Source organism: Lacticaseibacillus sp. 22 (assembly GCF_055413445.1).
Window position 1 is genome coordinate 1 of the sequence record NZ_JBVAYD010000004.1, and the last position, 57,671, is coordinate 57,671.

The 57,671-nt window shown below is 46.6% G+C and carries 56 protein-coding genes and 1 tRNA gene (1 of these 57 running past the window's edge); 37 read left to right on the plus strand and 20 right to left on the minus strand.

Features of this window, described 5'->3' with window-relative positions; all coding sequences use genetic code 11:
• The 13 genes from ACWP87_RS03065 to ACWP87_RS03125 form a co-directional block, all read left to right on the plus strand.
• Positions 1 to 1,870 (plus strand): glycoside hydrolase family 38 C-terminal domain-containing protein (locus tag ACWP87_RS03065; RefSeq protein WP_029944000.1); only part of this gene is annotated, 1,870 nt, incomplete at its 5' end.
• Between the two features lie 2 nt (positions 1,871 to 1,872).
• Positions 1,873 to 3,168 carry a glycoside hydrolase family 125 protein gene (locus ACWP87_RS03070; RefSeq protein ID WP_014570157.1) on the plus strand — a complete coding sequence of 432 codons (1,296 nt, stop codon included), beginning with the start codon at positions 1,873 to 1,875 and terminating at the stop codon, positions 3,166 to 3,168.
• Complete coding sequence (locus ACWP87_RS03075; protein WP_005686547.1) at positions 3,165 to 4,046, plus strand: ROK family protein; 882 nt, start codon at positions 3,165 to 3,167, stop codon at positions 4,044 to 4,046. Before ACWP87_RS03070 ends, ACWP87_RS03075 begins: the two co-directional genes overlap by 4 nt.
• Positions 4,036 to 5,493, plus strand: a complete 1,458-nt coding sequence (locus ACWP87_RS03080) for a glycoside hydrolase family 1 protein (RefSeq protein ID WP_005686545.1) — start codon at positions 4,036 to 4,038, stop codon at positions 5,491 to 5,493. The genes ACWP87_RS03075 and ACWP87_RS03080 overlap by 11 nt, the downstream gene beginning before the upstream one ends.
• Before the next feature lie 17 nt (positions 5,494 to 5,510).
• Positions 5,511 to 5,828 (plus strand): PTS sugar transporter subunit IIB, encoded by a 318-nt coding sequence (locus tag ACWP87_RS03085; RefSeq protein ID WP_005686543.1) that lies wholly within the window; start codon positions 5,511 to 5,513, stop codon positions 5,826 to 5,828.
• 46 nt (positions 5,829 to 5,874) lie between these two features.
• The gene (locus tag ACWP87_RS03090; RefSeq protein ID WP_005686541.1) at positions 5,875 to 6,198 is read left to right on the plus strand and encodes a PTS lactose/cellobiose transporter subunit IIA; all 324 of its coding nucleotides are present in this window, start codon (positions 5,875 to 5,877) and stop codon (positions 6,196 to 6,198) included.
• Positions 6,199 to 6,421: 223 nt separating this feature from the next.
• Positions 6,422 to 8,464 carry a BglG family transcription antiterminator gene (locus ACWP87_RS03095; protein ID WP_005686537.1) on the plus strand — a complete coding sequence of 681 codons (2,043 nt, stop codon included), beginning with the start codon at positions 6,422 to 6,424 and terminating at the stop codon, positions 8,462 to 8,464.
• 76 nt (positions 8,465 to 8,540) lie between these two features.
• Positions 8,541 to 9,167 carry a bifunctional 4-hydroxy-2-oxoglutarate aldolase/2-dehydro-3-deoxy-phosphogluconate aldolase gene (locus tag ACWP87_RS03100; RefSeq protein ID WP_005686535.1) on the plus strand — a complete coding sequence of 209 codons (627 nt, stop codon included), beginning with the start codon at positions 8,541 to 8,543 and terminating at the stop codon, positions 9,165 to 9,167.
• A 16-nt stretch (positions 9,168 to 9,183) separates the two neighbouring features.
• The gene (locus ACWP87_RS03105) at positions 9,184 to 9,648 is read left to right on the plus strand and encodes a PTS sugar transporter subunit IIA (RefSeq protein WP_005686532.1); all 465 of its coding nucleotides are present in this window, start codon (positions 9,184 to 9,186) and stop codon (positions 9,646 to 9,648) included.
• 102 nt (positions 9,649 to 9,750) lie between these two features.
• Positions 9,751 to 10,038 (plus strand): PTS sugar transporter subunit IIB, encoded by a 288-nt coding sequence (locus ACWP87_RS03110; RefSeq protein ID WP_005686530.1) that lies wholly within the window; start codon positions 9,751 to 9,753, stop codon positions 10,036 to 10,038.
• A gap of 55 nt (positions 10,039 to 10,093) precedes the next feature.
• Positions 10,094 to 11,470, plus strand: coding sequence for a PTS galactitol transporter subunit IIC (locus tag ACWP87_RS03115; protein WP_005686529.1), 1,377 nt, complete (start codon positions 10,094 to 10,096; stop codon positions 11,468 to 11,470).
• 46 nt (positions 11,471 to 11,516) lie between these two features.
• Positions 11,517 to 12,662, plus strand: coding sequence for a galactonate dehydratase (gene dgoD, locus ACWP87_RS03120; protein WP_014570156.1), 1,146 nt, complete (start codon positions 11,517 to 11,519; stop codon positions 12,660 to 12,662).
• Between the two features lie 39 nt (positions 12,663 to 12,701).
• Positions 12,702 to 13,301 carry a hypothetical protein gene (locus ACWP87_RS03125; RefSeq protein ID WP_005717715.1) on the plus strand — a complete coding sequence of 200 codons (600 nt, stop codon included), beginning with the start codon at positions 12,702 to 12,704 and terminating at the stop codon, positions 13,299 to 13,301.
• 79 nt (positions 13,302 to 13,380) lie between these two features.
• Here the strand turns inward: ACWP87_RS03125 and ACWP87_RS03130 are convergent, their stop codons facing one another.
• Positions 13,381 to 14,763, minus strand: a complete 1,383-nt coding sequence (locus tag ACWP87_RS03130; protein ID WP_005686523.1) for a DHA2 family efflux MFS transporter permease subunit — start codon at positions 14,761 to 14,763, stop codon at positions 13,381 to 13,383.
• Between the two features lie 132 nt (positions 14,764 to 14,895).
• Between ACWP87_RS03130 and ACWP87_RS03135 the strand changes: the two genes are divergently transcribed.
• Complete coding sequence (locus ACWP87_RS03135; RefSeq protein WP_005686521.1) at positions 14,896 to 15,333, plus strand: MarR family winged helix-turn-helix transcriptional regulator; 438 nt, start codon at positions 14,896 to 14,898, stop codon at positions 15,331 to 15,333.
• A gap of 62 nt (positions 15,334 to 15,395) precedes the next feature.
• On the opposite strand, the gene lpdD is transcribed toward ACWP87_RS03135, so the two are convergent.
• Entirely contained in the window at positions 15,396 to 15,827 is a 432-nt protein-coding gene (gene lpdD, locus ACWP87_RS03140; RefSeq protein ID WP_005686519.1) for a prenylated flavin chaperone LpdD, read from the minus strand.
• 29 nt (positions 15,828 to 15,856) lie between these two features.
• On the opposite strand from lpdD, the gene ACWP87_RS03145 reads away from it, so the two are divergent.
• On the plus strand, positions 15,857 to 16,756 hold the full coding sequence (locus tag ACWP87_RS03145) for a LysR family transcriptional regulator (protein ID WP_005686517.1): 900 nt from the start codon (positions 15,857 to 15,859) through the stop codon (positions 16,754 to 16,756).
• Between the two features lie 145 nt (positions 16,757 to 16,901).
• On the opposite strand, the gene ACWP87_RS03150 is transcribed toward ACWP87_RS03145, so the two are convergent.
• The 6 genes from ACWP87_RS03150 to ACWP87_RS03175 all read right to left on the minus strand — a co-directional run bounded on the left by ACWP87_RS03150 (position 16,902) and on the right by ACWP87_RS03175 (position 23,212).
• Positions 16,902 to 18,293 carry an SLC13 family permease gene (locus tag ACWP87_RS03150; RefSeq protein ID WP_014570155.1) on the minus strand — a complete coding sequence of 464 codons (1,392 nt, stop codon included), beginning with the start codon at positions 18,291 to 18,293 and terminating at the stop codon, positions 16,902 to 16,904.
• Positions 18,290 to 18,862 (minus strand): UbiX family flavin prenyltransferase, encoded by a 573-nt coding sequence (locus tag ACWP87_RS03155; protein ID WP_005686513.1) that lies wholly within the window; start codon positions 18,860 to 18,862, stop codon positions 18,290 to 18,292. Before ACWP87_RS03155 ends, ACWP87_RS03150 begins: the two co-directional genes overlap by 4 nt.
• A gap of 9 nt (positions 18,863 to 18,871) precedes the next feature.
• On the minus strand, positions 18,872 to 20,347 hold the full coding sequence (locus ACWP87_RS03160) for a UbiD family decarboxylase (protein WP_005686511.1): 1,476 nt from the start codon (positions 20,345 to 20,347) through the stop codon (positions 18,872 to 18,874).
• 339 nt (positions 20,348 to 20,686) lie between these two features.
• The gene (locus ACWP87_RS03165; RefSeq protein ID WP_005686509.1) at positions 20,687 to 21,511 is read right to left on the minus strand and encodes a PTS system mannose/fructose/sorbose family transporter subunit IID; all 825 of its coding nucleotides are present in this window, start codon (positions 21,509 to 21,511) and stop codon (positions 20,687 to 20,689) included.
• Complete coding sequence (locus tag ACWP87_RS03170) at positions 21,486 to 22,292, minus strand: PTS mannose/fructose/sorbose/N-acetylgalactosamine transporter subunit IIC (protein WP_005686507.1); 807 nt, start codon at positions 22,290 to 22,292, stop codon at positions 21,486 to 21,488. Before ACWP87_RS03170 ends, ACWP87_RS03165 begins: the two co-directional genes overlap by 26 nt.
• A gap of 5 nt (positions 22,293 to 22,297) precedes the next feature.
• A complete protein-coding gene (locus tag ACWP87_RS03175) occupies positions 22,298 to 23,212 on the minus strand; it encodes a PTS sugar transporter subunit IIAB (protein ID WP_005686505.1) in 915 nt (304 codons plus the stop codon).
• Positions 23,213 to 23,431: 219 nt separating this feature from the next.
• On the opposite strand from ACWP87_RS03175, the gene ACWP87_RS03180 reads away from it, so the two are divergent.
• The 4 genes from ACWP87_RS03180 (at position 23,432) to glpK (ending at position 27,701) form a co-directional block, all read left to right on the plus strand.
• Positions 23,432 to 24,703, plus strand: coding sequence for an alpha-L-fucosidase (locus ACWP87_RS03180; RefSeq protein ID WP_005686503.1), 1,272 nt, complete (start codon positions 23,432 to 23,434; stop codon positions 24,701 to 24,703).
• Between the two features lie 102 nt (positions 24,704 to 24,805).
• The gene (locus tag ACWP87_RS03185) at positions 24,806 to 25,543 is read left to right on the plus strand and encodes a GntR family transcriptional regulator (RefSeq protein WP_005686501.1); all 738 of its coding nucleotides are present in this window, start codon (positions 24,806 to 24,808) and stop codon (positions 25,541 to 25,543) included.
• Positions 25,544 to 25,763: 220 nt separating this feature from the next.
• On the plus strand, positions 25,764 to 25,883 hold the full coding sequence (locus ACWP87_RS03190) for a putative holin-like toxin (protein WP_005688149.1): 120 nt from the start codon (positions 25,764 to 25,766) through the stop codon (positions 25,881 to 25,883).
• Between the two features lie 285 nt (positions 25,884 to 26,168).
• Positions 26,169 to 27,701 carry a glycerol kinase GlpK gene (glpK, locus tag ACWP87_RS03195; protein WP_014570154.1) on the plus strand — a complete coding sequence of 511 codons (1,533 nt, stop codon included), beginning with the start codon at positions 26,169 to 26,171 and terminating at the stop codon, positions 27,699 to 27,701.
• A 61-nt stretch (positions 27,702 to 27,762) separates the two neighbouring features.
• Here glpK and ACWP87_RS03200 read toward each other — a convergent pair whose 3' ends face one another.
• Positions 27,763 to 28,515 (minus strand): MurR/RpiR family transcriptional regulator, encoded by a 753-nt coding sequence (locus ACWP87_RS03200; RefSeq protein ID WP_005688151.1) that lies wholly within the window; start codon positions 28,513 to 28,515, stop codon positions 27,763 to 27,765.
• 148 nt (positions 28,516 to 28,663) lie between these two features.
• On the opposite strand from ACWP87_RS03200, the gene pfkB reads away from it, so the two are divergent.
• The 3 genes from pfkB (at position 28,664) to ACWP87_RS03215 (ending at position 32,894) form a co-directional block, all read left to right on the plus strand.
• On the plus strand, positions 28,664 to 29,593 hold the full coding sequence (gene pfkB, locus ACWP87_RS03205) for a 1-phosphofructokinase (protein ID WP_005688153.1): 930 nt from the start codon (positions 28,664 to 28,666) through the stop codon (positions 29,591 to 29,593).
• A gap of 3 nt (positions 29,594 to 29,596) precedes the next feature.
• The gene (locus ACWP87_RS03210) at positions 29,597 to 31,579 is read left to right on the plus strand and encodes a fructose-specific PTS transporter subunit EIIC (protein WP_005688154.1); all 1,983 of its coding nucleotides are present in this window, start codon (positions 29,597 to 29,599) and stop codon (positions 31,577 to 31,579) included.
• Between the two features lie 841 nt (positions 31,580 to 32,420).
• A complete protein-coding gene (locus ACWP87_RS03215) occupies positions 32,421 to 32,894 on the plus strand; it encodes a DUF7679 family protein (RefSeq protein ID WP_005688159.1) in 474 nt (157 codons plus the stop codon).
• Between the two features lie 62 nt (positions 32,895 to 32,956).
• Here the strand turns inward: ACWP87_RS03215 and ACWP87_RS03220 are convergent, their stop codons facing one another.
• The gene (locus tag ACWP87_RS03220; protein WP_005688161.1) at positions 32,957 to 33,658 is read right to left on the minus strand and encodes a DUF554 domain-containing protein; all 702 of its coding nucleotides are present in this window, start codon (positions 33,656 to 33,658) and stop codon (positions 32,957 to 32,959) included.
• 248 nt (positions 33,659 to 33,906) lie between these two features.
• On the opposite strand from ACWP87_RS03220, the gene recA reads away from it, so the two are divergent.
• Positions 33,907 to 35,094, plus strand: coding sequence for a recombinase RecA (gene recA, locus ACWP87_RS03225; protein ID WP_005688163.1), 1,188 nt, complete (start codon positions 33,907 to 33,909; stop codon positions 35,092 to 35,094).
• A gap of 205 nt (positions 35,095 to 35,299) precedes the next feature.
• Here the strand turns inward: recA and ACWP87_RS03230 are convergent, their stop codons facing one another.
• Positions 35,300 to 35,626, minus strand: coding sequence for a hypothetical protein (locus tag ACWP87_RS03230; protein WP_005688165.1), 327 nt, complete (start codon positions 35,624 to 35,626; stop codon positions 35,300 to 35,302).
• A gap of 361 nt (positions 35,627 to 35,987) precedes the next feature.
• Between ACWP87_RS03230 and ACWP87_RS03235 the strand changes: the two genes are divergently transcribed.
• The gene (locus ACWP87_RS03235; RefSeq protein WP_005688167.1) at positions 35,988 to 36,293 is read left to right on the plus strand and encodes a hypothetical protein; all 306 of its coding nucleotides are present in this window, start codon (positions 35,988 to 35,990) and stop codon (positions 36,291 to 36,293) included.
• Positions 36,294 to 36,674: 381 nt separating this feature from the next.
• Here ACWP87_RS03235 and ACWP87_RS03240 read toward each other — a convergent pair whose 3' ends face one another.
• Positions 36,675 to 37,877 (minus strand): aminotransferase-like domain-containing protein, encoded by a 1,203-nt coding sequence (locus ACWP87_RS03240; RefSeq protein WP_005685158.1) that lies wholly within the window; start codon positions 37,875 to 37,877, stop codon positions 36,675 to 36,677.
• Positions 37,878 to 38,165: 288 nt separating this feature from the next.
• On the opposite strand from ACWP87_RS03240, the gene ACWP87_RS03245 reads away from it, so the two are divergent.
• Positions 38,166 to 39,068 carry a LysR family transcriptional regulator gene (locus tag ACWP87_RS03245; protein WP_005685159.1) on the plus strand — a complete coding sequence of 301 codons (903 nt, stop codon included), beginning with the start codon at positions 38,166 to 38,168 and terminating at the stop codon, positions 39,066 to 39,068.
• A 5-nt stretch (positions 39,069 to 39,073) separates the two neighbouring features.
• Here the strand turns inward: ACWP87_RS03245 and ACWP87_RS03250 are convergent, their stop codons facing one another.
• On the minus strand, positions 39,074 to 39,556 hold the full coding sequence (locus ACWP87_RS03250; RefSeq protein ID WP_005685160.1) for a ribonuclease H family protein: 483 nt from the start codon (positions 39,554 to 39,556) through the stop codon (positions 39,074 to 39,076).
• A 93-nt stretch (positions 39,557 to 39,649) separates the two neighbouring features.
• Between ACWP87_RS03250 and ACWP87_RS03255 the strand changes: the two genes are divergently transcribed.
• Together ACWP87_RS03255 and ACWP87_RS03260 are read left to right on the plus strand one after the other, a co-directional pair.
• Positions 39,650 to 40,462 carry a Cof-type HAD-IIB family hydrolase gene (locus ACWP87_RS03255; RefSeq protein WP_005685161.1) on the plus strand — a complete coding sequence of 271 codons (813 nt, stop codon included), beginning with the start codon at positions 39,650 to 39,652 and terminating at the stop codon, positions 40,460 to 40,462.
• A 43-nt stretch (positions 40,463 to 40,505) separates the two neighbouring features.
• Positions 40,506 to 41,195, plus strand: a complete 690-nt coding sequence (locus ACWP87_RS03260; protein WP_005690914.1) for a histidine phosphatase family protein — start codon at positions 40,506 to 40,508, stop codon at positions 41,193 to 41,195.
• On the opposite strand, the gene ACWP87_RS03265 is transcribed toward ACWP87_RS03260, so the two are convergent.
• Positions 41,192 to 41,881: a YoaK family protein gene (locus ACWP87_RS03265; protein WP_005717286.1), complete on the minus strand. Its 690-nt coding sequence runs from the start codon at positions 41,879 to 41,881 to the stop codon at positions 41,192 to 41,194. The two genes, ACWP87_RS03260 and ACWP87_RS03265, sit on opposite strands and share 4 nt — an antisense overlap.
• 287 nt (positions 41,882 to 42,168) lie before the next feature.
• On the minus strand, positions 42,169 to 42,432 hold the full coding sequence (locus tag ACWP87_RS03270; RefSeq protein ID WP_005690917.1) for a hypothetical protein: 264 nt from the start codon (positions 42,430 to 42,432) through the stop codon (positions 42,169 to 42,171).
• A 251-nt stretch (positions 42,433 to 42,683) separates the two neighbouring features.
• Between ACWP87_RS03270 and ACWP87_RS03275 the strand changes: the two genes are divergently transcribed.
• The 3 genes from ACWP87_RS03275 (at position 42,684) to ACWP87_RS03285 (ending at position 45,144) form a co-directional block, all read left to right on the plus strand.
• Positions 42,684 to 43,028: a hypothetical protein gene (locus tag ACWP87_RS03275; RefSeq protein ID WP_005685172.1), complete on the plus strand. Its 345-nt coding sequence runs from the start codon at positions 42,684 to 42,686 to the stop codon at positions 43,026 to 43,028.
• Positions 43,029 to 43,218: 190 nt separating this feature from the next.
• Complete coding sequence (locus ACWP87_RS03280) at positions 43,219 to 44,031, plus strand: Cof-type HAD-IIB family hydrolase (RefSeq protein ID WP_005717288.1); 813 nt, start codon at positions 43,219 to 43,221, stop codon at positions 44,029 to 44,031.
• Positions 44,032 to 44,139: 108 nt separating this feature from the next.
• Positions 44,140 to 45,144, plus strand: coding sequence for an aldo/keto reductase (locus ACWP87_RS03285; protein ID WP_005717289.1), 1,005 nt, complete (start codon positions 44,140 to 44,142; stop codon positions 45,142 to 45,144).
• 108 nt (positions 45,145 to 45,252) lie between these two features.
• Here ACWP87_RS03285 and ACWP87_RS03290 read toward each other — a convergent pair whose 3' ends face one another.
• The gene (locus ACWP87_RS03290; RefSeq protein WP_014570153.1) at positions 45,253 to 47,781 is read right to left on the minus strand and encodes an excinuclease ABC subunit UvrA; all 2,529 of its coding nucleotides are present in this window, start codon (positions 47,779 to 47,781) and stop codon (positions 45,253 to 45,255) included.
• 499 nt (positions 47,782 to 48,280) lie between these two features.
• Positions 48,281 to 48,697 (minus strand): MarR family transcriptional regulator, encoded by a 417-nt coding sequence (locus ACWP87_RS03295; protein ID WP_005714141.1) that lies wholly within the window; start codon positions 48,695 to 48,697, stop codon positions 48,281 to 48,283.
• Positions 48,698 to 48,848: 151 nt separating this feature from the next.
• Here ACWP87_RS03295 and ACWP87_RS03300 point away from each other — a divergent pair, with 151 nt between their 5' ends.
• From ACWP87_RS03300 to ACWP87_RS03315, 4 genes are all read left to right on the plus strand, one after another.
• Positions 48,849 to 49,493 (plus strand): HD domain-containing protein, encoded by a 645-nt coding sequence (locus tag ACWP87_RS03300; RefSeq protein ID WP_005717291.1) that lies wholly within the window; start codon positions 48,849 to 48,851, stop codon positions 49,491 to 49,493.
• Positions 49,494 to 49,703: 210 nt separating this feature from the next.
• Positions 49,704 to 51,305: an ABC transporter ATP-binding protein gene (locus ACWP87_RS03305; protein WP_029944053.1), complete on the plus strand. Its 1,602-nt coding sequence runs from the start codon at positions 49,704 to 49,706 to the stop codon at positions 51,303 to 51,305.
• A gap of 138 nt (positions 51,306 to 51,443) precedes the next feature.
• A tRNA-Thr gene (locus ACWP87_RS03310) sits at positions 51,444 to 51,516 on the plus strand.
• Between the two features lie 120 nt (positions 51,517 to 51,636).
• Positions 51,637 to 52,284 (plus strand): CPBP family intramembrane glutamic endopeptidase, encoded by a 648-nt coding sequence (locus tag ACWP87_RS03315; RefSeq protein WP_005717293.1) that lies wholly within the window; start codon positions 51,637 to 51,639, stop codon positions 52,282 to 52,284.
• A gap of 143 nt (positions 52,285 to 52,427) precedes the next feature.
• Here ACWP87_RS03315 and ACWP87_RS03320 read toward each other — a convergent pair whose 3' ends face one another.
• The gene (locus tag ACWP87_RS03320) at positions 52,428 to 53,126 is read right to left on the minus strand and encodes an ArsR/SmtB family transcription factor (RefSeq protein ID WP_005685185.1); all 699 of its coding nucleotides are present in this window, start codon (positions 53,124 to 53,126) and stop codon (positions 52,428 to 52,430) included.
• Positions 53,127 to 53,279: 153 nt separating this feature from the next.
• Here ACWP87_RS03320 and ACWP87_RS03325 point away from each other — a divergent pair, with 153 nt between their 5' ends.
• The 3 genes from ACWP87_RS03325 (at position 53,280) to ACWP87_RS03335 (ending at position 56,178) form a co-directional block, all read left to right on the plus strand.
• Complete coding sequence (locus tag ACWP87_RS03325; RefSeq protein WP_005716755.1) at positions 53,280 to 54,038, plus strand: ABC transporter ATP-binding protein; 759 nt, start codon at positions 53,280 to 53,282, stop codon at positions 54,036 to 54,038.
• A complete protein-coding gene (locus ACWP87_RS03330) occupies positions 54,019 to 54,783 on the plus strand; it encodes an ABC transporter permease (RefSeq protein ID WP_005716754.1) in 765 nt (254 codons plus the stop codon). The genes ACWP87_RS03325 and ACWP87_RS03330 overlap by 20 nt, the downstream gene beginning before the upstream one ends.
• A 423-nt stretch (positions 54,784 to 55,206) precedes the next feature.
• The gene (locus tag ACWP87_RS03335) at positions 55,207 to 56,178 is read left to right on the plus strand and encodes a TDT family transporter (protein ID WP_015765077.1); all 972 of its coding nucleotides are present in this window, start codon (positions 55,207 to 55,209) and stop codon (positions 56,176 to 56,178) included.
• Between the two features lie 66 nt (positions 56,179 to 56,244).
• On the opposite strand, the gene ACWP87_RS03340 is transcribed toward ACWP87_RS03335, so the two are convergent.
• Positions 56,245 to 57,072: a LysR family transcriptional regulator gene (locus tag ACWP87_RS03340; RefSeq protein WP_014570150.1), complete on the minus strand. Its 828-nt coding sequence runs from the start codon at positions 57,070 to 57,072 to the stop codon at positions 56,245 to 56,247.
• A 129-nt stretch (positions 57,073 to 57,201) separates the two neighbouring features.
• Positions 57,202 to 57,671, minus strand: partial view of an RNA polymerase recycling motor HelD gene (helD, locus tag ACWP87_RS03345; protein ID WP_005716749.1) — the 3' end only. The gene runs 1,819 nt beyond the window's last position; only the last 470 of its 2,289 coding nucleotides appear in the window; its start codon lies off the right edge, out of view; its stop codon occupies positions 57,202 to 57,204.

Below are 57,671 nucleotides of genomic sequence, written 5' to 3' on the forward strand. Positions count from 1 at the left end.
GTATCAAGGGGAGTTTATCGATCCCTCAGCTTCTAAAATTCACCGAGGTATCTACTCATCGCGAGCAGATTTAAAACGGCTTTATGATCGGCTTGAACATCTTATGGTAGATGTGGTTGAGCCGCTGATGGTCATTGCTGCACATCAAGGTATTAAGGCACAAAGCGGGCTGGTAGAACAGGTTTGGAAAACAATTGCTCGTGGCCAAGCGCATGATAGTTCCGGCGGATGTAATTCCGATGTGACAAATCGTGATATTTACCAGCGTGGTAACAATGCGTTACAACTGGCAACGTCCTTACGCGATTATCTCTTACGCAAATTAGCAAGTAGTTCAGCGCCGTCACTCAATGTTTTCTTTTGGAATCCAACCATACAATCAGTTACTCGGACAGGTCAGATAACAGTTGCCACCCGTGATAAGTACTTTGCTCTTAAAGATGAGCACGGTCTGCCGGTTACTTATGAAGTATTGCGGCAAGTTCAAGTTGATGATGCGGTTTTGCGTCGTGACAAAACACAAGAAAAGCCGATGATTTACTACCAGACAACTATTGCAGTGCCATTAGTGATGAAAGCAATGGACTGGGTTGGATTTACATTAGAATCTGCACAACAAGCGGTTCCATTAAGGTCAGACAGTACAACCATTCGCAATGAGTACTACACACTGAGTTTTACGAACGGTGAGCTCAAATTGACGGACAATCGAACAGGGCAGTCTTTCGTCAACCCGATTCATTTTGATGATGGTGGCGATGAAGGCGACACGTATGATTACTCGCCAGCATATCAAGATTGGCTCATCAACTTAACACTTGAAGAGGCTGAAGTGACAGGCCATCAGGGAAAGTTAGTCAGTGAATTGAGTTTCAAAGGAGGCTGGCACCTACCAAAAGACCTTTCAGACCGCGCCGCAAAAAAAGCAAATGTCATCCTACCTTATACGCTTGAATTGAAATTGTTAGCAAATGATCCGGTTATTCATTTTAAACTAACGGTTGATAATAATATCCTTGATCATCGCCTACGACTGATTTTAACGACGCCAGTACATGCACAGTATAGTTTTGCCGACACGCCGTTTGGAGTTGCTAAACGTCCGGTCGTTGATCCACACCTGAATGACTGGCAAGCAATCGGTTATCATGAAGAACCCACTGGTTTGCGGCCAATGATTCATTTTGCAAATACCCACGATCCAATCACTAGCTGGACATTTCTTGGTCTTGGTGAGAAAGAATGCCAGCTTATTGGGCAACATTTTGAACAACTAGCTGTCACGATGTTTCGAGGTGTCGGTTATCTTGGCCGTCCGGATTTGAAACGCCGTCCGGGTGATGCCTCAGGTTTACAGACGCGGTACGTGCCAACACCTGATAGCCAGTTGTTGGGAAGGCAACAACTGGAGGGCGGTATTTGCCTTGATGAACAGTTCAATCCGGCTGAGATACAACAACGCGTGCAGGCTTTAGCGATAGGAGATTTAAGCTATCAAAAGCAGACACTTAATCGCTTTACAACACCGCTACAATATTTCCCGATAAATGCTAATCAGACTGCTTTAGAACACCAGCCGTCACTTCGGCTGAACACGCGTGACCTAGTTATATCCAGTGTAACTGCAACTTCAGACCAGGCTGGTTATCTCGTGCGGGTTTATAATCCCACATCAGATTCGTGTGAAGACCCCGGAGTATTTGAGTTTGCTTGGCTAGCCAGTGTTCGGCTACTAACCCTTAATCACGAAACCAAGGAAACTGTCGCAACCAGTGTCTCACACTATCAACTTACGCCATTCAAGGCTGGAGAAATACGTACATACGGTATTTACCCGCTTAATAATGACGTTGCAGCTTCGAAAGGATGATCATGACGATAGAAAAAGTAAAGTTGGCAACAGCATTAACTGATTTTGTTGATGCTCATCCATTAGCAGATTTGAATGCACAAAGAATGTTCCGGGCGCTGTTGCCAGACGCATTAATAAAAGCGACAAGTCTCCAACCCGATGGCACTTATTTTGTTGCAACGGGCGATATTCCGGCGATGTGGTTGCGGGATGCGACTTTTCAGGTATTACCTTATGTTCAGCTTGTCAAAGCTATCCCCGATCTGGAAGTCATTTTAAAAGGTGTGCTTCGCCGCGAACTAGACTTTATTCAACTGGATCCATACGCAAATGCCTTTAATGAAACGATCAGTGGCGCCCACTGGTGTGATGCGGATGAAACCAATATACAAGTTTCGCCGCAAGTTTGGGAGCGTAAGTTTGAGATTGATACCCTTTGTGCTCCTTTACTACTAGCGTTACGTCTGTTTGCGGAGACTGGTGATGCGACAATTTTTGATACCGATTTTTGGACAACTTTAGCGGTAATTGTCGATGTTTTTGAGCAGGAACAGCATCATGAACATTCACCATACTTTTTCCGCCGTCCCAATACAGCTAGTAACGACACATTGCCTCATCAAGGTTATGGCAGTCCCGTAGCGGTGACGGGGTTAATTTGGGATGGTTTTCGACCAAGTGATAATCGATGTGAACATGGCTATCACATTCCGGCTAACTTATTGGCCAAAACAGTTTTAACTTCATTATTACCTTATATTCCAGAGAATCGACAAGCACTAGCGATTCGCGTAAAGACGCTGGTGGCAGCTATAAGCCAAGGAATTACTGAATATGGTATTCAAACGTTGCCTAGTGGTGAACGGGGATTTGCTTACGAGGTTGATGGCCTTGGCCACGCTTGTTTCATGGATGATGCCAACGTGCCGAGTTTATTGAGCCTGCCTTTTTTGGGGGCGTTGAGTGCTGAAGATCCGCTTTATATAGCAACAAAGTCGTTTGTAACTAGTATGCAAAATCCATATTTCTATAAAGGCAGCGTGTTACAAGGAATTGGCAGCGAACATACACCACCGCGGTATGTTTGGCCGATCGCCGTAGCCATGGAAGGATTAGTAGCAACAGCAGATTCAATCAAACAAGACAAACTAGCATTAATAGCTGCAACTACTGGGGATACTGGGCAGTGTCATGAAGGTGTGCATCAAGATGATTCAAGGCAATATACGCGAACTTGGTTTTCGTGGGCAAACATGACTTTTTGTCAGCTGGCGCTTGATGTTATTCAGTGGCAGAAAAGGGAAGTGAAACCATGAGCCTAGCAGTGATTGATATTGGCGGAACGAGCATTAAGTTTGGACAATACGATTCGGTAACAGGCGTTTCATTTCGAACAAATGCATCGACTCCGAAGACATTGCCAGAATTTTACAAGCTGCTGCAAAAGAAGATCGTACAATTGCGTGCAGTAGGTGATATTACTGGCGTTGCCATTAGCAGTCCCGGTATGGTTGATCAAATTACTGGGATTATTCGCGGAGCCAGCGCAGTTCCGTACATTCATAATTTCCCGATTGTAGCAGAACTAAATAATCGTTTTGAATTACCGGTTGCCATTGAAAATGATGCTAATTGTGCAGCACTTGCGGAAGTACATGCTGGTGCAGCCCGGGATGTGCGAGATGCTGTTTTTATAGTGCTCGGTACGGGCGTTGGCGGCGCTGTTGTATTGAATCGCCAAGTTCGGCATGGTCAACATCTTTTGGGTGGCGAACTTGGATACATGTTACACGGTGAAGCTGACACTGTTAGTCATCTTGGTACAGTGGTAAACGCTGTGGCACGATACAACCGTATAAATGGGACAAAGTTAGATGGTAAAGGGTTATATGAATTAGCACAACACGGCAACGTCTCTGCAAAAAAAGCAATTCAAGATATGTTGGATGTTGTCGCAACCACGATTTTTAATTTGCAATATAGTCTTGATCCGGAGTGCTTCATCATTGGTGGCGGCGTGTCACAAAACCCAGCTTTACTGACAGATTTAGAGCAAGCACTTGATTCTGTCATGGCTCACGTTGGGATTGCACCATTACGACCGCAAATTCGAATTGCTAGCTTTCAGGCAGATGCCAATTTATACGGAGCAGCCATTAACTTCGAGCAATTTAGCCTGAGAAATGGTGATTAAGCAGAGACGCGGAGAAAGAAGGGGAGTTATCATCCAATTTAATGCTGATTTTGTCTGGGGAGCAGCTACAAGTGGTCCGCAGGCAGAAGGAACTTTTCATAAAAAACATGAAAACATTTTTGACTATCATTACCATACCCGCCCTCAGGATTTTCATCATAATGTTGGACCGGATGTAGCATCGAATTTTTATAACGATTATATTGCTGACCTGAAACTGTTAAAACGTGCTGGTGTTCAGGCATTACGGATTTCTATTCAGTGGACAAGATTGATTGACGACTTGGAAGAGGCGACTGTGGATCAGGCAGGTGCGGATTACTATCGGCGTGTGTTTGCAGAAATGCATGATCTTGGCATCACACCGTATGTTAATTTACATCATTTCGATTTACCGGTTGTGCTACAGCACCAATATGGCGGTTGGCAATCCAAACATGTTGTTGAACTTTATGCAAAATTTGCTGCACGCTGTTTTGAACTCTTTAGTGATCAAGTCACGCACTGGTTTACATTCAATGAGCCTAAAGTAATCGTTGATGGCCAATATTTATATCAATTTCACTATCCAAATATTGTTGATGGAAAGGCGGCAGTACAGGTGGCCTATAATCTGAACCTAGCTAGTGCTAAGGCCATTGCTGTATTTAGAAAGCTTAATCGTAATCCTAAGGGCACCATTGGCACCATTATTAATTTGACGCCTGTTTATCCTGCGTCACAAGCAGATAATGATCGGGCAGCTGCCCACTTTGCCGAGTTGTGGGCCAATGATCTTTATATGGAGCCAGCGATTCATGGTTATTTTCCTGAAGAACTTGTTGACCGACTTGAGCGGGATGGTGTTTTATGGGATGCAACACCAGATGAACTAGATATCATTTCGGCTAACCGCATTGATGTACTTGGCGTCAATTATTACCATCCTTTTCGCGTTCAAGCGCCAGCAATTGATCCTGAGAGCCTGCAGCCATGGTTGCCTGATATTTATTTTGATCATTACGAATTGCCAGGTAGAAAGATGAACTTGGATAAGGGGTGGGAGATTTATCCTGCTGCACTGTACGATATTGCGATGAATATAAAAGATCGCTATGACAATATACCTTGGTTTGTGGCGGAAAACGGCATTGGTGTGGCAGATGAAACTCGTTTCTTGAAAGATGGCGTCATACAAGACGACTACCGTATTCGATTTATGACTGAGCACCTTCAATTCTTGAATCGGGCAATTGCAAAAGGCGCTAATTGTCACGGTTACTTTTCGTGGACCGGCATTGATTGTTGGTCGTGGCTAAATGCATATAAAAATCGTTACGGTCTGATCCGCAATGATTTGCGCACCCAAACCAAATCACTTAAAAAATCGGGTTACTGGTTTCAAAAAGTTTCGTCAACCGGGCACGTGCCCGAGCTTGCAATGCAGTCGGGCAACAAAGGTAGATAGAAGAAAGGACTTTAATCATGGCAAAAAAAGATAAAACGATCATGCTAGTTTGCGCGGCGGGGATGTCTACAAGCATGTTGGTCAAGAAAATGGCAGATGCAGCGGAAAAAGCAGGCATTAACGTAGCGATATTTGCCGCATCGGCAGCAGATGCTCAAGATCGCTTGGCAGCTGATCATCCCGATGTTTTATTGTTAGGGCCACAAGTTCGCTATTTAGAAGGCGATTTTAAAAAGTCTTTGACGATTCCTGTTGCGGTCATTGATATGCAAGATTACGGGCTTATGAAAGGTGATCGCGTATTACAAACAGCGTTAGATTTAATGCCGTCATGACGGGAAAGTTTTAAGACAGCTGAGTCAATTGGGAGGTGAAAGTGTCATGGATGAAGCGCAACAACTTGTTGTTATGCAACTCATTATGGCGGGTGGTAACGCAAAAAGTTCTGCTATTGAGGCAATTAGGGCGGCAAAAGCTGCTGATTTTGAACAGGCTGCGGTCAAGCTTAAAGAAGCAGATCAATTTTTAGCGGAAGCGCATAATGCTCAGACCAGCATGCTGACTGATGAGGCAAATGGACACCATCAATCCGTGTCTTTATTGATGGTGCATGGTCAGGATCACGTCATGACGGCCATTACGTTTCGAGATCTAGCAGGTGAAGTGGTTGATCTGTACAAACGAATTGCCACCAAAAGCGAATAATTGGGTCAATCAGATTTGAAAATGCTCACAGACATTCTGTTTGTGGGTATTTTTTTTGCATTTTTCCAAAATTTAAAACTGATGAGCGCGGTCTTTGTGGCATGAAGCGTTCACCTTGTACATGTAAATTACTAACGGGGTGTACAAAAGCCGTCATGAAAGCGCCTCCACAAGTCGCGGATTGACACGTACAATTGATATTGAACCTGGAGGTGAGGGTTGAGTGAAGAAACGCAACTTGCAAATCCTTTCAGAAATTATTCGGCATCCTAATTTGAGAAGTGGTGATTTGGAGAAACAGTTTAAAATTACACGTCGGCAACTAACCTATGCTTTGGCACAGATCAATCAGGAGCTGGTTGACCGTCAATTGCCTAAAATTACCCGTACTCCTCGAGGTGAATTTGTGACACCAAGCGAAGTCGCCGAATTTTTCAATCTGCAAAACGGTGAAACAGCGGCGCCATATGTTTACCGCGAAGAAGATGAACGAGTGCTACTCATTTGCCTGTATTTACTCGTGAGTGATGAACAGTTGTCACTGGTGCATTTATATGATTTCAGTGGAGTTAGTCGAACCACCACTTCCGCTGATCTGAAAATAGTTGCACATTTTCTGGAGCGGCGGCAATTGGCGCTTAAGTATACGCGACAGGCTGGCTATTTCATTGCTGGATCCGAGCAGATCATCCGTAATTTGCTGAATTATCTAGTAACTCAGTTGCTGAAATATGATGATGGTCGTGGTTCAATCGAACAACTAAGTACAGTGCCACCTGAGCAAGTGATCCACTTTATTCACAAAATTGAAAGTGTTCGGCATGTCACCTATTCGGATGAATCGTTTAGCTTCTTGATGTTGGCGGTGTTGATGAATGTCACGCGTAATCTATCACAGCGGACAAGAGACAACCACTATTTTGTGCATCAGATCAATGACACCAAGGAATTTTCATTGCTTAAGCCGCTGATACCTAAAAAGTGGTTAGTCTGTGATTCCGATGCTGAATGGATTGTGATGTTGCTATTATCTGCGAACACGATTCGTGGCGAAGTTGGTGTAGCAGATACTGACTTGGTTGCGGCCATCCGAACAATGGTTTCCAAGTTTGAACAGCAGACGTTTATTAAAATTGATGACCAGAAAGATTTCGTAAACCGGTTACTTGCTCATTTGCGTCCGGCAATCTTCCGCGTTCGCTATGGTTTGCATCTGCACGACATTGGGATTGGTCAAGTGATGGCGGCTGATCCTCGACATCAATTTTTGGTCGACACGATCAATGCCATTGTTGCACCACTCGAGAAGCTAACCGGTAAGCCGATTCCGGAAGATGAGCGAAACCTGATCGCCTTTTACTTTGATGGTGAGTTGGAAAAGTCAGCTGATTTGCATGCCAATAAAGAACGCGCTGCGGTTGTTTGTACGAATGGCCTGATTGTTTCAAAGCTGATGATTCAGAACCTGCGTCGGCTATTTCCGGAAATCAGCTTTTTGTCTGCCACATCCGCTCGTGAATTTGAACATTTTTCAGGCGATTACGACTTGGTTTTCACAACCGTTCCCTTGAAGACTTCGGCGCGTCAATACATTATTCATCCGCTGTTAAGCGAGGATGAGCAAATGCAGCTGCGATATCGCGTCTTAAATGATATTGGCGTAAAGAATATTCAAACCGGAATAGCGGCGTTAACTGCGATTGTACGCAAACATGCCAAGATTACGGATTCTGAAGGATTGGATCAAGCATTGCGGCGGTTTCTGGCTGATCAAGGTGTTGAGACACTTCCAGAAACGCAGCAACCCCAACTGTCAGCCATGACTGCATCGAGTTTGATTCAAATTGGTCAAAGCGATGATTGGGAGACAGCATTGCGTCAAGCGATCCGCCCATTGGAACAATTGAAATACGTTACCGAGCCGTTTCGGCAAACGCTCATGAACGAAACGGTGGCACCGGATAATTATAGCTTTATTGGTACCGAGGTTGCCATTCCCCATACTGTTCCGGAAAACGGAGTTCTTCGTAACGGCTTTGCTTTTTACATTCTGAAGCATCCGGTGACGTATCCGAACGGTTTTCGCATTCGCATGATCGTACCGATTGCGGTTAAGAATACGGATCAGCACTTGCGAGCGATTCAGGAGTTATCGGAGCTCATTGCTGACGAGCCGGCACTAAAGCAATTACTAAAATCAAAAACGAATCAGCAAGCGTATGAAGTGTTGCAAGCGTATGAAGCAAGGTTACGCACGAGTTCATAAGCTTTGAGAAGCAAGGAAAATAATGTGAGTTTGGTTATCAAGACTAATGCACCGGCTCACGCTCAGGAGGAAGATTATGGAGTTATCAGAGTATCCGACTTTTACAGTTATTATGCGCGGTTATACGCCTGAACAGGCTGATGCCATTATGCAGGCGATGGCTGGGTTTGAAAATCAATTTGGTGTTGAAGTGACGATGAATACGCCGCATGCACTGGACATTATCGAAGAAGGTAATGCGCAGTACGGGGACCGAATCAAGATCGGCGCCGGGACGGTGACAACGCTGACCGAGGCTCAAGACGCTATAGCTAAAGGTGCGAAATTTATGCTAAGTCCAATTGAGTTTACGGACGACATTTTTGCCTATGCCAAACAGCATGGAGTCATCACCGTGCCGGCTGCTATGACACCGACTGAAGTTCATACGATGTTTGAAAAAGGTGCAGATATTGTCAAAGTCTTTCCGGCAACGACAGTCGGGTCAGGATTCTTTAAAGCTATTCAGGCACCACTTGGAAAATTACCACTGATGGCAGTTGGAGGGGTTTCGATCGACAATGCGAAAGACCTTTTGACCCATGGGACGAGCTATCTTGGTATCGGATCAAAGATGTTTAACGCTGAAGATCTTGCCAACCGAAATGTTGCCGGCTTGGCAGCATCGTTACAAGCCTTTGTCGATGTTAAAAATTCACTGTAGAAAGGGGCATTGATTTGTGGCTGTTGATTTAGTGCTTGATAAAAAATTATTGCTGCCCCATTTAGAGGCGACAGACAATCTCGATGCTCTGAGCCAAATAGCCGATAATTTGCTCGCTCAAGGTTACGTTAAGGAAGGTTACAAACAGGCAATTCTCGATCGTGAAGCCGCGTATCCAACCGGCTTACCTTCACCGAGACCGACTGTAGCAATTCCACACGCGAATTATCAACTAGTTAAGAAAACAACCATTTCGGTGGCCACCTTGGCACATCCTGTTAAGTTTCATGATATGGGTGATGTCAAGAATGTACTCGATGTGGATGTCATTATCATGATGGCTATCGGCGAGCCGCATGGGCAAGTTGAGATGTTACAAAAAATTGTGGATGTCATTCAGGATGACCAGTTGCGGCATGCGATTGCAGAGGCAACTGATGCTGATGCTTTATATCAGTTATTAATGAAGACTTTTAAGTAAAAAAATAAGGCGTTATATGACATGGAAAGCTGCGAGCAAGGTCTCACGCCATGTATACACTCGTTGGCTCGCGCTCATATAAAAATTAGGAGGAAAAGAATTATGGCTGCTCATATTTTAGTTGCATGTGGTAATGGTATTGCGACCTCAACGGTGGTTGCGTCTAAGATCAAAACGTTCTTGGCGGAAAAGGGAGTGGAGGTTGAAACCACTCAGACTAAGCTAATGGAAGTTCCTGGTAAGGTTGAGAACTATGACTTATTGGTGACGACTGGTCAGTTTGAAGGACAAACGCATGGCGTCCCTTATATTCATGGACTGCCTCTGCTGACTGGTGTGGGGGCGCAGGACGCGCTCGATAAAATTTATGAGGCTGTTAAGGATAAGTGAGCAGATGCGTCAACAAGGTCGAGTTTGTTTGACCGAATTGGAGGGATAACCATCTATGAATATCGTAATGAATGTCTTTAATTGGCTGATTGCTGCCGGTCCCACGGTGCTGTTGCCAGTTATTATCACCATTATCGGAATGATTTTTGGCTTGCGCATTGATAAAGCCTTCAAGTCCGGCTTAACCCTTGGCATTGGTTTTGCCGGGATCAAGTTAATCTTGGACTTCATGACGACCAACGTTGGGCCTGCCGCAAAAGCCATGGTTGAGCGTACTGGTGCACATCTGACAGCACTGGATGTCGGATGGGGCTCAATTGCTGCGGTGACCTGGGCATCACCGATTATCGCTATTTTGATTTTTGCCATTTTGGCAGTCAATATTGTGCTGCTGATTATCAAGCGGACACATACGCTTGATGTTGATATTTGGAATTATCATCACATGGCAATTGTCGGCGTCATGGTTTACTTTGTCACCAAGAACATCGCGCTTGGTGTTGGATCTTCAATTATGATGGCATTGGTGACATTTAAACTTGCTGATTGGTCGCAGCCAATGACGGAGAAGTTTTTCGGCATGCCAGGGGTTTCATTACCAACGGTGTCAGCTTTGTCATCATTAGTCATTGCCTGGCCGCTAAATTGGTTGCTCGATCGGATTCCATTCATGCGCCGGAACAAGTTTTCAATTCGTGATGCGCAGAAGTATCTGGGATTCTTTGGCGATTCAATGATTATGGGTTTGTTAATCGGGATGGCCATTGGCTTTTTTGCCGGATATGACTTGATGAAGATTATGCAATTAGGTGTTTCAATGGCGGCGGTTTTGGTCTTAATTCCGAAGATGACATCGCTGTTTATGGAAGGCTTGATGCCAATTTCGGATTCTGCACAAAAATGGTCTGAAAAGCGGTTTAAAGGCCGAAAGTTGTTCATCGGATTGGATGCCGCGGTTGTCGTTGGGAATGCTGATGTTATTACCACAGCGTTAATTATTATTCCATTGACCATCGTCATGGCATTAGTATTGCCGGGCAACCAAGTTCTGCCATTTGCCGATTTAGCGGTTGTACCATTTCGAGTAGCGTTGGTAGTAGCTTTGACGAATGGCAACTTGCTTAAGAACATCATCATTGGTTTGGTAGTAACAGCTTCACTTCTCTGGTGCGGGACATCAACGGCACCGGTATTAACCGAAATTGCTAAGTCTGTTGGGATCAAACTGGGTGCTAACTCGTTGTACATTTCATCATTTGCGGCAACTTCGATGATCCAAAGTTTTGCGGTTTACTTCGCATTTACTTGGCATCCGCTGATCTCAATTCCGGTACTTTTGGTTCTTTTTGCTGGCGTGTGGTACTTCTTCGATGGTATCAAACATGTGAATGCTGCCATGGATGCTCAGAATGAAAAAAGTGCCCAAGCTTAATGTCACCATTGTTAGTTGAGATGATCTTGAAGGGAGAATTTTCACATTGAAGATTTCAGATATCAAAGTTTATAAAGTAAAGCCACGTTGGATCTTTGTTAAAGTGCTGACAGATGAAGGCATTACTGGCTGGGGTGAAATGATTTCTGGCACCAAAACCGAAACAGTTGTCGCGGGTGCTTATGAGATGGGCAAGAAGCTAATTGGTCGTGATCCATTTGAAATTGAACGCTTGTGGCAAGAGATGCATCGTTCATTTTTCCGTGGCGGTCCGATTAATGGCACGATTATTTCTGGCCTAGAGATGGCACTGTGGGACATTAAAGGGAAAGCGTTGAATCTACCGGTCTACGAACTGCTCGGTGGAGCGGCACGCGATCGGATTCGAGTTTACTCGTGGATTGGTGGCGATCGTCCATCTGATGTAGCAGAACAGGCACAAGCGCGAGTAGACAAGGGTTTTACAGCTATTAAAATGAACGCGACTTCTGAACTGCACTATATTGACTCGTATAATAAGGTGCAAGCAGTAGTTGATAGGGTTGCCTCAATTCGCGATCAAGTTGGCGATCAACTGGAAATTGGGATTGATTTTCACGGCCGAGTTCATCGCCCAATGGCAAAAGTACTGGCACATGCTCTAGAGCCATACCACCCAATGTTTCTTGAAGAAGTCGTTTTGCCGGAAAACTGGGATTCATTTGATGATATTGCGCGTGAAGTTTCAATTCCGCTCGCAACAGGCGAACGTTTATACACCCGGTGGGACTTCAAAAATCTATTCCGTCAAGGCGCAATTGACATTGTCCAACCTGATGTTGCCTTGTGCGGCGGCATTTTAGAAACACGTAAAATTGCCGCGATGGCTGAAGCGTTTGACATGGCAGTCGCACCGCATGCACCTTATGGACCGGTGTCATTGGCGGCAACTTTGCAAGTAGATGCATGCACGCCAAACGTCTTTATTCAAGAGCAGAGCCTAGGTATTCACTACAATCGAGGCTTTGACTTACTGGACTTTGTGAAGAATAAGGAAATCTTCCAGTACAAAGATAGTTATGTTCAACTACCAAAAGGACCGGGACTCGGCATTGATATGGATGAAGACAAAATTAAAGAGGTGGCCCAAGAAGGTTTGGTTTGGAGCAATCCATCCTGGAAGAATTATGATGGCACTATTGCAGAGTGGTAGTCGTGCTTGGTTTGACGCCAATCTGAGGAGGCGTTTGAAATGGTAGATGTGATGACGACCGCGATGTTGCTTGGTGGCTTACTTTACCTGGAATTTCTGCAGCAGCGGCAACTCCAAATCAAAACCAAGTCATCAAAGATTAAGATCGGCGTAGCACTTGCCGCGGCCAGCTTGATCGTCACCTTGTTTTGGACGACAAGCACCATTGGCAATCTACGTCTGGTGATGGTGGCGCTCTTAGTTGCAAGCGTTGGCCTTTATCGTCAAGGCTTAGGCAAAACCAAGGTTATTACCTATGGATCGGTTGCGCACGCTAGCGATTATAGTCGCTATGATCGAGTGATTACCGAAACGATTAAACAAGGTACGATGGTGACATTTTGGTCTCAAAAAGGTGGAAGCTATTCATTGATATTTGATCAACCTGAGTCAGATATCCGTGCCTTTTTGACGCGGCGGTTACCGACAAATGTGATGCTATTGACAGGCGCAGCTTTTGCTAAACTGGAGCAAAATGATGCTCGAAATGAACGTGATCGTCAAGCTCAACTACTGGCGGCCATTCGCAATCGACGCCAGCGTAATCGGCTGCCATGGCAGAAGAGAACAGTAGGGACACGTACGGATCATCAAAATTAAACTTGAACGTATTGAAAAAGGATCGCACTGCTGCTTAGTGCGATCCTTTTTACATTCGGTCTAGTATTTAATAGTGATTCTACGCATTTTCGGTTTCACCACGACGTCGCCGCAACCCAAAGAAAATCGCGACATCACCAACGAGGGTTAATAGCAGCAAGAAACCAAACGCATGTTGCGAACCGATGGCAGTGTTGTGAGCAGAGGTTGAACCGGCTTGGGCCAGCGCCATGATGAGTGAGACGACTGCAGTACCAAGTGCACCGGCGAATTGTTGTAGGGTGTTGAAGATGGCATTGCCGTCAGTGGTTTGTTCTTGGTGTAACTGAGCTTGTCCGCTTGTCATAATGTTGCCCATTGAAAAACCGGTACCTAGCATGATGAAGGCATAGCCGATCAAGACGATGACCGGGGCTGCGGTTAAGGCTTCAAGGAGTAGCCAGACAATTCCGATGAGCTGTAAGCATAGTCCGATAAAGATAGGGCGTCCAGGACCTGATTTATCGTACAGTTTCCCACTCATGGGTGCCATGCATGCGCCCAGTGCCGCCCCAGGTAATAGGAGCAGGCCGGCAGTTAGGGAACTTGTGTGGTTAACGAGTTGCAAGTAGTTGGGTAAGACAAAGGCAAACCCGACATTGACGATTTGAATGATGAGGAAGGTCGTCATGTGCAGATCAAACGGAAGATTTTTAAATAACCGTAAATTAATTAGTGGTTCTTTAACATGCAGTGAGCGCATGGTGTAGGCGCCGAGGCTTAAAATTGCAATGACGGCAAAGATCAAGGCGCGTCCGGGTTGGTGCTCGATGCTATTAAGACCAAGAATCGCGGTCGCAAAGAAAATCGCAATGAATAACCAAGCCAAAAAGTCGAGATGAAGATGAACCGTTTCAGAGACTTGCTGGATGGAAAAGAGTCCCATAATCAAAGCGGCAATCATAACGAATAGCAGGAAAATAAAGATCAAATGCCAGTTAATGTCAACCAGCACGCCACCATAAGTCGGGCCTAAAGCCGGCGCAATGGCTGTTACCAACGTCCCGATGCCCATGAGAAAACCAATTTTTTCTAACGGCGCCTGTTCCAAAATAATGTTAAACATTAAGGGGAGTGCAATCCCTGTTCCGCAGCCTTGGATTAGCCGTCCCACGAGCAAGATTGCAAAACTGTTTGCAACGCTGCACAGTGCTAAGCCAAGGATGAAGAAGGCACTGGCGGTAAGAAAAAGCTGTTTAGTCGTGAAGCGTCGTTTTAAGAACCCGGAAATCGGGACGATGATTGCAACGATCAACAAATAGCCGGTTGTCAGCCATTGAATGGTTCCCGTATCGACATTAAACTGCCGCATTAAGGTCGGAAAAGTGACATTCATGGCAGTTTCAATGAGTACCCCGCAAAACGCCATCAGACCAGTGGCAAGAATCGAAAGGTATAATTTAGGTGTTACTTTTCTTGTCATAAAGACCTCCATCGTGTATAGTTCTATATCGAACTATAGCTACTATAGCGGTCTTATTTTCTGAAATCAAGGCTTAATTTTAATGTAAACGCTGACCTGAGATCTCATTGGAACTGAAAGGGGATAGACATCGTGACAGTATCGCTGGGTATTTTGGTTAAAAAATTAAACAATGACCTGCAACGTTATGCTGATCGTGAAGCTAAGCAATTGGGTCTAACACAGGTGCAAATGAGCATCATCGATTTTTTGGCACGGCAAGGAACCAAACGGCCGTTGTATCAGACGGATGTTGAACATGAATTCAACATCCAGAAATCTTCAGCAACGGCACTTTTGCAATTGATGGAGCGTAAGGAACTGATTGTTCGTGTGCCCTCCAAGCAAGATGGGCGGTATAAAGCGATTCAGCTAACGGAAAAATCTCAAAAAGTAGCGGCATATATTCGGCATTTCTTTGACCAAAATGATGCTTTTTTGCGCAACGCTTTGGGAGAAGATGCGGAAGTAGTCGTCAATGCGCTTGAGAAACTGCAAACAACGATGGCGGCTAAATTAGCAGATCATTGAGGGAACATCTTTGAAGTCAACAATTAGCGTCCATTAACGAATTCCCGGATCTGGTTGAGCGATTAAGCAGGTGATTCATCGGGACCGTAATAGTGTGGTCTTGACGTTGCAAATGTTTGATGTTTTAGCCAAGTTGTTAACTTAGGCGCTAGTTTATGGCTGAGATCTAATGCAGCCTGGATTTGTACTTTGCTGATGTGATCGATGTGCAATCCTGCTAAAATGGTGCAGCTTCCGGGCAGTAATGGTTGCAGCGCTTTGGCACTTGGAAGCGCAAGTAAATCATCTTTATGAAATCTGTTATCATGACTGGGGTAGCGGATTGTTTGAATGGGTTGATCTTTGGTTAACGTGAGAACATCGCCAATATGCGGGTGGTCGCCGCCAGTAATGGTAATGAGTAGGTCACGTCCGATCACAGTAACGGTGGCGATGAGAGTGACGTCAGATTGTGTCACGGTTGTCGTATAAGTCGGGACAGGGTAGTCGGACATTTTATAGCTTCCTTTCGGTGGTGAATAAGTTGAATTTTGAGGATTTAAAAATATTTGTAGCACTGTATGAGCTTAAGAGTTTTTCCAAAGCAGCGGTGGTTTTACATCTTAGTCAATCAGCCTTGTCTAAGCGTATTCAGCATATTGAGGCTATTCTGGGAAGTAAGTTGGTGGATACTAGCAATCATCGCCGCATGCTTGTCACGGAGGCTGGTGAACGGTTTTTCTTTCACGCCAGTAAGATCTTGCACCAAGTCGAGCTCATGAACACGGATTTAAATAGTTTGAAGTCCTTGAGCAACGGTGTTTTAACGATCGGTGCCGTTCCAATTCTTGGTCAGTTTGGCATCAGTCGATTAATAAACGATTTTGCCGCTCAATTTCCGAAGCTGGCACTTCATGTGGTCGAACAGGAAGGCATTAGCATCCTCAAGCAGCTTTTGACCGGTGATTTAGATATGGCATTGCTACGTGATACACAAGCAGAGGTCTTATCGACGCGGGAATATGTCAAACTTGATCTGGCTAAAGATGAGTTGCAAGTTATTCTCGCTAAGACCAATCCATTAGCAAAACGTCCATCATTGTCTGCAAACGATTTAGCCGCCATAACGATTGTCAGCTTGCTAAGCGGCTCTGGTGTCTTTGAGCCAATGCAGGCGTTTTTTGCGGATCGTCATATCGCACCCAAAATCATCTTTAGCAGTCCGCATATCGAGACACTTTTGGGGATGGTCGAAGGCAGCCGCCACGTTACCTTTTTGTTCCGTCAATCTTACCAGCCGTTTGCCAATTCGAACTTTGTTGCTAAGTCATTGACGCCGAATATTTGTAGTCATTTGCAACTGGTTTATCGCCGCACTAGCAATCCGGCAATTCTTAAATTTGCTGACTACTTGAGCCAGCAAGTTATCGCCGAAAAAGGTTAATGGTTACCGCGATTGCAAAATCCCAAGACGATATTTCGAATGTTGTGTAGCCGTCAGGATTTTAACGATACAGCAGTAGCCCCTAAAGAAAAATCATTTAGGAGCTACTTTGCATTGATATTGACTTTTAACAAGGGTATCGCTGTTATAAAAGTCCAGTCAGCTGGAACCAAAAGACTTCTACCAGCGCAACAATAAACATGACGGCAGTTAGCGGAATACCTAACTTCATGACATCTTTTTGCGTATAACCACCGCCAGTTTCTGAATCGGAACCGACAAGAATAGCCAGGTTATGAAACGATAAGATGTAGTGCAAATTAACCACTGAAAAGACGATTAATGAAATTGCCAACGGATTAACCCCAAGTGACGAGGTTGCCGCGATAATGGCAGGGATTGTAATACCCATGACGGCAATAACCGAACCCATGAACATGTGAATGATCATTGCAAAAACGGTAATGACCAGTGCCAGTAAGTAGAGATTATGTGGTAAGGCTGATGGCAGAATCGTTTGGGCAATCCATTTATTCATGCCCGTAAAATCACCCACTTGGCCAATTGCAATTGCCGAAGTCAGGAAGACCAAAACGTTGACGGGAACACCTGACCATGATTTCGCCGTCAAGACCTCACCGATAACCGGCAGACTCATCAGCAAGGCGACAATCAAAGTTAACCAGCCAACGTCAATGCCAGTGATGCCACTGGTTAACCATAAACCGATGGCAATGACAAGCCAGACGATCACTCGAATTTCTTTATGCGTCATTGCCCCTTGATCGGCCTGCTTGGCTTTCAGAACATTAAGGTCAATCGTGACTTTTTTGGTTGGTTTGAAGAGGAAAAGAAAGAGCAGCATCGTGTTGATCGCGGCAATGATCATCGGAACCCCCATGTAAATAAAATATTGGACAAAGTTGACGCTTTTGCCAGAATCAGCAATTGCTAAGGGGTTGAGCGATGTATCCCCGGTTAGAAAAGCACCGGAAAGAGGACAGGAAGCGGCAAAAACGGCTAGTCCAAGTTTAGCCCGATCCTGTTGTGGCATTTTGGCGCTGGTTGCGACCACATCCATCACGGACATGATCAAGAAGGCACGTGGCCAGGGATGCGGAATCAGTAAAGCAAGTATGAAGGTTAAGGCAAAGATTGAGACGATAATACCGGTCCAACTGCGAACAAATTTGATAATGAAAGCATAGGCAATACGTTCACCTAGGCCAGATTCGCGGACAGCACCGGCAATTAAATAAGCGCCCATCACTAACCACATAATTGACTTGGTCCACGATCCCGCAAATACCTGTGTCGGGGTTGCAACATTCGTCAAGATCAGCAGCATCAGATAAATACCGCCAATATAAGCCGGCTGTGCAATCTGGAATGCCCACCAAACAACGGTCATTAAACTCAAAGCAAGATCCATTTGCGCTTTTTCATTGATGCCGCTCAGTGGGGCCAGGTAAACAATGAGGCCCACCGCAATGCCGATGAGAAAACCGATACTCTGTTTATTGAGAACTTTTTTCATCTTAACGACGCTCCATTCCAGCGACTAGCGGTTTCGGTTTTAATATGCAAGGCGTCTAATAGTTTCATGGTGTGATGCTCAATTAAATCCTGGATGGTTTGGGGATGCTGATAGAAAGCCGGAATAGGCGGAATGATTTGAACGCCAATGTGGGCTAGTTTAGCGAGGTTATCCAGATGAATTGGACTAAGCGGTGTTTCCCGCGGCACAATAATCAATTGCCGCTGTTCTTTAATCGTGACATCGGCTGCTCGTCCAATGAGATTATCATCAAAGCCCATCGCAATGCCCGCAATGGTTTTCATACTTGCTGGGACAATGACCATTGCATCGGTTAAAAAACTGCCGCTTGCAATGGTTGCCCCTTGGTTTTGAACAGGATAAACATAATCCGCCAAAGCTTCGAGTTCGCTTTGTTTCATGTCGGTCTCAAGTGATAGGTTTTGCTTTGCCCAAGCACTCATCACCAAATGAACTTCGACATCAGGCAGGCGATGTAAATGCTGGAGCAGGTTAACAGCGTAAATAGTTCCGGATGCCCCGGTAATCCCTACGATAATACGTTTCAATTCAATCACCTATTTCAAATATTTTTGCCAGTCGGAAACTTTTTTAAAGGCTGCTCGTTTGAATTGATCGCGCATATCAAATGGTACGGTACCATCAATGACCGTCTTCGAACTCATTCCGCGTACCCGAATAGACTTGGGATCATATTGCGGTCGTTCTGACGGATCAAGCGGATGGTTGCGCATGCCAGGTAATACCATGATGTCCTGATCACCTTGAAAACGCGTGTTCATTGTCCAGACGACATCATTCATGTCAAAAATATCGACATCATCATCGACCAGCCAAACAGTTTTTAATTCTTTGAATGCCGAAAAGGCGAGTAATGCAGCTTGACGTTGAATCCCTTCATCAGCTGGATTATCTTTGTGAATTTGCATGATGGTCATGAGTTTGCCGCCACCAGCTGGGGGATTGTACACATTTTTGACCTTGCCGGGGATGGCACGATCAACAAGTTGCAAAATGCTGGCTTCGGTTGGAATACCGGCCATGGAGACATGTTCTTCACTAGGCCCGATGACACTTTGCATAATGGGATGGTCGCGCCGATGGGTTACAGCCGTGACTTTAATTACCTGCAAAGCCGGATTGGCATCACCGTCATAGCCGGGAAACTCTGGCATGGCTTTGCCGGTATGGGTATTGATATCTTCTTGGATACGCGTGTTAGGCATGATATAGCCTTCCAGTGTAAATTCTGAACGCGCAATGGCCTTTTCATCGACGGTCACAGCCTGAACCAGTTGCACGGGTTCTTGGCGAATGGCTCCGGCAACCCCTAGTTCATCGTAGCCAAGCGGCGTGGTAGGCGGTTCAAAAGTGGCACCAATGGTAATGGCCGGATCCAAGCCGATGTTGATGGTCACCGGCATCGGCTTATTGGCTTTTTCATATTCTTCAGCAAAATGACCAATGTGGCGACCACCGGGCATGATATAAATACCAAGCGTATCCTTATCTTCCAAAACCATGCGATGAATCGTCACATCAGTCATTGTTTTGGCCATATTGGAACCCAAAACTACGCCGCAAGTGATGTATGGGCCGGCATCTTGTGGCGTATTGGTTGGTGCTGCAACGAGTTTTCTAATATCAAAGTCCGGGTCACTCGCCTTGGCAACGACTTCATGCGCAGGCGCTGCCGATTCTTCGACTGTAACGGGTTGAACAGGATTTAAAACCGCTTTGTTCAAGAATCGACCAAGCGTGTGATAGTCTTGGTGAAACATCTTGCCAACCCGCTTGCGACTAGCCATTAAACCGATCAAAACCCTTGTCGTTGGGAAGCCGACAACGTTGTTAAACATCATTGCCGGACCTTCCTGTGTCGGACGTTCGACCGTCCCACCGGCACCGATGTAACGATAAACGCCAGCAAGCTCTGCATCGGGATCGACTTGCACATCTGTTTCATGATATTGCTGCGGATCCTGTTTTAGTTCATCCAATACTTTTCTTAAGTCCCAAGGTGATGCTGTCATATTAATCACTCCTAAAGGCCGGAACAGCGAACCAGCCGAATTGATTTCAAAATATAGGCTAGTCTGGCTTGGAAACCTTTTCAATTCGAGTTTTGAATGCTGTTATGCCTGAATGGAATAAGAAGAAGGCAATGACATATTTTTAATAGCTGTGGTCGTTAATGACTGCTGACTTGTAAATAGTCAATATATGTAACTTGAGGCTGGTCGAAATGAATGAGTTGATGTATGGAAGAAGTTAAAAACGAGAATACTGTTTTTCGGCTTTCTCTCTCCAAGGAACAGTAAAACCCGCATGGCTAGCCATGCGGGTTTCCAAACAATAGTTAAAATATGTGACTACTTACCGATGATACCGAATGCACCAAGAACGATACCGAGGATCAAGACTAAAACGATGAGTCGTGTTGAGTTCATTTTTTTCTTTCCAAGTAACCAATAACATAAAGCAACTAAAGCGACCGGAACTAGGGAAGGCATGATTTGATTTAAAACTGTTTGGGCTTTTAAAACGACTTTTCCGGTTTTGAAAACGAGGGGGACGTTTGCGGATACAACTGTAGGGATTAGAGCACCTACAACGGTTACGCCGAGTAAAATTGCAGCGTCGGTGATACGATTAAGCTTGTCTCCTGCAGCATAAATGAGCTTTTCGCCTTGTGAGTAGCCGAGCGGCAGTAAAAAGAATCGCAATATCAAAATTGCAAAGTTGACTAACAGCCATAAAATTGCACCGGTTGGATTGCCTTTGAGGCCCATGTAAGCACCAATGGATCCAAAGATTGTTGGCAAAATGACACCGACAATCGTATCGCCGACGCCTGCAAATGGGCCCATAAGTCCTGTTTTGAGGCCGGCTACAGTGTCTTCGGCTTTGCGCCCCTTTTTTTCCTCAATTGCCATATCCATCCCGACAATGAAGCCGCCAACGTAGGCGTTAGTATTGAAAAATTGATTATGCATCTTCATCATTTCGATGAGGTCTTGATCATTTTTGTATAACTTTTTCAGGGTTGGCAACATGGTGTAGAGATAACCAGTTGACATCATGCGTTCATAATTCCAACAAATCTGGCTGCTCCATAGCCAGCGCCAGTTTGCCCGAAAGAGGTCGTGCTTGGTAAGTTTTTCGGGAAGTTCAGTCTTCGTATTCGCCGATGGCATTTTCAAAACCTCCTTTGTGTGCTTCTGAATGATCGTGGTCATTGTTGGAAGAATGGTTGCTTTGTTTGTAGTAAATGATTGCCAGTGCTAGTCCTAACAGGGCGACTCCAAGCATCGGAATCTTAAGATAGGCCGCTGCAAGAAATCCGATGATGAGATATGAGAGGAAGCGTTTGGTTGGTAAGAATCGTAAGAGAATCGCAATGCCGACAACCGGGAGAATGCCGCCCGCAGCAGTTAGTCCTTTAGAAAGCCATGCTGGCATCGCATTGACGACCTTTTGAACGACACTATTGCCGACAAGTAGCATGATGAAAACGGGGATGGCACGAGATAGCCCCCAAGGGAAGACTCCATAAACAATATTTCGTGCAACGTGTTTGGTATCGCCTTTTTCGATGTAACGGTCAACGCGGTGTAAGAAGAACGTATTGGTAAAACGGGCAAGAACGTCTAGCTGCACCATGAGTAAACCCACTGGAACAGCCAGCCCGATTGCAAAGTTAATACCTTTTCCAGAAATGACGGCATAAGCGGTACCGATAATAGCACCAGTCATAAAGTCTGGCATACTGGCACCACCATATGTACCAACGCCAAGAACCATTAATTGCAAGGTTGCCCCCACAACCAGCCCAGTTTTCACATCTCCCATGATGATGCCGGCAACGAAACCATAGAGCAGCGGATAATTAGTTAGGATCCCGACTGTTATTTGGTCAATGATCATCCAAAAAGCAAGCAACGTTAGCAACAGAATTTGCCACCATGCAATTGCCATAAGGTTCACACTCCTTTTTTAAGTAACGCCATAAAATCGACTTTTTGATCATTTGGAACCATTTGGTGATACAACTTCACGCCATGCGCGGCTAAATCATCAAATACTGCGACATCTTCTGGTGTCACCGCAACACTCTTAGCAACTTGTTTGGCACCGACAGCCATTGATAAGTTGCCAACGTTGACACTTTTGAGTTTAACGCCAGCTTTTACCAACACTTGCAGCGCTTTGGGATTACGCACGATTAAGAAGACACGCTGGCCTTGATACTGGTCCGCTAGTATCCGCTCAGCAGCTCCGGATGGCGTTAAGATGCTCAAATGAACGCCACCAGGAACAGCAGTCTTAAGTGTCATCTTTTGAACTTCGCTTTGAACGATCTGCTCATCCACAACCATGATGCGGGTAGCGTTAAGCGTTCTGGTCCACATGGTTGCGACTTGTCCGTGAATAAGGCGCGCATCGACACGAACATTGATTAGCGGGTTACCAGTGTGAAGCGAGTTATTTGTTGAGGGGGCAGTTGTATCAGTCGAAATATCTTCTCGCTCGGATTTGAGCGAAAGTTCTTTGATAATGGCTTTCGATTGCGTTACCGCTTCAGAGATAGGCGTTCCAGTTGCTAGTGCTAGGACGAGCCCGAGTGACAGTCCCGAAAAAACTTGAATATCGGGATGCTGATGTTTAAATGCTAAAGCGGCATTGGCTGGCGAACCGTTTGGAATATCAGTAATAATGGTGAAGTTGGCCGGGCTTGATTCTTTTGCATAGGCGGCTTCGTAAGCAGATAAAAGATCGTCTATACTCATCGGATCGTGGAACGAGACTGATGTAAAGTTTGCTAATTTACCAGCAATAAGCTCGCAGCTTGCCAAAGTCGCTTCAGCATAAGTACCATGACTTGCGAGAACATACATATTGATCACCTCGTCTATACTTAATGTGTTAAGATGGCTTTACACGCAAAGCCTAGCATATTATAATGACGACTTCAATATTTTGGGCTTACTTGATTACTGCCTGATTTAGTGGGAAAGTAACCGATTTACATTGACATAGGTATAGTAAGCAGAAATCACCAAAAAAATCAACCTAACGTGTTAGGGTATGTCACAAAAAATAAATGAGGTGAAAAAATGTCAGAACCACTACCGAGAATTAAGCGTTATGAGGATCTTGGATTAGGCTTGTTCATTCATTGGGGACTATATTCCCAGCTAGCAGTTGGTGAATGGACGGAATTTATTCACCATCGATCGCGCAGTGAATACGAAAAACTAATAGCAACTTTTACAGCAAATCAATTTGATGCAGAAGCGATTGCCCATGCCGCAAAGATGATGGGCGCAAAGTATATCGTGCTAACAACAAAACACCATGAAGGCTTTTTCTTATACGACACTAAAGGTTTGAGCAGTTTTGATGTCATGCATTCGCCTGCCAACCGCGATCTTATAGCAGAATTTGTTGCAGCTTGCCGCAAAGAAGGACTGTTACCGTTTTTTTACGTCGCAACATACGATTGGCACTCACCCCTGTATGAGGAAAATTTCCCTGCCTATCTGGATTATTTAAAAGCTTCGGTTGAAGTACTTTGCCGTCATTATGGCCCAGTCGGCGGTTTTTGGTTTGACGGTAATTGGAATAAAAAAGAGGCAGATTGGCAGCTGCCCGCGCTTTATGGCATGATTCGCAAATACCAGCCGGATGCAATCATCGTCAATAACACGGGATTGAAGAATCGAGGGAAAGTAAGTGATCCTGAGATTGATGTCGTTACCTATGAACGAAGAACGCCGGACGAAATTTACCACGGTGCACCTAACGCGAAGTATGTTGCAGGCGAGATCTCAATGACGTTGAATCAGCACTGGGGGATTGCGACCAACGACTTGAACTACAAATCACCAGCAGAGGTTATCGAAACGGTTGCTCATGCCCGGCATATAGGGGCTAATATTTTGGTTAATATTGGTTTGACCGGTCAAGGCGCGATCCCGGCTTCGGCAAAAACGTATATGGCATTATTAGGACGGTGGACGACTATGGCCGCGCCTGCCTTATATCGCGGACGACCAACTGCGATCGTCTCCGGACAAGGTGCGCGTGACTTTGTCTTGCATGCAGACGCACATGATTACTTATGCGTGTTTGATCTAAAAGTCGTAGGTAATGATAATGTCGTACTTGGTGGTGAAGGGGTTAATCCGCGTTCATTCGTTGGTATTGATCGTCCAATCGAATCTGTTTATTGGCTGGATAATGAAGAATATCTATCCTTTACGCAGGATTTGCATAAAAGAGTTCTCACAGTTGACGCAACGGGGTATCCTTATGGCAGTGACTGGGTCGTTAGAATTGCACAGATTGATTACAAGTCTGAAAACAGGACAGTTAAGTCTGACTAATAAGCAAGCAAACGGATGCTTGCCAAATCTGTTCGCAAACTTTTTAAAATGCCGGACCTGTAACGACTACCCAAATCTGATTGGTTGAAAAGGAGACAAGGCATGGCCAAGCCAAAGTATCAGGAGATTGTCGATGAACTGATCAAAGAACTTAGTGAAGGGCGCTTGAATCAAGGCGATCGCTTTTACAGTGAAGCAGAAATAAAGGATCGTTTTGCCGTGAGCTCAACCACTGCTGTTAAGGTGCTTAATTTGCTCCAAGAAAAAAACTGGGTGACGCGTATAAAAGGGCGCGGTACCTTTGTGGCCAAAGAAAATCATCGCCGCGTGGTTTACTTGACGGATCTTAATATGGCCAAGACTCAGCCGGAGTGGACTAAGGTTTTGAGCGTTGCGTCTGGTAATGATGCTACAGTACGCCAAAGAATGAAACTTGGTGCCAATGATGCGTACATCGTCATCAAACGCTTGCGAATGATTGGCGATCAGCCAGTGCAATACACGATTAACAACATTAATGTCGCTTATTTAAACCGAGAACGGTTGCATCATCTCGATGACTTTGTGTCAGTTTATCAGCGAATTCGTGATGACAGTGGGATTGACCCATATAAGTTGCCATACACACAACGTAATCTCGCTGGCCCAATTGACGCGGAAATCGTGAAAAAGTATTTTCCCCAGCGTCAAAAAGCGCAAACTTTTATTCAACAGTATCGGGTGACTTATTTACCTTTTGATGACCCTGCGCTGTTAGAGTATGCGATTAGTTACAAGCTGCCTGAATTCTGGGGTCTGCAGACGGACTCGACTTATGGCTTCACTGAACCAGAAGGATAGCGTTCATCAAGGAAGGCAAGGTAGCATTAAAAAAACGGTGGTTAAAAGAAAATATGTACAATTAAAAAACGCCTGAAATCATTGAGATAGCAGGCGTTTTGCCGTTTTGTATGGCATCATGAACAAGACAAGAAAGTGAATGACGGTTGGCAAATCCAACGTATTGTGAGGTGGTCGCCTATGCGCGATGATCAAAATCTATACGGAAGGAGGTGCCTAGTTGTCTGTTGCTGATGCGTTGATGCTGATGCCGGTCTTCGGTGATTTCGTATTATCGTTGATTGCGCTGATCATCACCATTATGCTGATAATACAAGACAATCAAAAAGACCGTCGCTAATCTTTTGGCTAAGATGACGGTCTTTTTGATTAGTCAAATTTAATGCCAACCGTCTTGAACGGTCTTGTCAGGGGAGTATCGGTCACCACCGATGCTCCCTTTCGTGTTTTATTATAGCATGGTGCCAATGAAGACGGTAATATTAAGCAATCAAACGGTAAGTGCTAAAAGGACGGGATTTTAATATTGAACTTAAGCGGTTGATTTTCAAACTGTACGAACCTTAACCTCATTCACCAATTCCTGTATACTGAAGTGAAAGCGGACACAAAGCAGGAGGTACATATGGCAGATAGTTACATCATGGCCATTGATGAAGGCACGACCAGTACGCGCGCGGTTATTTTGGATCATGCTGGCAAGATGGTGGGCGAGGCGCAAAAGGAGTTTACCCAGTATTTTCCTAAACCAGGCTGGGTGGAGCACGACGCGAATGAGATTTGGGAAGCGGTGTTGTCGACGATTGCGGACACCTTTATTTCGTCTGGGGTGCAGCCGCGGCAAATTGCAGGACTTGGGATTACGAATCAGCGTGAAACGACCGTGATTTGGGATAAGACGACGGGGCTGCCGATTTATCATGCGATTGTGTGGCAGTCACGGCAGACCAATGCGTTGGCGGAAGCGTTGCGGCAGGCTGGTCATGGCAAAATGATCCATGAGAAGACCGGCTTGCTGATTGACGCCTATTTTTCCGCTACGAAGATTCGCTGGATTTTGGATCATGTTCCGGGAGCCCAAGAGCGCGCGGAAAATGGTGAGCTGCTGTTTGGTACGATTGATACGTGGCTGAGCTGGAAGTTATCAGGCGGCGCGATTCATGTGACGGACTACACGAATGCCAGTCGAACGATGTTGTTCAACATTCATACGTTGGATTGGGATGACGAGATTTTGCAGTTGCTGCATATTCCGCGGGCCATGTTGCCTGAGGTGCGCAGTAATTCGGAAATTTACGGTACCGGCGCGGCTTATCATTTCTTCGGCAGCACGGTTCCAATTGCAGGGATGGCCGGTGACCAGCAAAGCGCCTTGTTTGGCCAGTTAGCGTTGGCGCCGGGGATGGTGAAGAATACATATGGTACTGGCTCGTTTATTGTGATGAATACAGGCGATAAGCCGAAAATGTCTGCTAATAACTTGTTGACGACGATTGCATATGGCGTGAACGGGCAGATTAATTATGCTTTGGAAGGCTCAGTGTTTGTCGCAGGTTCGGCGATTCAGTGGCTGCGCGATCAAATGGGGTTGGTGGCGCAATCGCCTGACACCCAGCAAGCAGCCGAGGCAGCCACTAGTGATGATGAGGTTTATGTGGTGCCTGCGTTTACAGGCTTAGGGGCACCGTATTGGGATGCCGAAGCACGCGGGGCAGTTTTTGGCTTGACCCGCGGAACCACTAAAGACGACTTTATTAAAGCGACGTTGCAGGCTTTGGCTTATCAAACGCGTGATGTGGTTGATACCATGTACAAGGACACACAAATTGCTGTTCCAGCCTTACGCGTTGACGGTGGGGCAGCCCGCAATGATTACCTGATGCAGTTTCAGGCGGATATCCTGAATAAGCCGTTGGAACGAGCCGCCAATTTAGAGACGACCGCTATGGGTGCTGCCTTTTTAGCAGGATTGGCAGTCGGCTTTTGGCAGGATACGGATGAACTTAAACAGATTTTCCAAATTGGCAAGCGGTTTGAACCTCGTATGACACCGGCGCGGCGGGAGAATTTATACGCCGGTTGGCAACAGGCTGTTGCGGCCACGCAGATGTTCAAGCACCGGCCGTTACCACGAACATCCACTGCCAATAACGAATAAGCAGAAAAAAGCAATCCCTCGTCATATAGGCCAAAGGGATTGCTTTTTACATACCGAAGATTTAATTTTTCTGTCCCCGTTTTCGCACCACATAACTATCCAGCAAAATGCGGCTCATAACTTGCAACGGCAAACGTGAGGCCACCTCGTATTTGTCAAAATAGGCGGCTTTTGATTTATAGCCGACAAAAAGTTCATCCGCGTACTTGACGATTGAAGCTTGGGCGTTGGTCGTCAGGATGATTTGCGGAATGTCGCGGGCGGCAAGGGTTTTGGCAGCGGCGACGAGTTCCGGGGTTTCGCCGTTTAAGGTGATCGTGATGGCCACTGCATGCGGACTGATCTGACCGGCGATGGTTTGGATGATGTTGGGATCGCTGAAGAATTCAGCATACTTGCCCAGCAACTGGAGCTTCAAAGTGACTTCCGAGGCGATTGATTCGGATAAGCCGCGCGCAAAAATGAGGACGATCTCGGCCTTGGCGAGCAGTTGAACCGAGTCCTCGATGACAGAAACTTTCAGATTATCAAGGGTGTTATAAACCTCAATTTGATTTTGCATAATCACTTTTTTAATTTGATCATCCACCTGATCGAGGATGCCGAATGGTTCAGTGTCGCCAATGCGTTTTAGCAAATCATGCCGAAATTCGGTGTAGCCGTTGAAGCCTTTTTTCTTCATCGTGCGCACAATGGTTGCCGGTGAGACGTTGGCGGCGACGCTTAGCTGGGTGATGGACAAGTTGACGACGGTTTGTTGGTGATTCTCGATGTAATCCCAAAGATAAGCCTCTGTGGGACTGAGTGTAGCCATGAGGTTGGCCTCCTTGTTTAGTGGGGTTGATGCAGATGAAAAGCATTTTCGCTTAATCCGGAAAACGACTGAAAACAGAAAACTCTTTTCGGTTGAAAGCGGTTAACATGGTGATAAGTAAAAGAAACGACATGAAGGAGCGCTTAATGTGATTTATACCTTGACGTTAAATCCAGCAATTGATCTTTTTATTAAAACTCAGACCATGGCGCCGAATACGGTGAATCGAACGGATAGTTATGACATTCAGGCAAATGGTAAAGGCGTGAATGTGAGCTGCATCTTGAAGCGGCGCGGGGTTGATAACGTTGCGCTTGGGGTTGGCGGCGGCTTTACCCTTGATTACATTGCGGATTTTCTGACTGAGCAAGGCATTCGCAATTATTTTTATAAGGATGCCGGTTTCACGCGGATTAATGTGTTCACCCGCGTTGTCAGTGACAATGCCGAGTATAAATTAGTGAATCCCGGGCCGGAGATTAGCGCCGAAACATTAAAACAATTATACCAACAACTGACCACTCTGGGTGCTGACGATTGGCTTTGTGTTTCCGGGAGTTTTGCACGCGGCATTGAGCCGAGCTTTTTGTTGCAACTTGGAAAACTGAGCCAGGAAAATGGCTTCGCGTTGATCATCGACAGTTCGTATCCGGAAGCCGTTAAAGCCTTGGCCTATCAACCATTATTGGTGAAGCCGAATGATGCGGAGTTGATGAGTTGGTTTAACCAATCCGGAGAAGCCGATTTGGCAACGATGGTGAAGTTAGGCCACAAAGCATTAGCGGCTGGGGCTCAAAATGTGTTGGTTTCACTCGGTGCGGCGGGAGCCTTGTTTATGAATCAGGATGTGACGCTGGTCGGAAACGCGCCAAAGATTGACGTGTTAAATACGGCCGGTGCCGGTGACACGATGCTGGGAACCTTTTTAGCGGGTCTTTATCAAAAGCAGGATCTAGCGGACACGCTGAAATTGGCGATTGCGGCGGGCAGTGATACGGCCCGGCGCGCATGGATTACGGATTTTACTGAGACGGATGAATTGTTGACGCAAATTAAGATTAAGAAACTGGAGGGTTAGCTGATGGCAAAGTATGATTTAATTGCTGCGACCGGTTGTGCGACGGGGATTGCCCATACTTATATGGCACAAGAGGCGTTAGAGCAAGCGGCTAAGAAAATGGGTTTGACCATTAAAGTCGAAACACACGGTCAAACCGGTGTCGATGATCCACTGACGCAAGGAGAAATTGATGGGGCAAAAGGCGTTGTCATTGCTTCTGATATTGACGTTGACGCGGATCGTTTTGCCGGCAAGCCGCTGGTTAATGTGCCGGTTGCAGCCGGTATTCGCGAACCGGATAAACTGATTAAAGAGGCGTTGAGCAGCGCGCCGGTTTATATGCCTAAAGGCGGTGCGGCCAAGGCTAGCGCGGATGAAAACGTTGAAACCAGTACAGCCGGAATTGGTAACAAGATTTACACCAGTTTAATGAACGGGGTTTCGCACATGCTGCCGCTGGTGGTTGCCGGTGGTGTGTTGATCGCAATTTCATTTTTCTGGGGCATTTATTCGGCGGATCCTAAGAATGCTGAATACAATCAGTTCGCAGCCATGTTGAATTCGGTTGGTAGTGCAGCCATGGGACTCATGGTGCCAGTGCTGGCGGCCTATATCGGTGAAGCCGTGGCCAAACGTTCTGGCTTAATCGTCGGCATGGCGGTTGGGATGATTGCTTACAATGGCGGTCAAGGATCCGGCTTTCTTGGCGCGATTGTCGGTGGTTACATGGCCGGACTGGTCATTTTAATGTTGCAAAAAGTGTTCGCCTTCATGCCCGACAAGGAATTTCGGGGATTAAAAGCCATTTTTCTATATCCGGTACTCGGTGTCTTCATTTCCGGATCGATTATGTATCTCATCAATACCCCGATGAAAGCCTTGAATCTCGGTTTAATGGCGTGGTTAAAAGGGCTTGAAAGTTCCAGTCCAATTATTTTAGGCATTGTTGTCGGGGTCATGTGTGCGGCTGACTTTGGTGGACCAATCAATAAGGCGGCGTATCTCACTGGGACGGCATTGTTGGCACAAGGCAATTATTTCTTCATGGCCGGCGTTTCAGCAGCCTGCATTGCGCCGCCACTGGCTACCACAATCTCGGTATTACTCAATCCCAAAGCCTACAATCGTGATGAACGCAGCGCCGGTTATGTCAATGCGTTGCTTGGTTCAACCCATATTACAGAAGGGGCAATTCCATTCGCCGCGAAAAATCCGTTAATGAATATTCCGGCGTTCATGGTTGGCTCCGCGATTGCTGCCGTTTTGACATATATGTCCCGGATTCAGGTGCCGGCGCCTCATGGTGGATTCATTGTTTTGCTACTGGTGAATAAGCCGGTTCTATGGGTTGCCTGGATTTTAGTCGGTGCAGCAGCATCCGGTGTGCTTTTGGCCATGATTGCCGGCCACTCTGCCAAAAAACGTGGTGTCAACGCCGGTGTGGTTGAAACTGCCTTGGCAACAGAAGGGGCAGCCGCTGACGAACCGGTTGCGCACGTGGCCGTTTCATCAGCTCGCAATCAACCGGCTCCGGCTGCGGATCAATCCCAGCAAACTTTTGACCCTAGCGAGATTTTGAACAAAGAATACATTGAAGTCAATGTTCCTGCCAAAACGCGGGATGATGTGCTGCATTATTTGGCTAATATGGCAGTAAAAAACGACTTGGCAACTGATGCCGATGCTGTGTTCAACAAGTATGTGGCACGTGAAAAAGAAGGCTCAACGGGGATGGAAAAAGGCATCGCCATCCCGCACGCACAAGATGCAACGATTAAACGTTCAGCGATGCTCGTGTTACATCTGGCGCAACCAGTCGAATGGCAAACATTTGACGGGAAGCCGGTTAATGCGGTGATTTCGTTCCTGATTCCGGAACATGATAGTGGCAGTCACTTGAAATATCTGTCGAGTACGGCGAAGTTACTGACGCATGAGGATTTTGTGAAGGCGTTTCAGGACGCGAAGACGCCGGATGCATTGTATGAATTGTTTAAGCGGTAAGGTGTGAGTTTGTGGTAAAAAAGAAAGGCTTCCTGACGATGGTGTCAGGAGGCTTTTCTTTTTGGGGAGGGTTGGTGGTTTAAAACGTAATTTGTATATAAGGGCTTTAGTCGCAATGGTCAACGTTGGAGTTTTTGGATGGAAAACTGCAACGGGGAAGAGGTATTCTTTTTTGGGCAATTCGGTGGTTTTATTCTGCTTTCTATAACGCGCTCGCAGTCGCAGCAATCTGCACATAAGGACCTTGAGCCTAAATGGCCAAAGTCGGTGTTGATGGATGGAAAATTGCAGCAGGGACAGAAGTATTTTTTTTTGGGCAATTCAGTAGTCTTATTCTGCTTTCTATAACGCGCTCGCAGTCGCAGCAATCTACGTGTAAGGACCTCAAGCCTAAATGGCCAAAGCCCAGCCATTTAGGCTTGAGGCCACTTACACTCCGATTGCTAAGCGCTCCTGCTCGCGCTCACACAAAAACAGACCGCTGGGTGGGCGGTCTGCTTGTTGTCTGATCGTTTGGGGGACGATCGACGATTTCTACTTTGGAGGAGTAAAAATGAAAAAGTTGGGTTGGGGTTTAGGAATGAGTGGGTGGCTCATTTCTATGTTTCTTATACTACAGACAGGGTGTGAATGAATTGTGAAGGCAAATCCAACATTTTATTATGTCTTTATGGCGATTATGTTCACATTTTCCAAATCGGCTTGGAATTGCTTAAGAAGTTAGTTTGGCTGAACGTTACTTAACGAAACAAACGTTCTTCATGCAAATCCGAACATTTCGTGGTAAACTCTTCCCAACAGCTCAAGTCGCCTAAATTGGCCAAGATGATGGGGTGTTAATGTGAAGAAACAGCATATTGTGGCTCGGGTACGGCGCCCGGATGGTTTGGTTTTGGACTTCCGGCTACCCAAAGATATTACGCATGCAATCAAAGTAAGTCCGCAAACAGATTGGTTTGAGCGGTTACGCGGGGGATTGATTGTTGCACCTATGGCACCGTACGTGGGCAAGGGGAAGACGGCTTTCTTTATTGGTCGCATTGAGCGCGTCTATTATTCAAGCCGTCAGTTAAAACGCTTTACGCGCAGTCAGTTTTTGTTGCCTGATGTTTGGCGCGAACAGGATTTGTTAGAAAGTTTTACGTTTTTGCGGCACGATCACGCGTGGTTGAATCGCTTGTATATCAAAGACGATTTGCGTTATTGGTATCACGATGCCAACTCGCATTTTTTGGCAAATGTTCGCGATTGGCACTGCAAGTTGGTGTATCATCGCTTTCAGAGTCGAAAACAACGACTGCTGCCGAACTTCTAAGATGGCAACAAAAAGTTCAGACAAAAAGCAGGCCATGGTGACCTGCTTTTTGTTGCGACTGACTATGATAGAAAATATTGGCCGGTTAGTATGCTAATTAAGACAACCAGACCAGGCAAAAGGTTGGAAATGCGGATTTTGGTGATGCTCATGAGATTCAGGCCGATACCAAGGATCATCAACCCACCAATGGCACCAATTTCTCGAAGTGAGGTTGCCATCAACGTTTTGGGGATGAACTGGACAAGAAAGCTGGCTAACAGGGTGATGGTTCCTTGATATAAAATCACCGGGATGGCCGAAAATAAAACGCCGATGCCTAGCGAGGCGGTCATCATAATGGCCATGAAACCATCCATAACCGCCTTGGTATACAAGGTCGCATTATCACCGGACACGCCGGCTTGAATGGCCCCCAAGATGCTCATGGCACCGATGACGGCAATTAAAGTCGCGGTGACGAACCCTTCCGCAAAATGGCTGTTGTTGCGGGCAAAGCGTTCCTGTAACTTGAGGCCGAGGTGATTCATGCCGTCTTCAATATGCAACCATTCGCCCAGCAAGCCACCGAGACACAGACTGATGATGATCACAATAAAGCTTTTGGTCTGCAACGCCATTTGAATGCCAAGCGCAAAGGTACCCAGACCCAAACTTTTCGTAATCGTGTCCTTTGCATTGGCGCTGATATTGTGCAGGATCAGCCCTAGTAAACTGCCGCCGATAATCGTTAAGCCGTTAACGATTGACCCCATGAACATCATGTATTTTCCCTCACCTTTTCAATATGCTGGTTGCTCTTAACCGAACTATCATAGCATGTTTTACGGCGATCAATAACAGCAGGTTTTTACCAATTGGTTGACTGGTTCAGGTAAAATAGAACTATAACCGTTTTAAAGTGCAGAAAAGGCGTTTCAATCACGGAAAAGACTTGCAAAAAACAAACGCGTGTTCGATAATGTAACTAGTGTATTTTGAGCGAAGTATGTACGACATTAAGGAGACAAGTATGGCGAAAAAAACGACCACAAAAGCTGATAATAAGAAGTCTGATGCCACAGATCGTGAGACCGAATTAGAAAAGGCGCTGCAAAAGATTACCAAGGCGTTCGGTGAAGGCGCGGTCATGAAGATGGGTGATCGACCGGAGTTGAAGATCGATGTGGTCTCAACCGGGATTCTGTCATTGGATCTCGCCCTTGGTGTCGGTGGCTTACCGCGGGGCCGGATCGTTGAAATTTATGGACCTGAAAGTAGTGGGAAAACCACGATTGCGCTGCAGACGATTGCCGAATTACAAAAAACCGGTGGCAAGGCAGCTTATATTGACGCGGAAAATGCGATGGATCCAAAGTACGCTGCTGAGTTAGGCGTGAACATTGACGATCTTTTGCTTTCCCAACCAAACTCGGGTGAACAAGGATTGGAAATCGCCGAGATGCTGATTGAATCGGCCGCGGTTGATGTTGTCGTGATCGACTCCGTAGCCGCACTGGTGCCTAAGGCTGAAATCGAGGGTGCAATTGGTGATAGTCACGTTGGCTTGCAAGCACGGCTGATGTCGCAGGCACTGCGAAAGATGGCCGGCACGATTAACAATACGAATACGTTGGTCATCTTTATTAACCAGTTACGTGAAAAAGTCGGCATTGTTTTCGGTAATCCGGAAGTCACCCCAGGCGGCCGGGCGCTGAAGTTTTATGCTTCTGTGCGCATTGAAGTACGCAAAGGCCAGCAGGTTAAAGATGGTAAGAATGTTGTTGGGTTTGCCAGCAAGCTCAAAGTGACCAAGAATAAGGTGGCACCGCCGTTTAAGACCGTTGAAACCACCATGTCGTTTGGTCATGGGATCGAGCACAATACTGACATGATCAACTTAGCGACTGATAAAGACAACGATCTGGACGTTATCACCAAGTCCGGCTCATGGTACAACTATGGTAAGGAACGCCTCGGCCAAGGTCTGGTCAATGCGTCTCATTATCTGGATGAGCATCCTGAAGTATCCAAGGAAATCGAAGCCAAGATCCGTGAGCAGTCCGCACCGAAGCCAAAAGAAGAGGACGAAAAGAAGGATACTGCTAAAGACGAGAAAACAACGGCTGACAAGAAGCCTGAAGAGAAACCAACAACCGACAAAAAGCCGGATGATAAGAAAGATGATCCATCCAGCTTCGGGGTTGACCGTTTAGTTTAAAATATGCGTAAACGTACTAGCCGCAACCAGACTTACACATGATGTGAGTCTGGTTGCGGCTTTTGCTTGATAGGAAAAGAGCCAAGCGATTGTTCACAAAAACTTTCATCACGGTTGCACCTATCATGGATCTTGAATTCGGGTGAACCAACAGAACAATAATACAGTCATGTCAACAAACGTTAATACACGCGCCTTTAATTGGTTATGCTTCGTTGGATTTTAGAATTTGATATTGCTTGAAGAATCTTTCTCGAGATACCACGCGTTGATTGGTTGCATCCAAGAAGTCACCTGAATCTCCGTATGCGTAAACACCCAGTGCATCAACGCCACCTCCAAGTGAACCGCTAGCAACGAACTTTAAATTCTTCTTGTTAGGTGGGGTTAACGCCCACATGAGAATACGAACCCGATTATCCAACCAATAAAGATAGTTTTGTGAAAATGCATCTTTTACCCAGTCTGGCTGAGCGCCTGTTTTGGTGATTTCCCAAACATCAGCAGGTTGGCCTTTATACAATGTTTCCATGATCATTCGCCTCTCTTTGCTATTGACCGTTTACTAGTCTTTTTAAGTCAGTAAACGAGGTATAGAAAAATGGACTATAGAATCTCCATGTGCATAGCTGTCTGAAATTGGCTATAGCATATATTAGGAAATTGGTCTCGTAAAGCATTTTGTCTTCGGATTGTTCTAATTTTCAAGGTGACTGTTCAAGTGTCATGTTCGTCAAAAAATCTTCAAAACGCACATATGTTATTGCTTGCCAAACCAAATAGAGGATTCTAAGATAAATGCAACCGCTATCATTGCACCGCATAAAGAAACACGGACGAGTCAAATTTTTTTATTGAACACGATAAGTTCACAAATGAAGGGGTGAGCCAAAATGGAAAAGAAACAAGAACTCATTGCAAAGATGCTAGAACTGCAACATCTTTTCGAGGAACAATCCGACGTGACATCGCAAGCTATTGTTGCAAGTATCAAACAGGTCATTGATAAGGTGGCGGATAAACGGATACAAGGAGTTAATATTGCTCCACAAGTCTTACCGATTGGGTATTTCATCAGAGACGAGATGCGCGACCATCAGTATCAGCTCACTTTAGCACAGCGGACGGTACTGTTTGATCTGGAAGGCATGGCTGAGGCGATTGCTAATAAGTATATTTCGGGAATACCATCGTTTTAAGCGTGAATGTTGATTTGGATGCCATTGCTTACGTTAACGCGCTTCCCGGCGCAGGGATCTGCATGTAAGGAACTTGGTCGCAATGGCCAAAACCGGGCCATCACGCCCAAGGCCGCTTACACTCTGATCCCTAACCGCGCCGGCTCGCGCTCATGATACAAAAACGCCCGTTGCGTATTGGCAGCGGGCGTTTTTGTGATGATTGGATGGGGGCCAATCATCTTATTTTTCTTTGGAGGAGAAAAATGAAAATTAGGTTGGGGTGTAGAGATGAGTGGGTGGCTCATTTCTATGTTTCCTATACTACTGACAAAGTGTGACGAAAGTGTGATGGTTACTTTGCCATTTTGTAAAGGTTTGAGTAGATTAAGACGAAGAAAACTAAGCTTGTTCGGCTACTAGGTGATGCTGCAGCGCGGTTTTGAGCGCATCGCCTAATGCTTTGATACCAGTGTCGATCTGTTCAAGTGTCGGACCGGTGAAGTTTAGCCGTGCGCCGTTGACCTGAGCCGAAGTTGCATATAGGTTGGCGGAAGGCACATAGGAAATGTTGCTTTCCGGTAACAGATGTTGCTTCATGAAGGCACCCATGTCGAAGCCGGCTGGCATGGTGAGCCACAGGAAGAAGCCGCCATCAGGGTTGGTGAAGTGCGCTTCATCAGGAAGGTAACGATTCATCGCTGCGACCATGGCATTCTTCTTTTCGCGGCAACAATTCTGGATTTCGGTGATGTGGGCGTCTAAGTCATTTTCCGCCATGTAGGCATCAATGCCGTGCATGGTCAGGTTGCTGGATTCCAAGTCGCTTCCGCCTTTTAACGCTAGTAATTCCTGCAAAAGGTCCGGTGCAGCAACGAGCCAGCCCATCCGTAGACTTGGTGAGAGGATCTTGCTGAAGCTGCCGAGATAAACGACGCGGCCTTGCGTGTCAAATGACTTAATGGTTGGCAGCGGTTTACCATCATAGCGAAGATCGCGGTAGGGGTTGTCTTCGAGGATCATAACGTCATATTGGTTGGCGAGTCGAATCAGCGCCTGACGCTTAGCCACAGACATTACGACGCCGGTTGGATTTTGAAAATCAGGTACCGTATAGATGAACTTGACTTTGTGACTCATTAAAACGCGCTGTAAGGCATTAATGTCCATCCCATCGTCTTGCATCGGGATTTCATAATAAGTTGGCTGATAAGCATTAAAGGCGGCTAAGGCACCGAGATACGTTGGCGCTTCAACAACTAGGCCATCGCCGGGATCAAGCATGAGGCGCGCCACTAGATCGAGTCCTTGCTGAGCGCCTTGGGTCATCATGATGTTATCGGCACGAGTCGGAATGCCAGTTGCGCGCAGCCGAGCCGCAATCTTTTCGCGTAAAGGCAAGTAGCCTTGAGTGCTAGCGTATTGCAACAGTTCAGTATCGCCACTGTTAAAGCTGTGCTTAAATGCCTGATTCAGTTGTTGGGTCGGAAACAAACTCCGATCCGGGTAGCCGCCTGCAAACGAGATGACATTCGGGCCAGATGCGGCGAACAGATCTTCTAATCCGGAATTGCCGGTTTTTTGGGTACGTTTTGCGAATTTCATGATGAATCCCCCTTTGATATCGGGCGTGTAACCGAACCTGATGCCGATCCACACGTTAATTGCGATACCGTTGTCGCGTTGGTAAAAGTTCAACCAACGTTTTCTTATTGACACTAGTGTAAAACGGCTCGTATGATTGAGTAAAGCTCAACTATTTCAGCTTAAGTTGAATTTTGTTCATGTTAAAATCAACAAACAGGCCTCAGCGTCCATTTGACAGGCATTGTGCGGCTCAAGTGACAACGCGTGTCACTTGGATCAAGTAGAAAAAAGGGGAAAAGTGATAACATGGGTAATTTTTCTTATGAAGTCTTTAGTAAAGTGGTGGAACGTGGCACGTTAGCCCAAGCCGCAGCGGAATTAAATGTGACGCCGAGTGCGGTCAGCCATAGTATCAGTCAGCTGGAGACTGAGCTGGGGTTTCCACTTCTAATCCGTAATCGTACCGGAGTGACACTGACGGAAGATGGGGCCCAGGTGCTGCCGATTATCCAAAGTATTCAGAACCTTGAAGAGCAACTGTCGCAAGTCGCCGATAACATCAATGGCGTCAATACCGGCAGAATTCGGATCGGTGCGTTTTCATCGGTTTCGACTAACTGGCTGCCGACGATTATTCAACGGTTTAAGAAGCGCTATCCACACATTGAAATCAGTGTCATTCAAGGGACCTTCAACCGCATTGTGGAGGCGGTTCGACTAGGTACGGTTGACATGGGCTTTTCATCGCTGCCGGTTGGACCCGGGGTGGTGGTTGAGCCGTTGTTAAAAGATCCGATCTACTGCATCACACCAAAACGCTTCAAGCCTAAAAACGGCAAAACCGTGACGCAAGCCGATGTTGAGAAGCGAAATTTTATTTTGCAACAAATCGACTATGATCGTGATACCAAGAATGCGTTGGATCGTTATCATGTGTCGACCAACACGATCAACTATTCGATTGATGACCAAAGCATTCTATCCATGGTGGAATCAGGGCTGGGCTTGGGGATTTTGCCGAAGCTCGCCTTGCAGAAGCTGGTGGGGGATGTGAACGTCTATCCATTTTCCGAACCATTCGCACGAACCTTGTGTTTGGTGATTAATCCGACCATCAAAAAATCACCTTCTGTCCAGCGGATGCAGCAGGTGATTCACACATTTTTGGCGGAAACTTATGGGGAAGCTTTTCTTGGCAATCAAGGGTAAAATGATCAGGTGCGATCGTCCAGGCGATCCATCGTTTGGTTCAGTGCCTCGTCAACGCGATTGTTATTGCGGTTGGTTGCGTGGCCTTTGACTTTATGAAAGGTTACTTGATCGAAACGGTTCATTTGGTGGAGCAGTGCTTGCCATAATTCAGCATTTTTAACAGGTTTGCCGTGGTTGCGCCAACCGTTTTGTTGCCACTTGACCCACCAGCGTTGTTGCATGGTGTTGATCACATAGGCAGAATCGGAGTAAACGTCAATCGGAATATCGGTTCGTTTGATCGCCTTTAGCCCTTGAATCACCGCCATAATTTCCATATAATTATTGGTCCGACCGTAATCGCCTTCAGAGAGCATTTTTTCATGCTCGCCGTAGATCAGTAATGCGGCCCACGCGCTTTTGTCGGTGGGCCGAACTGAGCCGCCTGCGTGATTGCCGGTGTTGCGATTACCGCCGTCAGTATATAGTACGATTGATTCAGCCATGATACCCTCGCTTTCTAACTATCTATTGTAGGGGAATGCGGTGGTAATGGCTATGTTTGTTTATTTAAAAAAAGATTGAAAAGAGGCTGCTGCATGGAACGTTATCTTATCGCATTGGATTTGGATGGTACGACACTCAACACTGAAGGTCAGCTGAGTGCTGGCACGATCGCGGTTTTGCGGGCGGCACAGGCAGCGGGACATTTGGTCGTGATTACGACTGGCCGGCCGGATGCGATTTCCGAACAGTTTTATGATACGTTACACCTGCAGGGGCCGATGATTAATTTCAACGGCGCCTTGATTCATGTGCCGCATCAGCATTGGCAATATGAAAAAGAAGTCACGATTCCGATTTCGGTTGCGTTATCGTTACGCCAGCTCAGCCAACGCTTTACCTTTAAAGTGATGGTGGCAGAAGGTAAGCGGCTATTGGTGGCTGATCGGCCTTATGCCAATATTCCGTTCTTGCCGGATCGCTTACACCCTGATGCTTTATTGGATGAGCATGGGTTGCGTCAGGCACCGATTTCGGTCACCATGTTTATGGAAGCTAAGACGTTTGAGCCGGTTTCGCAACAAGTGGCGGCTTTGTATCCGCATTTGGCAGCCAAAACCTGGGGCGCTTGGAGTGGCGACTATACGGCGTTAGAAGTGACTAGCCGAAATACGAGCAAGTCGCGGGCGTTGGCGTATGTCGCTCAGCGGTATGGCATTGATCAGGCACATATCATTGCGTTTGGCGATGATATGAATGACTTGGACATGCTGCAATTTGCCGGACATGGCGTGGCAATGAAAAATGCGCGTCCAGCCATTCTTGAAGCGGCAGACGCGCAGACACCAAGCGATAACGATCACGATGGGATGGCAGATTACTTAGCGGATTATTTAAAACTGGCTTAATGACGATGACTTGGAAATAAATGAAAATTAGGGGATTGCGATCATGACAACGCTATATCTTGTCCGTCATGGGCAAACAGAATTCAATGTGCAAAAACGGGTTCAAGGAATGGCTGACTCGGCCTTAACACCAAAAGGAATCGCGGATGCTAAGGCGCTGGGACGCGGCTTTCAACTGGCAGGGGTGCATTTTGATGCGGCGTTTGCGAGTGACTTGACGCGGGCTGTCGATACTGCTCATTTTATTTTAAGTGGTTTGGGTGAACCGCTGCCGGTAACGCGACTCATGGGCTTGCGTGAAGAAAATTATGGCAAGTTCGAAGGGCAACTGGCAAATGACTTTTCGCTGGCGACCATGGGCATTGCCAACTTCCATGATGCCTTAGCCAATCGCGAAATTACGTTAGCGCAAACAGCCGATGCGGCATTTGCGGCTAATATGGATCAGCATCCAAACCCGGCAGAAACCAATCGAATGGTGCAGGAGCGGTTGGACCGAACGCTGCGAGCCATTGCCGTGGAAGCCGAGGCCAAGGGATGGGAACGCGTTTTGGTGGTGTCACACGGAACGGCAGCGTTAATGTGGTTGAACTATATCCACTACAACATTGATGGCCGCGAAATGCTGGATAATGCGAGTGTCACTAAGCTAATGTGGCTTAATGACCGCTTTCGGGTGACGGACTTCAACGATCTAAGTTTTCTGCATCATGGGCAAGAAGCGCTTGGTTAAGCCGTGCGTTGCGGCAATGTTTTCTGGTCGCGCCAAAGCAACAGATCAATCAGGAGCAACACCAGCGTAGCCCCAGCCAAGGCGTAGGTGCCGATAGCGTGGGTCAGGATACCCGTGACCCCGGCACCAAGGGCAAAACTCAAGATGATCGTACCGACAGTGGCTGCGGATGCGCGGCCTTTTTGTTGTCCGCGAATAAAGCCGTCATACAGGCTCTGCGCGGCGGTGCGTAGATTGCCGGTCATCATCAGTGACGTAAATGGGCCACCTTTTAAACGACGGAACTCTTGTAGCTGGGCAGCCGCGATCACTGAGACGCTGGCGCTGGCCACTAAATCTGGCAGCCATTTTCCCAAGAGACTTACCACCAACAGCCATGCAATTTCATAACGGATGATCCACCGTTGTTCGGCAAGCGGTTGGGAGCGATGACTGGCATGTAGCTGCAAGGCGCGTGCAGCCATGGTGCCAAACATAAAGGCGAGAATGGGTACCAGATAGCGGATTGCCGTGTACCACTGTCCTTGGCCAAGATGGACGCCAAGCAAAATAACGTTACCGGTTTGTAAGCCCGCAAAGACTTCACCGTGCAACAAGTAGGTATACGCATCAAAACTGCCGGCAGCAGCGGTGAGCAAGGTGCCGATGAGCAGGCGTTCGTGAATGGGGTAAGTGGTGGTTTGCATGTTTATGGTCGCCTCGTTTGCTTACTATTTGATTTTATTCTACGCAAGTTTGGCCAGCTGACAATGAAAGTGACTTTTAAGCTTAAACCGTTTTGAAGTTGATGTTTGAAATTAAGTTTGTTCTAAGCTGAAAACGGTTTGACCTTAAACAAAAAATCCCGGCGAGCATAGAATCTACTCGCCAGGAAAGCTTTGTTTGTTTTATGAGTTGATGACTAAGTAAATAATAACAACCAGTTTAGGCACGGGTCATGCGGCCTGAAACTGGCTGAATGTGATCTAAGCCATTATTTTTTTCGGTCTTCTTCTGTTTCTGGTGGAAAGGCCAAGACAGTTCCGCCGCCAAGGTTTTTGGTCATAGCGTGGAAGTTTGCAACAATTTTAAAATTAAGTTCTGACGCGTTCTGACGGTCTTGATCAGCGTAGTCAGTGATCGTCAAGAGTGCCGAATTTTCGTAGACTTTTTCGATTTTACCGGTAAAAGGGGCTTCCATGTCTTCTTTAACCTGACAGACCACCGCGTCACCAAGATGTAATTTTTCTTTTTCCATAATGCCTCCAACCTTTCCTGAATTCCCAACATAAGTGGCATACTATAACAACTGTTGCTCAATATCAAGGTACAAAAGGTGGAAAGTTTCAAAAAGTTAAAAATATTTATATGTTTTTTGAACTTAGGCGCTTGACTTCGATGAGTAAGGCACACCATAACGCGCCGGCTCGCGCTCTTCCACCAGTTTGCTTTCCAAAAGCAGGGGAAAAGTGGTTATAATGGAATAAAATAGAAAGGACGAAATTAGTCATGGCAACTAGCAACACAACGATTGATCAATTAAATGAAGCAGCACAAAAGACAGCGCTTGAGACTTTTGCTAAGTTTTACCTGAGTCGGTTCTTTGGTGACGGGCTCGATGTTTTTTCTCAACTAGATGAGCAAGGAGATTTGGCGGATATTAACCACTATCTTCTTGATAATCGCACGTTGACGCGTGAGGAGTTAACGAGTGGGTTACTGACACATCGTTCTGGCAACTTGTTGGATCTTTTGAAACAGGTCAATGTCACATTCAATGCTCAAGGGGCGCCGGAAACACCATGGGCTAAATGGTATGCCGATCAAATTGAAGGCTTGCCGCAAGGACTTTAATCAAGCGCATGAAGCTGGGTGCCATTAAGTAGCGCATTGTTTTCGGACGATTTTTAGATGGCAGGCAGATCAGGCTTAAATCAGCCATAGAGACGAATCCAGTTTCTATGGCTGATTTGGTATCATCAGCACTTTGATCTACAACGGCTAAACGGTAAGCAGCATGGTTTACAGACAAGAAAGGAACATTATGACGCAATATTTAATCGTCAGCGATATTGACGGGACATTGACTGCCAATCATCATGACGTGACCGAAAAGACAACGCAGGCAATCGCCAATGCAGTAACAGCCGGAGCAGCGTTTTACGTTGCGACGGGGCGCATGCATGCACTGGCAGAAGTGGTTGCCCATCAATTTCAACCTTATGCCAACATTATTGCGTCAAATGGTGCGGTTTATGACTTTTCCGGTGAGCGGGTCCATCACACATTGGGGGCGGCGGCGTTGACTGCGGTTGAAGAAGTGGCAACCGATCTTGGACTCAATGCGTTGTATTTCAGCGATGACACGGTTTATTTCACCGGAACCTTGCCGCCAGCGATTGAAGCAGCAGCGCGGCGGTTTGCACCGAGTTCAGTCGCGATCGAGGTGGTTGCCTTACCGTCAGCAGCGGCATTATTAACCCATGCTGCAACAATCACGAATGGCATTATTTTCGGACCGAGTGACTCACAGGCATTGGCAGCCGGTAAGACCGCATTAGAGGCACGCAACGTTTTGCATGTCTCTGCGTCTGAACACACGAATCTGGAATTGATTCCTCAGCATGTCGACAAAGCCAATGCCGTGCGTGAATTGCAGGCGAAAACCGGCATTGACGCTGCGCACACCATTGCTTTTGGCGATGGCTTGAACGACTTGGGTATGTTGCAAGCTGCCGGGATCAGTGTCGCAATGGGTAATGCTGTGCCTGAAGTGAAACGTGTTGCTCGGTATGTCACCGATACTAATGTGGATGACGGCGTGGCGAACTTTTTAACGGATTTTTTTGAGAAGTGAGCTTTTTCCGTAAAAAGTGGGGTTTCTGGTTGATTGTTAGCGAAACGTTTGCCACCATAGAGATGGTAAACGTTTTTATTTTGCGGTCGTTTGAGGAGGGCGTTAATGATGTATCATGCAGCAGCTGATCGTTATGAGAAAATGCCGGTTCGCCATGCTGGTAAGACAGGGTTGATGTTGCCGGTTATTTCGTTGGGATTGTGGCAGCATTATGGCAACTTGGATCCATTTGGCCCGCGACGTTCGGTGATTTTGGATGCGTTTGATCGTGGCGTTTTTCATTTTGATGTCGCTAATCATTATGGTAATGGTGATCGTGAACCGGGATTTGGCTCTAGTGAAAGGTTACTGGGGCAGATTCTGGCCACGGATTTAAAACCGTATCGGGACGAATTGGTGATTAGTACCAAGGTGGGTTATGAGATTCACCCTGGTCCATACGGTGTCGGGACGTCGCGTAAAGCAGTTATTCAAGGCTTGAATGATTCACTCAAGCGCTTGCAGTTGGATTATGTCGATATTTACTATGCCCACCGATTTGACGATACCGTGGCCTTGGAAGAGACGGTAAATGCGCTGGATCAAACGGTGCGTGACGGTAAGGCGTTGTATATTGGTATTTCCAACTATGATACGAAGCAGACCAAAGAAGCAATTGCGATGTTTAAAGATTTGCACACGCCTTTTGTACTGAATCAATACAGTTACAACATGTTTAATCGCACCGCTGAAACGTCCGGCTTGATCAATGCATTAAAAGCTGATGGTGCCGGGTTGATTGCATACGGACCGTTATCAGAAGGCTTGTTATCAGATCGCTACCTAAAGGGAATTCCGGATACTTTCAAAATCCATCCAACCAACAAGGCCACTTTTGCTAAGGGCAAAGAGGCTGTGGTTAAGCAACTAAATGCGCTTAATGAAATTGCGCATGATCGTGACCAAACCCTGAGTCAAATGGCCTTGGCGTGGTTGTTACGGGATCCGGTTGTCACAAGTGTGATCATTGGGACGACCTCAGTTGAACACCTTCAGGATAACCTTAAAGCAACGGAACATCTGACCTTTACTGCTGAAGAGATTCAACAAATTGATGATATTTTAAATGCTTAGTTGACGTTTGGCTGTAAAAGGCTAAGCGTAAGTATAAAAAACGGCTTCGGAGTGTTTTTTGACTCCGGAGCTGTTTTATTTTTGAGGAACAATGCTTGACAGGTGCTCTCAATCCACATGAAAAGCAGCAAGATGTGCCGCTAAATATTTTGCCGTTTCTCCATGACCTTGTTTGGCAATGGCTTGCGGCGTGCCGGCTGCCATGACGTGTCCGCCTTCTGCACCGCCTTTTGGTCCGAGGTCCAAGACGTAATCAGCGTTGGCAATAACATCTAAGTCGTGCTCAATGGCAATGACGGTGGCGCCGGTTTGTAACAGTCGCTGGAACACCGCCACAAGGGTCTGAACATCGAGCGGATGCAGACCGACTGAAGGTTCATCGAAGACAAAAAGCGTGTCTTTTTGCGAGCGTCCCATGTGGGCAACAAGTTTGAGGCGTTGCGCTTCACCACCGGATAACGTCGGCGTGCTTTCGCCAAGATGCAAATAGCCCAGGCCCATATCGTGCAAGGTTTGTAAGGTGTGGACGATGGTCGGTTCGTCCTTAAAAACGGTGAGTGCTGTGTCCACATCGAGGTCGAGTAAATCCGCAATGCTCCGCTCGTGCCATTTGATTTTCAACACTTCTGGATTGTAACGTCGGCCGTGGCAGGTGGGGCAGGTTTGTTGCATGTCCGGTAAATACTGGATGTCCAGATTGATAACCCCGGTGCCGCCACAGGTTGGGCAGGCGCCGGCTTTGACATTGTAAGAAAAATGGCTGCTGGTATAGTGCTTGGCCTTAGCAGCAGGTAAGCTGGCGAAAAGATGCCGCAAATGATCCAGAATATCGGTGTAGGTGGCGACCGTTGAGCGGACATTTTTGCCAACCGGCGTCGCGTCAATGGCGACCACATGCCGAATGCCACCGGTTTTTAGATCGCGGACAAACGTGGGAGCAGGCTGATCTTTGGTTGCGGAAAGTGCCGGCACTAGCGCATCGAAAATCAAGGTGGACTTGCCCGCACCGGAGAATCCGGACACCACCGAGAAACAATTAATCGGGAATTGGACGTTCAGATGATGAAGATTAAACCGATTCGTGACCGTGAGATGCAGTTGCTTGGCTTTGGCAATGGCCGCACTGCCGGCTTGTGGACGGACGATTAAAGGCGTTTTGCCAGTTAAAAACGGTGCGATTAACGACTTAGCATCGTGACTAATTTCGGCCGGACTGCCTTGATCAAGAATCTGGCCACCGTCAGCTCCGGCTCCGGGTCCGATTTCGATGATTTGATCGGCGGCATTGATGATGGCGGTATTGTGATCAACGACGACTAACGAATTGCCTTGATCGACCAAGCCATGCATGACTTCCAATAAACCGGCGACATTGGCAGCGTGCAAACCGATGGAAGGCTCATCAAGGACATAAAGAACGCCGGTTGTTTCGGTGCGCAAGGTGCGGCTAAGCTGAATGCGTTGCAATTCGCCGGTTGAAAGCGAAGCAGCGGCCCGACTCAGCGTGAGGTAACTTAAGCCTAGATCCATGATTGGTTTAAGCAGTTGGGTCAGCTCTTTGATAATATCGTGCGCCAAGGCTTGCATGTTAGCTGGCAGCCACTGGTAAATTTTCGGGATGAAAGCAGTTAGTTGTGTGAGCGTCATGTCGCTGACTTGGGCGATGTTTTGATCGACCAGATGCTGGGCTAACAGTTTGGGTGCGAATCGGCTGCCGTGGCAGGTCGGACAAACGCCGAATTCATAGAAACGATTTAACCGTTCAATTGCCCGTTCGTTTTTGGTGGTGGCTAGCGAATCTTCAACGGCATTAAAAGCATTTTCATATTGGGCGTGATCCATGTGGAAAATCTTGCCGGTTTTGCTTGGAATGTTGATCGCATACTTTTTGCGTTGGCCGTGCCAGACCTGTTCTTGCTGGTCTTCGGGTAAGTCTTGAAAAGGCGTGTCAATATCAATACCGATTGCTTGAGCCACATAAGGCATGAAGTTGCGTCCCGGAAGCCGCCATGATGCCACGGCGCCTTGGCGAATGGTCAAAGTTGGATCAGGGATGAGGCGATTGGCCGCAAGCGTCCGCGCCTGTCCCGTACCGCCACAGGTTGGGCAGGCACCCGTTGAGTTAAAAGCAAAATCTTCAGCCGCAAATGCCATAAAGTGGACACCGCATGTGGGACAGGTGATCATCCCCATGCCGCTTTCGCCATCATTAGGCAGATCCATCGCTTTGGCAATATCGAGTGTCGGTGGAACGCGGTGACCATTGGGACAAACAGGTGAGCCCAGGCGCGAAAACATGAGGCGAATGACGTTGAGGGCTTCAGTTGCGGTGCCGACTGTTGAGCGAATTCCCGGAACAACAGGCCGCTGTCTGAGCGCAATGGCACTGGGAATATGTTTGACCGAATCTGCCGCAGCCGGGCTGGTTTGGCCTAAGCGTCGGCGAGTATAAGTGGACAGCGTACTCATGTAGCGGCGCATGCCTTCTGCGTACAGCACGCCCATTGCCAGTGAGCTTTTACCGGAACCGGATCGGCCGGTGATCGCAACAAGCTTATTTAAGGGAATATCGACGTTGAGATGTTTCAAATTATTCACATACGCGCCCCGAACACTGATATGATCTGGAATTGCCATTGCAACACGCTCCTTTGGCAGACAAAACGTTTCGGTGAGTCAGTTTGAAAAGGCTGATGAGTTTATTGTAACGCAGCTGGGGAAGGGGGCAAATTTGGTTAGATTAGGTTAAGCGTCAACTTTTTCTTGGTTCTACTCCAATTAAGTGATTTCCGATACTCCGAGCTGGCTCCGCGGTGGCAGGATGGCGACCGCGCAGCTAGAGTGGTGGGCACGACTTTGAACCCGCAAAGTGCATGCGCGGTTTCAAAGCTCGGCCTTGGTCTAAAGCGGAGAAGCCCACTCCGCTTAAGACCAATTTCACCACTGAGCCCGCCACCGCTCCGCCAGCTCTTGTTTTCTATTTTTTACATACGAACAAAGTAACTTGGGGCACACAGCTGGGTTCGCAGTGTTGTCATTCGCCAGTAAGCATGGCGTCAAATTTATCGGAATATGCCAAAAAGCCTTACGCGGTGATGCGTAAGGCGTATGCGATTTTACAAATATGGGTGACGAACTATTCTTTTACCGTGACGCCGGTTGCCTGGCTGAGCAGTTTGATGAGTTTGAGGTATTTCTTTTCACCTAACTCATTGTACAGACGCTCGAGGTTGCCTAAATATTCCGGTCCCAAGTCTTCGACAGCCTTTTCGCCGGCTTCACTTAGTACGAGTTTGAAACTGCGGCAGTCTTCGGGATCGGGTTGCTTGTCGAGCAGGCCGCGTTCGAGCAGTGGACCGCTTGCTTTGGTAATGGCAGCCTTGGTGACATGCATTTCTTTGGCCAGATTCGTTGGTGTTCGAGGTGTCGAATCGGTTGCCATCCAAAAGAGCAGATTTTGTTGATTCAATGGAATGTCAGCCGTTGACACCGGTGAAAAAAGCCGATTAAATTGGTTGACCGACTGGCTGGCCGACAAATATTGCTTTTTCATCGTCATGTTCCCCCTTTTTTACATAACCTCTTTATACTTTAAGTATGAACTCTTGAGGTTAAGGGGCGCAACAATTAGGGCGGATAACTAGTTAAATTGTTCATGGCATCACATTAATTTTTGATGATTATCAGCTAAGGAGTGTTGAAGCGTGATTGACTGGCAAATATTGACGGTATATGCGCAAAAAGTTTCATCGCAGGATCATAGTGGACATGGCTTCGATCATATTGAACGGGTGGTGGCGAATGCAAAACAACTGGTTGCCAAAACAGCAGGCGTTGATGCAACGGTTGTCGTGGCTGCGGCAACCATGCATGATACTTATGACGATAAGTTGGTGGCAGATGTCGGCGCAGCAAAAGCAGCCGCACAGCAAGCGATGGCTACAGCTGGGTTGACGCAGGTGCAGATTCAGGCAGTGACAGAAATTATTGACCACATGTCGTTCAAAGCAAATTTAAGCAAGCATCAACCGTTATCAGTGGAAGGACAGTTGGTGCAAGATGCGGATCGGTTGGACGCGATTGGCGCGATCGGAATCGGGCGCGCGTTTATGTACGCCGGTGCGCATGGCGGTCGCATGTATGATCCGGCACTGGCGCCAAGAACGACCCTGACCGCAAGCAGCTACCGAGGAAAAGATAGCACGGTTATCAATCACTTTTATGAAAAGCTATTGAAGTTAAAGGATCAGCTCAATACATCGGCAGCCAGACAGCTTGCTGAGTATCGGCAGCAAGTGATGCTGTCATTTTTGGACGAATTTAAAGCAGAGTGGCAGGGGGAACGCTAATGGTGCGATTGTTTTTCTGAAAATGTAATGCTATTATTTGGGTATTCTAATCTTGCTCAGAAAAGACTCATAATTAAGTGGAAATTGGCTGCAACGCTTGGTGTTGGATGAAACATTGTCTGGCGATGAAGCGGTGTGCCTAATACGGACAGCATGGTGAAAACCATTATTTTCCAACTTTAAATGGGTGCTTTTAAAGGGGATGCAGCTGTGACGTTTCGACAATATCTTTTCCGGCTTAAGTGGCGGTTTGGCGTGTTTATCTTGATGTATGGGCTTGAAATTTCTGCGCTAACTGCTGTGTCAATTTTTACTGGGAATATGATTACTGCGTTGACCCAGTTTAAAGTAAATGCCTTTGTGACTGCTGCGATTGTGATGGTGGTAGCGACTATCTTTCAACTGGTGATGCAGACGCTGACCAATATTTATCAGGTGTCACTGCAACGGCGGCTCAATAATGACATTCGTACCGAAATAACAAAGAGCATTGCTGCGATGCCGTTTGAACAGTACCATGCGCGGTCGGATGCGGTGTATACCTCGTGGATGACCAACGATGTCAATACCATTAATACCCAGGGACTGCGCAATGTGGGCTATCTCATTCAGGCGAGCTGGCAAGTTGTGCTTAGTATTCTTGTGCTATTGACCTATCAAGCATCGTTATTTGCCACCACCTTGGTTTGTGCGGTGCTATTGATCACGGTTCCGATGATTTATCGTAAAAAGCTAAGCGCTGCGGCGGCAAAATGGAGTCAGGAAAACGAGAAACTGACCAATCGGATTACGGATATTCTTGAAGGCTTCAATACCTTATTTATGGCGAATCGGCGTCACGTCATGGTGGATCGGGTGTTTCATGCATCGAATGCGGCCGGACACGCACAAGTGGGGTACATTCAATTCAATATGGCCACGCAATTTTTGATCAATTTGGTGAATCTGGGCAGTCAACTTTTCTTGCTGATCCAAGCCGGATTGCTGGCGTATAACCGCGTGATTCCGGTTGGGGCGGTTGTCACGATTCATTCGGTGGCCGGGACGACTTTCAGTGGCTTAACCTTGATGAGTTTTGCCTTGACCACGGTTAAATCAGTCGCACCGATTTTTGATAAGTTTGCCAAAGCAATTCCAGCACCGCAAAAACCGAAAGTGCCAGTTAATGGTTTGGAGGAAGGTATTCATTTGCAGGATGTCACTTTCACCTATCCGCATCGCAAGGAGCCGGTACTTAATGATGTGACGATGACGTTGAAGGCAGGTAAGAAAATTGCCATTGTCGGACCATCCGGCCATGGGAAAACCACCTTGTTGCGACTGATTAGTGATGTATTAGCCGATTATCAAGGGCAAATCACGTGGGACGCCCAAAATTATCAGATGCTTGATCCGCGTTCTTTGCGGGATCAGATTACCTATATTGATCAGGCACCTTATATCTTCAACGACACCATTCGCTTTAACTTGACGCTGGGACAACAGGTAGCTGATGATGTGGTTCAGCATGCGATTGAAGCTGCGTGGCTGACAACGTTTATGGCGCAACAGGAACAGGGACTTGATACGGTCTTGGAACATAATGGGGCAGACTTGTCAGGCGGCCAAAAACAGCGGATTGCCTTGGCGCGCGGCCTCATTCGCCAAAGCCACGTGATCATCAGTGATGAAGGCACGGCGGCGCTTGATCCTAAGTCGGGACTCGCCATCGAAAAATTACTGGTGGCGTTACCCAAGACCACATTGATCATGGTGACCCATAACCTTCGTCCGGAGATTAAAGATCAGCTTGATCAGATTGTAACGGTTTGAACCCGTTGACGTTGCTAACAGCTTGAAATTTGCAGTTGGAAAATGGCTTGGTGCGATATTTTTCCAAAAAGGGCTTGCGGGGAATGGCGATTTAGTGTACATTAATTAGGCAGTTGTTTTTAAACAACCAAGTCATTTGCCGTCTTAGCTCAGTCGGTAGAGCGCATCCATGGTAAGGATGAGGTCGTCGGTTCAAGCCCGATAGACGGCTGCAAATGAAATGCCTGACAGATAGTTATCTGGTCGGGCTTTTTTTATTATAAGTTGCTAGCAATGTTGTGACATCGTTATCCGTCAGTCCAAGTGACTGCCTACGAAAGGATCGTTTATTTTGCAAATCCTCCGTTCCATCATTCAAATTTTTGGCGTTATTGTCGGTTTCTTGTTCTACTCTCTGGCCGAACTTGCACTTGTTCGCAGCGAACTAACCTGGGGGATGGTCGGTGCGATCGCGGCGTTTATCATTGCATTCGGGGCATTGATTGCCGCCTTGATGGTTTGTTACCGGCGTTTATATCGTCAGCAATCGCCTTTAAAAGTTGCCCATCCCGTTGCGGTCGTCTTGCAAGGCATCGGCTTACTGCTTTTGATTCAGGTGACGAATTCACTCATTATGCAATTAACCGATGCACCGTTGGCAGCAAATCAGAGTAATTTGATTAAACTGGTTCACACGTATCCATGGGGGATTAAATTGCTGGCGGTCGTCGGTGGTCCCATTGTCGAAGAATATTTATTCCGTGGTCTTTTGATGAATAGCTTTGGCTCATTGCAGAAACGTTCCTGGCAGTGGGTTAGCGTGTTGGTGAGTGCATTTGCATTTGGCTTTGCCCATGTGGCGGGGTCGCGCATTGACTACAATATTTTTATTTATGCCGCACTTGGCGCTGTCTTAGCCTGGACCTACCTGCGTACGCGGGACATGCGCTATTCAATCGGTTTGCACATACTGAATAACGCGACGATTTTATTGGTTTAAGCAGCGTGATCCTAGCAACCGATCATTGCCGCGTGAGCTTCCTTGGCTATGGGCAGATTCCGAATTGCTAAAAGCGTTAATGAATGTATAAAAGCCACCCATCATTGTTCTGCGATGGGTGGCTTTTATACGTTCCGGTCGGTTTATTCAAATTGGCAGTTCAATTCAGTGTGTAGAAAATACTTTCCTTCTGCTGTCAGATAAAGCGCTCGTTTGGTGTTGGGATCACGTTCAACAAAAGCTTGCTTTGAAAATGCATCAAAAATGGCATTACCCAAGGCACCACCGAGATGATGTTTTCGTTCGCTCCAGTCCAGACATTTAACGGTAAAGAGGCGTTTCTTTTTTTGGACGGTTTCAAGATCAATATTCAAATCCTTTTCAAAGAAGTTCAGACCATCCGGCGTGACTTGATATGCTTGAGGTTCTTCGCTAATGAGGTGATCAGCCAAGAGTTGATCGGTAATCAAAACGCCTATTTTTCCCGCCATATGGTCGTAGCAAGAACGGAAAGTCCGCATTTTATCAACCTTAAGGGCTCTGGTTAAGGTATGGGTTGACGCTGATGGTGAAAGTGGACTGAATTGTTCGATGAGTGCGGCAACCTGATCACTCACTAAGAAGAAATAGTGAAAGCGGCCGGATTTTTCCATTTTAACCCAACCATTGTTAATGAAGTTCTGTAAGTGATAACTGGCAGTTTGAGGTTGAATGTTGGCTTCGCGGGCTATTTCTAGAAGCGTGTGACCGCGTTTATCCATGAGACTGTCCAAAACTAGCATTTTTGAGTGATTGGACAAAGCGACTGCAATCTTGGTGATGTTAGGTAATTCTTTTGCCATGAAACGAACCTCTTTATCGGCGAATAATAACCGCACTTTAATTATTCCACATTTCGATGCGCATGGAAATGACTGCGCCCTAAAATTTAGAACAAGGGCGTTAGTTAAGCCCATGAAAAGCGATATTTGTTTCGCTAGTGGAGGTGTCCGGCTGTGAAAATTTTACAGGTTGAAAAAGTAGTTAAGCGTTATGGAAACTTTGAGGCAGTTAAAGGCATTTCACTGTCCTTGGATCGCGGGAAAACGTTAGCTGTCTTGGGACCTAATGGCGCTGGTAAATCGACAACTTTAAAAATGATTTATGCGACTACCGCCATTACTTCCGGAAAAATTTATATCAACGGGATCGATATTGTCAAACAACCTCGATTAGCTAAAAGGACGATTGGGGTGGTTATGCAAGATGACTTACTGGACACGACGCTGACCGTTAAAGAAAATATGATCGCTCATGGTATCTTATTTGATTTAACGGTTAAAACTGCAGCTGAAAAAGCAGAGCAATTGTTAAAGTTTGTTGGGTTGTCTCATTACCAAAATAAAGCAACAACCAGTCTGTCAGGAGGGATGCGTCGCCGCCTAGTCTTAGCGCGGGCGCTTATTAATGATCCCAAACTGATCATTCTGGATGAACCCACCACCGGGCTTGATATTCAATCAAGACATGTCTTTTGGCACCGAATCAATGATTTAAAAAAACGCGGTGTTTCCATTTTACTCACGTCACATTATGTTGATGAAATCGAGACGTTGGCGGACAACGTTATGATTATTGATCATGGCGTCGCTTTAGCAGAAGCTCCTGTTAAAGAACTTCCGCTAAAGTATGGTTATGCCACGCTGGAAGAGGCTTACTTGAAAATGACAAATTTTGATGAGGGGCGGGAAGATATTGAACAAACTCAAGATTAAAGGCATCGGTCATGTGATCTATCGTGATTGGATGAGCTTCAAGAAGTTGTTTAAAATCTCTATTTTTCCTAATCTGTTTGATCCGATCCTGTATTTGGTAGCGATGGGTTTGGGCTTAGGCAGTTTTGTTGGTCAAGTAGACGGGATGCCTTACTTGAAATTTATTACGTTAGGTTTGATTGCTGGGACGGCGATGAACGCGTCCAACAATGAAAGCACGGTTAATGCCTATATCCAGATGCATTTAGACAAAACATATTATGAAATGAGCACTGGTCCAATCAGCCTGCCGGATATCATTGTCGGTCAAGCTATTTGGGCTGGTATCCGGAGCGTCATCTTCGGTACACTATTTATGCTAGTGGCGCTACTGATGGGAACCATTAGCAGTTTTTGGGCAATGTTAATTCCAATGGTTTTGTTTATTACAGGTACCCTGTTTGGATTCTTGGGACTGGCTTTCACACTGATGGCACCCACCAGAGATTATCTGAACTATTACACGATGTTGGTTATTCAACCCATGTTTATGTTTTCAAATACGTTTTTCCCGTTGAATCATGTGGCCAGCTGGTTGAAACAGGTTGGCTGGTTTTCGCCGTTAACCCATGCGGTGGGCCTAATTCGCGGATTAGCTGATGGTAATTTGAGTGGTCAATTGGCTAATCTGGTTTGGTTGTTCGTTGTATTGTTACTAATTGCGCTAATTCCAATCAACTTGGTCGAAAAAAAGCTTGTTTATTAAATTGATGGTCGTCCTGGTGGCAAGTAACAAGTCGATAGGCGTTGGCATCAGCGAAAGGTTGATTTACCAGCGCTTTTTTTCTGAGGCTAATATTCGATTCATGAATATTAACGATGCAAAAGATTCATTTGGTTGATGTTAGCTGTTCTTGTTAGACTGGGGAGCATGTGATTGATTATGCGTTTGCTGGCGTAGGAATCGGAGTGTGGGGACCTTGGGTGCAATGGTCAAGGTGCGGCCAGTGCGTTTAAGGCTGCTTGCACTCCGATCCGTAAGCTTGCCAGCTTACGCTCATAACGCGCTCACCGGTGCAGGGATCTGCGTGTAAGGACCTTGGTCGCAATGGTCAAAGCCCGACCATCACGCCCAAGGCCGCTTACACTCCGATCCCTAAGCGCGCCGGTTCGCGCTCAGGAGGATGTTATGCGTAATTTTTTAAAGCAGGTACCGTTACCCATGGCGGGGTTGACGTTGGGGTTGGCTTCGTTGGGGAATTTGTATAAATTAGCTGGTTGGCAGTTGGTTGGTGATTTGACTGGGATCGTAGCGGGGTTGTTGTTTGGGTTGGTTTTGCTGAAGCTTTGTTTGACGCCGCTTCATGCTGCTGGTAGTTTGCAGGATCCGATTATTGCTTCGGTTTCGCCAACTTTTTCAATGACGCTGATGATCTTGTGCACTTATTTTGTTGCTTGGGGGATGCCGTTGCCGGTTGCGACGATTGTTTGGCTGATGGCGGTGGCGATTCACTTTGGGTTGATGATTTTCTTTGTTTTGCGGCATTTGATTCCACAGCCGAAAGCATGGCAGATGATTTATCCGAGCTGGTTTGTCACGTTTGTTGGCTTGGGTGTGATTCCGGTGACCAGCAGTCAATTTGTACCGGCGCTAGGTCAGCCGCTTTTCTGGATGGCGTTGGTGATTTATGTTGCCTTGTTTCCGTTTGTGCTTCACCGGTTACGGCATGTGCCTTTGCCCGAAGCGACTCAGCCATTATTAACCATTATGGCAGCCCCGGACTCGCTGTGTCTGACCGGTTATCTGGCCAGTTTTGACCATCCTAACTTCTGGCTGGCAACGGGGATGCTGATTTTTGCGCAGAGTTTATATTTCATTACGTTGGTTAGTATTCGGCAGTATACGCGGTTGTCGTTTTATCCAAGTTTTGCGGCCTTCACTTTCCCTTTGGTCATTTCCGCCACCGCATTGACCAAATATATTGCGGCTTTTGCCCAGAATGGCACAGTGCATGATCTGATGAGTGTCCTGCAATGGGGTGAGTGGATCGCGGCAACGCTGATGCTAGTCTTTGTAACCGGTCATTATCTGCATTTTCTGCGGCGGATTCGAAAAGGGATTAAGGCTGCTGCTCAAGACGCGCAGAAGGTTATTGAATAGTCGAAAAGGCGATGAGACAGCTTTTGTGACGTTTTTTCTGCCTTTAAACAGCATAAATCCAGCGCATCATTTTGTTGCTAATTTAGCCAGATCAATAATCTTATCCAGCATCGCTTGCTTATGCGGCCAGTGAGTACTCGGTTTCTGCAGCAGATAAAAATGCCGTTGAAACTTTTTCCCGATGGCTTGCTGCGGGGCGTCAGGCGGAGCGATGCGATCGGATAATAGCGCCTGCCCCACGCCATTTTGGACCAAGGCCCGCAGCATAGCGTTGTTATTAACGGTCATCAGGTGTTTGGGTGTGATGCCGGTTGTTTGTAGGTAAGCAGTTGTGTAATAGCGCATGCCGGAACCTTCTTCGCGGGTGATCCAGGTACCGGTGGGCCAGCCCGAGACCGTGAGCTGATCGGAACACAAGGTCGTTCTGATAGCGCCTTTAAGTGTCAGTGGCTGTTCAATAAAGCCGAGATCAAGGCGCCGCGATTCCAGCTGATTCACAACCTGGAGGGAATTTAAGACGGCTACATCGAATTGTAGGTAGGGAAAAGCAGCCTTCAAATCGCGCGCTAAGCTAGGAAACAGCACGGCCGCGACACTTTGGGATATGCCAATATGCAAGGTGACCGTGGTTGTCGCCGTGCTGTTTTGCAGTGCTTGTTTGGTTTTGTCCCATTCGGCTAACATGTTGCCGCTAAAATCGTACAGAATATCAGCTGCGGTAGTTGGCACGGTGGCGCTGCGCTTGTTGCGTTCAAAAAGTGTGACATTGAGTTCGTGTTCAAGCTGCTGAATGTGGTGGGAGACGGTGGGTTGACTCGTAAAAAGATGCTCAGCCGCCAATGAAAAACTGCGCGTTTCATAGACAGCCATGAAGGTGCGTAATAAGTTACACAATCAAATGGCCTCCGGAGTTTGTATTAAGTTTTTAAATTAAACGAGGATGTTAATAAAATATCATAATAATCACGAATAAAACAAACGCCCTTGTCTTTTTGCGACAAGGGCGTTTGTCTGCCAATAGCCTTAAACTCGAGCTTCCGAGGCATCGCCGGTTCGCCGATATAGATCGGTCGGCAATGCAGTAATTAATGGGCTTGGTGCGTCCAACGTTACAAGCGTTAAGTGATGCAAGGCACGCGAGCAAAGAGTGTAAAGAATATCGCGATCGGCTTCATTCCGGTAAGTGGTTGCGGAAATGTCCCAGCCCACAACCGCATCAAACTCAAGTCCTTTAGCCAGGTAAACCGGCAAGATGACACACCCATTTTTCAGACTGTGGTCGTTTGCAGACAGTAGCGTGACCGGCGTATCGAGCTTGAGTGTGGCGTAAAGTTGTGCAGCGGTCTTGGCATCTTTGGTCAAAATGGCCACAGTACTGTCAACTGTCAGCAACCGCGTGACCAAACGCGATAAGGAAGCAGTGGCGTCCGCCGATGAAACGGTCAAAACCTCAGGCATATCTCCGGCGCGATTAAAGGCTTGAATGTGGTCGT

Bases quoted from the DNA above. Each gene is read 5' to 3' on its own strand.
- ACWP87_RS03250 (WP_005685160.1), bottom strand. From the start codon at position 39,556: ATGGCTGAATCAATCGTACTATATACTGACGGCGGTAATCGCAACACC.
- ACWP87_RS03165 (WP_005686509.1), bottom strand. From the start codon at position 21,511: ATGCCATCGGCGAATACGAAGACTGAACTTCCCGAAAAACTTACCAAG.
- ACWP87_RS03220 (WP_005688161.1), bottom strand. From the start codon at position 33,658: ATGATGTTCATGGGGTCAATCGTTAACGGCTTAACGATTATCGGCGGC.
- ACWP87_RS03115 (WP_005686529.1), top strand. From the start codon at position 10,094: ATGAATATCGTAATGAATGTCTTTAATTGGCTGATTGCTGCCGGTCCC.
- lpdD (WP_005686519.1), bottom strand. From the start codon at position 15,827: ATGTCCGACTACCCTGTCCCGACTTATACGACAACCGTGACACAATCT.
- ACWP87_RS03210 (WP_005688154.1), top strand. From the start codon at position 29,597: ATGGCAAAGTATGATTTAATTGCTGCGACCGGTTGTGCGACGGGGATT.
- ACWP87_RS03080 (WP_005686545.1), top strand. From the start codon at position 4,036: ATGGTGATTAAGCAGAGACGCGGAGAAAGAAGGGGAGTTATCATCCAA.
- ACWP87_RS03085 (WP_005686543.1), top strand. From the start codon at position 5,511: ATGGCAAAAAAAGATAAAACGATCATGCTAGTTTGCGCGGCGGGGATG.
- ACWP87_RS03295 (WP_005714141.1), bottom strand. From the start codon at position 48,697: ATGAAAAAGCAATATTTGTCGGCCAGCCAGTCGGTCAACCAATTTAAT.
- ACWP87_RS03170 (WP_005686507.1), bottom strand. From the start codon at position 22,292: ATGGCAATTGCATGGTGGCAAATTCTGTTGCTAACGTTGCTTGCTTTT.
- ACWP87_RS03240 (WP_005685158.1), bottom strand. From the start codon at position 37,877: ATGAAATTCGCAAAACGTACCCAAAAAACCGGCAATTCCGGATTAGAA.
- recA (WP_005688163.1), top strand. From the start codon at position 33,907: ATGGCGAAAAAAACGACCACAAAAGCTGATAATAAGAAGTCTGATGCC.
- ACWP87_RS03125 (WP_005717715.1), top strand. From the start codon at position 12,702: ATGGTAGATGTGATGACGACCGCGATGTTGCTTGGTGGCTTACTTTAC.
- ACWP87_RS03270 (WP_005690917.1), bottom strand. From the start codon at position 42,432: ATGGAAAAAGAAAAATTACATCTTGGTGACGCGGTGGTCTGTCAGGTT.
- ACWP87_RS03265 (WP_005717286.1), bottom strand. From the start codon at position 41,881: ATGCAAACCACCACTTACCCCATTCACGAACGCCTGCTCATCGGCACC.
- ACWP87_RS03070 (WP_014570157.1), top strand. From the start codon at position 1,873: ATGACGATAGAAAAAGTAAAGTTGGCAACAGCATTAACTGATTTTGTT.
- ACWP87_RS03075 (WP_005686547.1), top strand. From the start codon at position 3,165: ATGAGCCTAGCAGTGATTGATATTGGCGGAACGAGCATTAAGTTTGGA.
- ACWP87_RS03255 (WP_005685161.1), top strand. From the start codon at position 39,650: ATGGAACGTTATCTTATCGCATTGGATTTGGATGGTACGACACTCAAC.
- ACWP87_RS03275 (WP_005685172.1), top strand. From the start codon at position 42,684: ATGGCAACTAGCAACACAACGATTGATCAATTAAATGAAGCAGCACAA.
- ACWP87_RS03320 (WP_005685185.1), bottom strand. From the start codon at position 53,126: ATGGCAAAAGAATTACCTAACATCACCAAGATTGCAGTCGCTTTGTCC.
- ACWP87_RS03180 (WP_005686503.1), top strand. From the start codon at position 23,432: ATGTCAGAACCACTACCGAGAATTAAGCGTTATGAGGATCTTGGATTA.
- ACWP87_RS03335 (WP_015765077.1), top strand. From the start codon at position 55,207: ATGCGTAATTTTTTAAAGCAGGTACCGTTACCCATGGCGGGGTTGACG.
- ACWP87_RS03175 (WP_005686505.1), bottom strand. From the start codon at position 23,212: ATGTATGTTCTCGCAAGTCATGGTACTTATGCTGAAGCGACTTTGGCA.
- ACWP87_RS03280 (WP_005717288.1), top strand. From the start codon at position 43,219: ATGACGCAATATTTAATCGTCAGCGATATTGACGGGACATTGACTGCC.
- ACWP87_RS03245 (WP_005685159.1), top strand. From the start codon at position 38,166: ATGGGTAATTTTTCTTATGAAGTCTTTAGTAAAGTGGTGGAACGTGGC.
- ACWP87_RS03090 (WP_005686541.1), top strand. From the start codon at position 5,875: ATGGATGAAGCGCAACAACTTGTTGTTATGCAACTCATTATGGCGGGT.
- ACWP87_RS03200 (WP_005688151.1), bottom strand. From the start codon at position 28,515: ATGGCTACACTCAGTCCCACAGAGGCTTATCTTTGGGATTACATCGAG.
- ACWP87_RS03100 (WP_005686535.1), top strand. From the start codon at position 8,541: ATGGAGTTATCAGAGTATCCGACTTTTACAGTTATTATGCGCGGTTAT.
- ACWP87_RS03110 (WP_005686530.1), top strand. From the start codon at position 9,751: ATGGCTGCTCATATTTTAGTTGCATGTGGTAATGGTATTGCGACCTCA.
- ACWP87_RS03285 (WP_005717289.1), top strand. From the start codon at position 44,140: ATGTATCATGCAGCAGCTGATCGTTATGAGAAAATGCCGGTTCGCCAT.
- ACWP87_RS03185 (WP_005686501.1), top strand. From the start codon at position 24,806: ATGGCCAAGCCAAAGTATCAGGAGATTGTCGATGAACTGATCAAAGAA.
- glpK (WP_014570154.1), top strand. From the start codon at position 26,169: ATGGCAGATAGTTACATCATGGCCATTGATGAAGGCACGACCAGTACG.
- ACWP87_RS03230 (WP_005688165.1), bottom strand. From the start codon at position 35,626: ATGGAAACATTGTATAAAGGCCAACCTGCTGATGTTTGGGAAATCACC.
- ACWP87_RS03130 (WP_005686523.1), bottom strand. From the start codon at position 14,763: ATGACAAGAAAAGTAACACCTAAATTATACCTTTCGATTCTTGCCACT.
- ACWP87_RS03290 (WP_014570153.1), bottom strand. From the start codon at position 47,781: ATGGCAATTCCAGATCATATCAGTGTTCGGGGCGCGTATGTGAATAAT.
- ACWP87_RS03160 (WP_005686511.1), bottom strand. From the start codon at position 20,347: ATGACAGCATCACCTTGGGACTTAAGAAAAGTATTGGATGAACTAAAA.
- ACWP87_RS03260 (WP_005690914.1), top strand. From the start codon at position 40,506: ATGACAACGCTATATCTTGTCCGTCATGGGCAAACAGAATTCAATGTG.
- ACWP87_RS03235 (WP_005688167.1), top strand. From the start codon at position 35,988: ATGGAAAAGAAACAAGAACTCATTGCAAAGATGCTAGAACTGCAACAT.
- ACWP87_RS03150 (WP_014570155.1), bottom strand. From the start codon at position 18,293: ATGAAAAAAGTTCTCAATAAACAGAGTATCGGTTTTCTCATCGGCATT.